Below are 57,094 nucleotides of genomic sequence, written 5' to 3' on the forward strand. Positions count from 1 at the left end.
CCGGGACGCCCCGGTGGCAACTGGCGCTGGCGGCTGCTCCCCGACGCGCTGACGCAAGGTCATTTGGACGGATTGGCGGAATTGGCGACACTCTACGGACGTGCGCCCGCGTAAGCCTGCGTACAGATGAACACGAGGGCACGGTGCACGCCGTGCCCTTTTTGAATGGGGAGAGGGTGAAACAAGATGAAACGCTTCTCGCGTTTTGCCGCACTCAACTATCGTGATTTTCGCCTGCTCTGGTTCGGGCAGTTGGTTTCCACGCTTGGCTCACAAATGCAACAAGCCGCCGTGAGTTGGCACATTTTCACGTTGCTTCAGGGGCAACGCCACACCCTGCACGTGTTGGGGCGCACCTTTGACATTGGAGTAGATGCGCTCGGTTTGGGCGCGTTGGGGTTGGTGCGTGTGGTCCCGATTGTGGTGTTTGCCCTGTTGGGGGGCATGCTTGCCGATGCGATTGACCGCCGACGGCTGATGATGTGGACGCAATCCACCGCCGCACTGTTGGCGTTCATGCTGGCATTCTTCACGTTTAGCGGGCGCGTGAACGTGCTCACCATCTACCTGCTCACAGCGGCGCTCGCCGCCACCAGCGCCTTTGACAATCCCGCGCGGCAATCGCTCGTCCCCAACCTTGTCCCGCGTGAACACCTCGCCAACGCCATCAGCCTCAACACGCTCTTGTGGCAAATCGGCACCATCCTTGGGCCGGCGCTGGCGGGCGTCCTGATTGCCCGCTCGAACATTGGTTGGGTGTACGCGGTCAACGCGCTTTCATTCGGGGCTGTGCTCATAGCGCTCTGGCGGATGCACTACCGGGGGCGCGCCGCAGTGGATTTGAGCGGGCTCACACTGGACGCCTTCTTGGAAGGCGTGCGCTTCACATATCGCACCCGTCTCATTTGGAGCACCATGCTGCTGGACTTCTTCGCTACCTTCTTCTCATCAGCACGCACCATGTTGCCCCTGGTCGCTAGCGAGATTTTGCACGTTGGCCCGACGGGCTACGGCATTCTGGCGACCGCGCAAGCCGTGGGCGCACTGATTGCGGGGTTGGTGCTTTCACTCCGCCGCCAGATTCGGCACCAAGGGTTGGTCTTGCTGTCGAGCGTGGCGGTGTACGGCGCGGCGACCGCCTTCTTCGGGCTTTCGACCGTCTTCTGGCTTTCGTATCTCTTCTTTGCGCTCACCGGCGCCGCCGACACGGTTTCAACCGTTATTCGGGGCACGCTCCGCCAGGTGCTCACGCCCGACCACCTGCGCGGGCGCATGACCTCGGTGAACATGGTCTTTTTCATGGGCGGGCCACAACTGGGCGAACTGGAAGCCGGATTGGTGGCGTCGTGGTTGGGTGTATCGTTCGCCATTGTCTCCGGCGGGCTGGCAACGGTGCTTTTGACGTTGTGGGTGGCGTGGAAATACCCGGCACTCCGACGATATGACGGGTAGGGGCTTGTATCCTTCCCGGCTCTCTCCTATAATCCGCCACCACCGCAAACATGGGAGCGAGAAGCGTGCCGAACCGATTGGATACGAATGCTGCCCTTTTGTTCGCCAGTCTCACACTGGTGATTTTGTTAGGGGTCGCTACACTGGGGTATGGCTTGCTGGTGGCGGCTTCATTGGGTGAAGTCGCGTATGTGGCCGCGCCCACCGCCACCCCTTCCCCCCCCGCCTTGCCCACCCGCCCGAACGGGTTTTTCTTGCCGAACCGCGAAACGCCGCCCACGCCATCGCTCACAGCGGAAGCCGACGCCACGCCAACGACAACACCGGCGGCAACACCGCCCCCCACACGTCCAACCAGCACGGTCGCGCCCACGTCGCCAACGCCCTCAACCGCGCCCATCAACACCGCCACCGCCACAGCGCAACCAACGGCAACCACGGCGTCAGGGGGAACGCGCGCTTCCCCCACAGCGTCGCCGACGCAGACGCCGATACCCACCGCCACACCCGACGCCTACCCGGCGCCGCAAACCACGCCATTCCCCACCGCCACGCTCGACCCGAACGGCGCCTATCCGCCGCCGGGGACACCCTTCCCAACGTCAACGCCCGTCGCCTATCCGGCGCCATAGTCAGGGAGCAGAGGAAGCCATGCTGGTTGATGCCGCCGCCGCCAAAATCGGAAAATATGCGTCGCGGGAAAGCGGCGATACGCTGGAAATGATTGAACGCCCCCACGGCGGGCTGTCGTTCGTGCTCGTGGACGGGCAACGCTCGGGGCGCTCCGCCAAAGCCATCTCGAACCTGGTGGCGCGCAAAGTTGTGGCGTTGCTGGCAGAAGGCGCCCGCGACGGCGTCGCCGCCCGCGCCGCGCATGATTACCTCTACACCTCGCGCAAAGGCAAAGTGCGCGCCGATTTGCAAATCATTAGCATTGATTTTGAAAGCGATACGCTGGTGCTGACACGCAACACGGAAACGCCGGCGCTCCTTGTGCAAGAAGAGACCTTTACCTGGCTCGACGAAGCGAGCACGCCCATCGGGCTCTACCGCAAGACACGCCCCAGCATTACGGAACTGCCGCTCCGCCCCAATCTGGCGGTCATCTGCTTCACCGACGGCGTGCTGGAAGCCGGCGGCAAGCAATTCTCCACCGATGCGATTGCAAACGAACTGCGCGGCTTGTTCACCGCCCACAACGGCTGGCCCGGTGCGGAACGCGTCGCCAACCATCTGCTCGACCGGGCGCTGGCGCTGGACGGTGGTTTTCCAAAAGATGATTTGAGTGTGATGACCATGGCGCTCTTGCCACGCAACGGCGCGCCCGACATTCGGCGGCTCAAAGTGCAATTCCCAGTTCCGCCGCCGGGAGCGCGAAAATGACCACCAGACGCCCGCGCATTGCCGTCGTGGGACCATGCGCCAGCGGCAAAAGCACGCTGGTACGCCGATTGCGTGCCGAAGGATGGGACGCACGGATGCCGGCGCAAGAACATTCCTACGTTCCCGATATGTGGCAACGCCTCAGCAAACCCGACGTGCTCATCTATCTCGACGCGGACAACGAAACCCTGCGCCGCCGTCGTCCGGGCCACACGCTGAACGATACGTATCTGGCGCAGGAGCGTGAGCGCCTGCAACACGCCTACGCCCACGCCGACTTGATTCTCGACACAACCCACCTTACACCGGAAGAAGTGTATCAACGTGTGATGGACTTCATCCGGGAAAACACGCTTTCAGGAGCATAGCCATGCCGATTCGTGCTGTGATTTTTGACGTTGGCGGGACGCTGATTTACCCCGTTGTTGACCCCTTGCGCATTCTGAACGATGCCGGTTTTGCCATCGAGCCGCACGTATTCAGCGCGGCGTTGCGGCGCACCTTCAACGAACATTTTTGGCCTCGCACCGGGCGCGACCTTGACATGTGGGGCGACGACGACCTTATCCGCACGTACTGGCGCGGGTTCTACGCCCACTTGTTCAGCCTGCTGGGGCTGCCCGAAGAGGCGTGGACGGCTCTCGCCGACCGCATTCAAGACCATTACTGGCAACCCGATGGGTGGACGCCTTTTCCCGAAACGCACACCGTGCTGGAACAATTGAAAGCCGCAGGGTTTATCCTGGGGGCGTTGAGTGATTGGAACAGCCAACTGCCGCGCATTCTCGACCACCTAGACTTGCATGCGTACTTTGATTTTGTTGTGGTGAGTGCGCTGCACGGTGTGGGGAAACCGTCGCCGCTGCTCTTCGACATTGCCTTGCGACGCAGTGGCGTGCGGGCGGAAGAAGCCATCTATGTGGGCGACACCTACATGACCGACATCATGGGCGCACGGGCGTCGGGGCTGCATCCGGTGCTCATTGATCGTTCACAACGTCCCGCCCCGGCGGATTGCGATGTGATTCGCTCGCTGGATGAACTGTTGCCGCTTCTGCGCCGCCTGAATGGTCGCGAGGCGAAGGCTGCCAAATCGGAAGATACACAATGAAACGGCTTCCCTTGCCTTCTTCGCTTTCGACATCTACGTAGCCGCCGTGCGCCTCAGCAATCCACTGCACAATCGCCAACCCTAACCCCGTGCCGCCCAGTTCACGCGAGCGGGCGCGGTCCACCCGATAGAACCGCCGAAAGAGGTGCGGCTGCGCCTCTTTGGGTATGCCAATACCCGTATCTTCCACTTCGAGCCGCACCCAACCATCCTCGCGGTAGAGCGAAAGCGTGATACGACCTTCGGGTGTGTACTTGATGGCGTTGTCCACCAGGTTCAAAATCAACTGGCGCAGGCGGTCGCGGTCGCCCCGCACAATCGCCTGGTCTTCATGCCCCAGCCGCACTTCCAAAGGCTTGCCGCTCGCTCGCGCCAGCACCTTCGCCTGCCGATAGACATCCAGCAACAGCATATCGAGTTCCACAGGTTCGTATTGCAGAGTCTCGCCGGCATCGGCGCGCACCAACAGCATCAGGTCGTCCACCAGGCGCTTGAGCCGCGCCACCTCGCTGGCAATCATCGTCAGGGCTTCGGCTTGCTGCTCAGGCGTTTCAAACGCCCCACGTCGCAGCAAATCCACCGTGCTTTGCAACGTGGTCAACGGCGTGCGCAATTCGTGGCTCACATCAGCCACAAAGCGTTGTTGATCGCGGAACACTTCTTCCAGCCGCGCCAGCATTTCATTGAACGCTTCCACCAGGTGGCGAATTTCATCATCCGCCGCCGGCTTGGGAATACGGCGCGTCAGGTCTTCGGCGCGGGTGATTTGCAAGGCCGTCTGGGTCACCCGTTCGACGGGACGAAGCGCCCGCCGCGCCAAAAAACTCCCCCCAATCAGCGCCACCAGACAGACCGCGACGACTGTACCGAAAATAGCCACTGCGAGTTGGCGGAGCATGCGCTCGGTTTCAGCCAGCGGGTAGGCAACCTGAATGTAGCCAATCAAGGTGTTGCCAACATACACCGGATAGGTGTACAGGTTGACGTAGCGCAGATAACTGCCGCCCGCACTCTCATCCAGCAACAAGGTGCGTACAACCATCTCGCGCATCGCCGCCGCCCGTTCCAGGTCTTCCCGGTAGCGCGGCAAAACAGAATCGCCCAGCAGGCTATTGCGCATCCGCACCACTCCATCCGGCGACAACACCTGCACGAACATGGGCGTACTCGCCGGCAAAAATGTATCCAGCGCAGGCATGGAAATGGAAGCGGGGGGATGGCGCTGGCGCACTTCGTATTCTTCAATCAGGGCGCTTTCAATTTGCAACACCACATCGCGCACGAGCGCATCATCACGCTGGCGCACCTGCTGCGCTAGCAAGACGTAGAGCAGCGCGCCGAAAATCATCAAAATCAGCCCCAGCAAGCCCACATACCAGAGCGTGAGGCGTACACGCAGGGGGATATAATCGAAGCGGCTGGTGCGCAGAAGCGGCGTTTGTTCACTCATACAGCATCCGGTTCACGCAAAATGTACCCCACACCGCGCACAGTGTGAATCAGGCGCGGCTCGCCCTCGGCTTCCAACTTGTTGCGCAGGTAGCGCACATAGACATCCAGCAAATTGCTTTCACCGCTGAAATCGTACCCCCAGACACGTTCGTAAATCAAATCTCGCGGGAGCACCTGGCGCGGGTTGCGCATGAAAAATTCCAGCAACTCGTATTCGGTCGGCGTCAACTCAATCACGCGGTCGCCCCGCTTGGCAATGCGCATGTTGGTGTCCAGGGTCAAATCGGCAAAGCGCAGAACGCCCTGGTCGCTCGTCGGCTGGCGGCGGCGCAACAAGGCGTGAATGCGTGCCAGCAACTCTTCAAATGCAAAGGGTTTCACCAGATAATCATCCGCCCCGCTCTCCAAGCCCAGCACACGGTCGGCGACGCTATCTTTGGCCGTCAACATGAGCACGGGCACATCCGGCAACGCCGCGCGAATCCGTTTCAGCACTTCCAACCCATCCATGCCGGGCAACATCCAGTCCAGGATAATGAGGTCGGGCGTAAATTGGCGCAGTTTTTCCAGCGCGGTTGGCCCATCCGGCGCGGTTTCGACGCGATACCCTTCAAACAACAGCCCGCGCCGCAACATCTCGCTAATTTTGGCGTCGTCTTCGATGATGAGAATCGAGGCTGCCATATGCTTCCCTCGTGCGCTTCCCTTTCGGTTTCCACCAGCGTGCCGGTGTAGTATCATGAAGGCGCTGCATTTCTCAAAATTGAGCAGAGACGTCGGGAGACGCAGACCATCAAAAACAAAAAGGAAGCCCTATGACCATGTTCGACCTTTCTCACCCCATCGAAGACGCCATGCCCGTCTATCCCGGCACGCCCCCCGTCCATGTCGCCCAGCGCGCCACTATCGAACAGGACGGGTTCGCCGAAAAAAGCCTGTCGTTTACATCGCACACCGGCACACACATGGACGCGCCCGCCCACATGGTTCTCAACGGGCAAACGCTCGACCAACTGCCGCTGGAAACCTTCGTGGGGCGCGCTTGTGTGGTGGACGTGGCGGAAGACGGCGCGTTGATTCAGCAAAGCACCCTGCAATCCGCCGCCGACCTCATCGCCCGCGCCGATTTTGTGCTCCTTGACAGCGGTTGGTGGCGGCGCTGGAAGCAACCCGACTACTACCAGGCGTATCCCACGCTCTCGCCCGAAGCCGCCGAATGGCTGGCAACCTTCAAATTGAAAGGTGTCGGCGTGGATGTGGCCTCAGTAGACCCAATCAACGCCGACACCTTTCGCATTCACGGTATTCTGTTCGCGGCGAACTTCGTCATCATCGAAAATTTGACGAACCTCGACCGCTTGCCGCGAGGACGGCTCTTTGGATTTGCCGCCCTGCCCCTGCCCATCCGCGACGCCGATGGGGCGCCGGTGCGAGCACTGGCATGGCTGGACGCGCCGACTATGCCCCTGTCATGAGCAACAGGAAGGCGCTCTCTTCCAACGCGTAGAGCCCATGCGGCGCTTGCGGCGGAATGATAAGACACGAACCCGCGGCGCACTCGAAGGTTTCCGCGCCAACGGTTACCCGCAAGCGCCCACGCCCAACAATGAGCGTCGCGCGGTAGGGCGATGTGTGTTCGGTCAATTCCTGGCCGGCGCCAAAACCAAACAACACAACGCGCACATTGGCGGCTTTGTACACTGTGCGGCTGAGAATACCATCAGCGGGAATTTCACCAACCGCCGAAGCAATATCTTCAACAAAAAACGGTGTTTCAGATGGCATACGTACCTCCATGCGTGTTTGTCCAAGAACCGTCGGGGTACAGTATGCCCACGCCATGCCGTATGTCGTTGTCCTAGCGCAACCTGTGGAGTCAATCACCCATGAACCTGAGCACCGCTCTGCGCATCAAACCCAAAAGCGTCGTCAGCATTGTGGGCGGGGGTGGGAAAACGAGCACCATGTATCGCCTGGCGAATGAACTCGCCGCCCGCGGCTGGCGCGTTGTGAGCACCACCACCACCCGCCTGTTTGAAGCCCAGGCGCAAGAAGCGCCCGCCATCGTGCCCCTGCCCGAACTGGAAACGCTCTCCGCAGCATTGGACCGCTACGGGCACGTGCTGGTTGCCGCGCCGCGCGAAGGCGATACCAAGCGCCCCGGTATTCCCCCGGAAGCGGTTGATACGCTCATCGCGCGCCCCGACGTGGACGCCGTCATCGTCGAAGCGGACGGGAGCCGTCGCCATCCGCTCAAAGCGCCCGCCGAGCATGAGCCGGTTGTGCCCGCTTCAACCACGCATCTTGTGGCTATCGCCGGCATCGAATGTGTGGGCGCACCGCTCACTCCCGACATCGTACACCGCCCGGAACGTGTAGCGGCATTGACGGGGCGCGCGTTCGGCGAGGTGCTGACGCCGTCGGATGTAGCCCACGTGCTCACGCATCCCCAGGGCGGCGCCAAAGCCTTGCCCGCAGGGGCGGCGTTCTACGTCCTGCTGAACAAGGTGGAAGATGAACAGACCCTGCACACCGCGCGCGAGGTAGCCGCCCACGCCTTGCACGCCGAGCATCTGCATGGCGTCCTTTTGGCGGCGGTGCGGCGCACGCCCCCCGTGCGTGAACGGCACACACGTGTCGCCGGGGTGGTGCTTGCCGCCGGGCAAGCCAGCCGCTTCGGGCGCACCAAGCAACTGCTCGACTGGCGGGGGACGCCCATGGTCGCGCATGTGGTGCGCGTGGCGCAGCAAGCGGGGCTTGCCCCCATCATCGTGGTCGTGGGGCACGAGGCGGAACGTGTGGCGGCGGCGGTCGAGCCTTTGGGCGTGCAGGTAGTTTTCAATGCAGCCTATGCCGAAGGGCAAGCCACATCTGTCGCGGCGGGCGTCCGGGCGCTTCCGCCCACCGTGGGCGCGGCGTGCTTCCTGCTCGCCGACCAGCCGCTCATCACCCCCGCAACCATTCGCGCCCTGGTGGAAGCCCACCGCCAACACGCCGCCGCGCTCATCGCCCCTGAGTATGCCGGGCAGCGGGGCAACCCCGTGCTGTTCGACCAGGAATACTTTGCCGACCTGGCACGCCTGCAAGGCGATACGGGGGGACGGGCATTGTTCAAGCGGCTTGCCGGGCAGACACACCTTGTGCCGGTGGACGACCCCGGCGTGCTGATTGACCTGGATACCCCCGACGCCTACGCAGAGTATTGCGGCGAGAGTGATTGACGCCGCGCCCGTCCACCGTATAATCGCGAGCGAGCGTGAACCAACGAACAAAAGGAGCACGGCATGCCCATTCAAGCAGGCTACTTCGAGGAATTTGAAGAAGGCATGGTCTTTGAAACCGGCGGTCGCACCGTCACCGAAGCCGACATCGTCAACTTCGCCGGGCTTTCAGGCGACTTCAACCCCATTCACACCAACGAAGTCCACGCTTCGCAAACGATGTTTGGGCGGCGCATTGCGCACGGCTTGCTGGGGCTTTCGATTGCGTCCGGTCTTTGCACACATTTGGGCTTTCTGGGCGACACCGTGCAAGCCTTTCTGGGGCTCGAATGGAAATTCAAAGCCCCCATTTTCATTGGCGACACCATCAAAGTGCGCGTGACGGTAAGCAACTTGCGCCCCATGCGCCGCCTGGGGGGCGGTGTAGTGACATTCAATGTGGATGTCATCAAGCAAGACGATACGGTCGTCCAAACGGGTGCGTGGCAAATTCTGTTCAAGAGCCGCCCGGCTGAGGACGCCTAGACGGATTGACCAAACGACACGAAAAGGCGACCAGCGCGTCGCCTTTCGTCATCTTGATGAGGTGCCGACGTGCAAAATGGTGGGCGTGGAACAGCAATCGCCTTTCTGGTTGTGATGCTGATAATTTGTGCCGGCGTCTATTGGGTGGCGCAATCTGTGCGCACAGCCGGCGTGTGGGGCATCGGCAGCGCCGAGGTGATTACGCCAACGCCTCATATCGCGCCGCCAACGTTCACCCCCTTTTCGGTTCGTCCGACGCCATCGCCGACGCCATCGCCGACGCTGGAAAGCGCCTTGCTGACGCCTACGGCGCAGCCGCCGATTGTCGCGGCGATTCCAACATTTGCGCCGACTGCGCTACCGCCTACCCCATTGCCGCCATTGGTGCCGGTTTTCTTCAACACGCCCACACCGCGCCCCACCGCACCGCCACCGCCGACGGCGACGCCCACGTTTCCGTTCCAGGTGGCGTTGCAAACACCGGATTTTGAGCGTGGATGTGCGGGCTACTACATTTATGGGTATGTGTACGATCGAAACGGCAACCCATTGCCAGGGGTGCGTGTTCACGTGTTCGATATTTACGGCAACGACATTCCGCCCGTCGTCACCAAAACCGAGCCGCCGGGGTGGTACGATGTCGTCATCAGCAATCAACGCGATACGTGGATTGTAGAAGTGGTGGACGAAGCGGGGCGGCAACTCAGCCCGCGCGTGCAAATCTTGAACACGGGCAATTTTGTGGAAGGGCAAGAAGCCTGCTGGCACCGTGTTGATTTCCGACAAAGCCGATGAAAAAAGCCCCGTGTAGGGGCTCAGGTGCTTTTGACGAACTGGCTTACCTTGGCGCCGCATACGGCGCATGTGCCTCGCAAGCGCCGTCGCCCTTTGGGTGTTGTTTCGTACACGGGGTTGTTCACGGGCTGTTTCTTGCGGCACCGCACGCAATAGGCAAGCGGCGCTTCTTCTGGGAGCGTTTGTGGTGATGGAGCAGGTTCAGGCGCAGGTGATGTCTGCTCCGCAGGTGTAGATGTCGGCGGCGCGGGCGACGTTGTGCTGGTCTCCAAGGGTTCAATGCGCTCGGGTTCAACTGTTGGCATGGGCGCTGAGACAATCTGTTGCGGTTGCCACGATTCCCACAACCACTTGAAGAGAAACCAACCGCCAACAAGACCGAACAAAAAGGCGAACCATTTAAAAACGCGACGCATAGACGACTCCTCTACTTTCTAAAAGTGTTTCGACATGCTCTTATTCGATTGTATCATGAGAACAGATGAGCCAAAAACGGAGTTTCAGGGAAGGGCGTGAACCATGCATCTTTCGTCGTCGTTATTGAGTGCTCTGGAACAAAGCCCCCCGGCGCGTGTTGTGGTGGTGATTTCCGGGTATCGGCAAGGAAGCGCCATTCGGGCGCGCGCGCAAAGCATAGCGCCCGCACTGCGTGCGTTTGAGGAGAGTGCGTTATTGCTGGTGGATTCCTCGGCGTGGGGGCAATCTGGTGCAGGTCCAATTGTAGAACGCGAACAGTTTGACGTGCGCACGATTTTCGTGCGCCCCGGCGGTTTGACGGGGCGTGGTGAATTGTTTGCCGCCGCCCTGGAAGCCGCACTCGCATTACAGGCTGAAACCATCGTGTGGCTCGACCCCAACATGCTCAACATTGCCCCCGACTGGGTTGAACAATTGGCGCAACCGGTTGTCAACAAAACACTGGATTATGCTATCGCGCACTATACGACTATCTCGCCACCCTTTTTTATTCAAGATAGCCTGATGACCCCACTTGCCGAAGCCTTGTTCGGCATTCCACTCCGCCATCCGCTCGCCACCGAACGCGCAATGTCGGCAGGCATTGCCCGGTACATTGTTGAAGCCGACGTCTGGGAGACTGACGTAGCACGCTATGGCATTGATGCGTGGTTGACGATGGAAGTGCTGCTCAACGGGGCGCGTGTCGGAGCGATTCCAGCACCAGCCCCGATGCGCCGAGCCAAAAACACGCGCGACCGTACGCGGCGCTTGCGGTTCTTACAACAAGTGGGCACGTTCTTCCGCTTCGTTTACTTTTACCGCACCTATTGGCATGGGCTAGAAAATGCAGAAGCCCTCGTCCAAACGCCCGCCCCACAATGGCGCGACCTTCCCCAAACAGAGGAAGCCCGCCAATGGTTGATGCGCGCCAAAGAGGCCTGGACGCCCGCACTCCGCGACGACTGGAAAGAAGCCTTCTCCACGCCGGAGATGCTGGATATGGCTGAAGCCGTCATGCATGGTGCGCTGTGGCCATGCCCACATGATTTTTGGGCGCGGTGTGTGTACGATTTGCTGGTGCTCTACCATCAGGGGGATGGCGACCCTGACCGTGTGATTTACGCGCTTTTTCCGCTCTATCTGGCACGCGCCGCCGCCCTTGACGCCACATGGACAACGGCGCCGGAGCAATACGAGCGTGTGATTGCGCACCAGATACATGCGTTCTGGCAACTACGGGCGCACTTCATAGAACGCTGGAATGTGTATCTTCCGCCGGAACAACGCCGCCTGTTGAAGCGGTTAGGGTTGCTCTAAACAAAAAACCGGCGCTTGCTCAGCGCCGGCATATTTTCATTACCCTCTGTTTTATTCGCTACTGGTACTGCTCGATTCACTTTTCCCATTGCCGCCGTTGTTGCTCTTGCGGCTATCCGTAATGTACCACCCCGAACCCTTGAAAATGATGCCCGCCGGCACAAAAACGCGGCGCGTTTCTTCATGTCCATTTGGGCATGTGGCGACAGCCGGTTCATTGAAACTCTGCACTTTCTCAAATTCCGTGCCGCACACCTTGCATCGGTACACATAGGTTGGCATGGGTTTCCTCCTCGTCTGCTCCCACTCTTGCATCTTCATGGTGGTATCTGATAACGCCGCGCATTATACACGGTTGGGGTATACGTGTCAATTCCCTGTTAGCACTCAACGCATGAGACTGCTAAACATGTTCTTCGGAAAGCGGTGTTTCCTCGGCTCGCTCGCCTGAGGAGATTTCACGCACGCCCTTCGGCACATCGGGAATATAGCGTGCGCGGCCATGCGTCACCATGAGGTCAGCCAGCAAGCCCAGCATGCCAATGAGCACCGCCACCACCAGAATGAGCACATCGCTCTCCTTGAAATCGCTAAACTGCACAAGGTCGCGAATCACTTTGAGGATGCCCAAGATGAACATCAAAATGCTCACGGGCAAGAACACTTTCAACGGATTGAAGTACGTAATCGTGCGCAACACCAATGAAAGGTAATTGTAGGTATCGCGCAACGGATGGAACGATGAATGCCCCACACGCGGGTAGTAGTCAATGGGAATGTAATCCACGCGATACCCATTTGAGAGCAACGCCAGCGTAATCGTACTGACCCAGGAATGCGTCGTGGGCAAGATATGTAAGAAACGGAGCGCCACATCGCGCCGCACCCCGCGAAACCCGCTATTCAAATCCGGGATATGCGTGCCGGTCATGTAAGAAGCCAACCGCCGGATGAACTCTTTGGCGGGCACGCGTAGCCAGCGCAACGTTCCCATTTCCACCCGGCGCGCACCAACCACCATATCCGCTCCATCTAAAAGCCGCTCGACCAGGCGGGGCAAATCCTGGTTCGGGTAGGTTCCATCCGCGTCGCTCATCAGCACAAACGTGCCACGCGCCGCCAAAAGCCCGGTCGTGCGCGCCGCACCCGTTCCACGATTGCGTGCATGTTGTAAAACACGCACGCCGGGAAAACTGGCGGCAATTTCAGCGGTACGGTCGGTGCTCCCGTCATCAACAACCAGTATTTCGTACGAATAGCCACTGGCGTCCATCGTCTCGATGATGCGCTGCAAATCAGCGCCAATTGCCAATTCCTCGTTATAAGCCGGCAAGAGCACAGTCACCAGCGGCTTTTCTTCCGCGCCTGTCGCCATAGGTCAAACCTCTTCGCCAAAGCGTCCGCTATACCGCCGGAACACCATCCACCCGAACCAGAGCACCAACAACGCTGTCACGCCTGTGCGAAGCATAAAATCAAGCGCAGGTGGTGCGGGATGCGGGGCTTGTGTTGTCCCGTACAAGACAATGCGGTACGAATCAATGATGCTGGCCATCGGATTGAGCCAGCGCACCAAACGGTGCACCGGCAACACCATGCCCCACACTTCTTTTGTGGCGGGGATCGTTTCCAGCGGGTAGAAGATGGGGGTCAGGAAAAAGCCTGCTAGCATGAGCACATCGAGCACCATGATGGTATCTCGGTAAAAAACCTGCATCGTGCTAAAAATAAAGACGAGCCCTAGCATGAAACAAATTTGAATGAGCAAAATCACCGGTATCCAGAGCGCGTGAATGGTGATAGGAAGGCCCTGCAACAACAACACAGGAAAAAGCACCAGAAGCGCCAGTAAAAAGTTGACCGTGTTACTCAACACAACCGCAATCGGCAAAATTTCACGTGGAAAATAAACCTTCGTAATTAGCGGTGCGTTCATCACAATACTATTCGTACCGGACATAATCGAAGCGACAAACAAATTCCATGACAAAATGCCAATTAAGACGAAGGCGGGAAAATGCGGAATTGGGTTGTGGCGAAAGACGGTGAACACAATGGTAAACACCATCATCATGAGCAAAGGGTTGAGTAAAGACCACAGCACACCTAGAACGCTATTCTTGTAACGCACCTTCAAATCGCGCAACACCAGGTTTTGCAACAACCCGCGATAACGCCAAATTTCCCGTAATGCTTCACGCATTGGACGCGGACGGTTGGCATAAACGCGATATGTAAACGGTGATTCCTGTGCCGTCATTCGTCTTCACCCCACTCAGTACCGACCAACATGCGAACCGCCGCGAGCCTTGCGCCGCGGCGGTTGCCAAATTCGATACGGTGAATATAGACAAATCGAGCACATTGGCAAAATGTTCGTCAAAAGCCAGAGAGTATGTTATAGTCTGCGCCCAACCAACCAGCATAACCGGTTCATCATGAAGCGATTTGGATTGCTCTGCCTCCTTGTCATTGGCGTACTTGGTATTGTTACGCCTACTGCAGCTGAAGAACCGCTTTCACCACGCCCATCTTTGCGGTTGCCATTTCTTCCTGGTGAAACGTATGTGGTCACCTGTGGCTATGGGTGCTACCAACATCAGGGAAGTATGTTCTACGCCGTTGATTTTGCTACACCTGAAGGTACGCCCATTGTCGCCGCGGCTGATGGTGTCGTGGCGGCTATTACCTGGGAAGTAGGCTTGCCATTGTCAAAAAATCTTGGCGATGCCTTGATTCTCTACATTGATCATGGCGGAGGATGGTTTACGCGCTATGTTCACCTCAACGGCGTAACGGTGGCTGTTGGTGATGCTGTCCGACAAGGCGATATCGTGGGGTATGCCGGGCATACAGGGGCTGAAGGGGCGCATCTCCACTTTGAGTTGAAATATGGCGCGCATTTGCACGCCCCCTCACAACCCATTGACGATCTGTTCGGGGGGGAACCTCCGCACATTGGGCAAGCGTACCTAGCCGAAGCAATCACGTTTGCTCCCACAGATTTCCCCACACCCACGCCATCTTCCCCAACGTCATTACATTCATCCGAGCCACCAGACGGATTGAGTACCCCACTTATCATCCCGGTTTCACCCACAATCAGCCCGTCAACCATTGCTGCAGGGGAGACCTTCACGCTTACGCTCACGCTCGCCAACACCAGCACGAAGCCATTGCAGCTTCCAATTGTGGGCATTGCCCCACGCCAAAATGATGTACTGATCCCCAATCATCTTACCTTCATGCGTGATATCAATCTAGCGCCTCACGAAACGCGTACCATATCCTTCTCGCTGACACTCCCGGCAGGGACGTATCTTCTCAGCCCATTCGCGTTTTCAAAGGCCTATACGCTCTTGCCTTTGGGCGTCGCGAACAATACTGCACCCGCCATCCACCTTACAGTTGCCGGTCAAAACATCTTCTTACCACTCGTTGGACGGTAAAGAAAGCACGAACATCAGGAGGACGTTACAGAAGAAACCAGCCTGGTGTAAACTTGAATGATTTCCTCGGCATGTTCATCAATCGTTTTTAACGATGGAATACCTTCTCGCAAACGCACGAGGAGTGTAGGATCATCTACAACACGTTGCATGGCTTCCCGCCAGGCTTCTATATTACCTGGTTCAACCAGCAAGCCATTCACTTCATGGTCCACACGTTCAGCCAGCACTCCAAGATTAGAGGCAATCACCGGTCGCCCGGCGGCAAATGCCTCGTGAGCCACAAAACAGTATGTTTCATACCACAATGAGGGTACGAGCACCACATCAACTTCACTCAGTGTTTGCCAAACATGCTCACGATTGAGCGTCCCCAAAAAACGCACACGTGGCGTAGCCAGTGCACGTAATGTTTCCTCATAAGCCTGGTCATGAGCAGAATGTCCGGCAACCCAAAGTTCCGCATCCCCCTCCAAACGGCGAAAGGCCTCTAATACAACATGCACGCCCTTTTGCGGCGCTAATGCGCCTAGATACAAAAATCGCACCACAGAGCGCTTGTTTGTGGAGGTCTTAAGAAACTCACGTGGCGGCTCGACACCAGGCACCAATATTTGAATCTTTTCAGCCGGTATGCCACGTGTCTCATACCATTGCTTCACGAACGTTGTTGGCGCCAGTAAGAGCTCCGCCCCCAACAACACGTTCCGCAACAAGTGATTTCGTGCCGCTGCGGTCAACGCAAATGCGGGAATAGCAACCTGTGCCAAAGAGGACCCTAAACGCGCCGCTACGCAGCGCCCACAATTGAGGTAGGCTCGGGGGCCATCACAAATCGTATGGTCGTAGTTCGTCAACAATTGCGCATTAGCGCATACCCACCAGTAATCGTGTAGGGTGATGACGTAAGGAATACCGCGAGCACGCAAAGAGTCAAAAATAGAAACTGGCATTCCCATAAGATGTTGCACATGAACAATAGTGGGCTGTATCTCGTCCAATACCCGCTCAAAGGCAGTATGCAAACCCGGTGAAGAAAAAGTTGCTACAAATCGGCGTGATGTCGAGGGCGCTTTACCATTTACATAGCCAAAATAAAGAGTTGGGGGCTGTTCAAACGCTGGATACGTATGTGCTGTATGAAAAGGAACAAAAATGGACGTCTCCCACCCGCGCATCCGAAGCGCCTGTGTCAACCACCAAGTGTACAATTCGACGCCACCCAATTGCTCGGGCAGATATTGATGCACAAGATGCAATATACGCATATACACCTCAAAACGGCCTATAATACGGGCTCACGCGGGCATACACGTGTGCCCATAAATGTTTCGCTTCAACTTTTTCTCGCCCACGCTTGCCCAATACCGCAGCCACTTCGGGATGATCAAGTATATACTTGATGGCGCGGGCAAGGGCTTTAGGATTGCCAAATGGGATCAATATCCCATCCCGATTATGCTCAATGACTGACCGTACTCCCCACGCATTGGCACCAATCACAGGCGTGCCATACAGCCATGCTTCAAGAAAAACAATGCCGAAAGAATCACTCCGTGAAGGCAATACCAACACATCAAGTGCTGCCAGCATATGGCGTTTCAAGGCATTGTCAATTGCCCCTAACACCAAAATATTCGATCTCCAGCGAGGCGGTACCTGCTCCAGACGTTTTGCAAAATCAGGAGGTATAAAACCAGCCAGAGCTAGCACAAAATTATCCCCAGATGTCCACAAATGCAAGGCAGCATCCAGCAGGGTATGCGCCCCTTTCTCGCGCGATAGCGTCCCAATCATCCCCACGAGGGGTCTATCCCTCACACCAAAGTGCTCACGAAAATATGCTCCATTTCCTCCCAACACCTCTTCGGGGTTGACGCCTACACCAGCAATCACGAGCCGATGACGAGGCACACCATGCGTGACATAAAAATCGACTTCATCAGTGGTTTGAGCAAAGACCACATCGGCGTGCCGCACCAGCGCTATCTGGTGACGCATGGTATAAAACGATGCTACATCATCTGTACCAGGTGTATGACCAGCTCCAAGGTGGGTCAGAGGATACAGCAAAAAAGGAATGCCTCGTCGCTGCGCATATTGCCAGGCTTCATAGACAAGTGGTTCAAACACAATCGCCATTGCTGCGACCACGTCGAACGACTCTTGCGTTTCACGCAACCAATGGAAAAGGCCCGGGATTCGAGGCGTCAAGTGCGAGAGGGCATACGCAGGGGCCAATGGACAGGGCGTTTTGGAATAGAGCCACAACAACCGCCGAACCGCCGCATACGTCAATGCACCACCAGGGGCATGGCGCAGAGGAAATCGGCGTATTTCGACACCATCAATACGCTCATGAAGCTTCTCAAATCGTGCCCCTTTTGGATCCCAAAGAGCAATAACATCGCGAGCATCAGATGTCACTGTCACAACCTCGTGCCCATCACGCACAAGCCGCCGCCCAATTTCATGCAAATGCTGTTCCGCTCCACCATGGGCGGGAACATAACGGGGAATCACATGCAAAATCCGCATACCAAACACCTTCGTTATCAAAATTTCGCGTGATTGTAAAGACAACCACCATTTTGAAAAAAGAAAAGCCACGCGATTTGCGTGGCCTTTCTTCAAAGTACTGAGGTAGGACTCAACGAGAAACAACAGAAACAAAACTTTTGTAGACTTTTCCAATATAGGTTGAAAGAGGAAGCGCGACTTGCCGCGCCGTCGAAGCATACGAGGCCGAAAAGAGTATTTCACCCAAAGTATAGGTCCCAGGCGCATACCCACTCACATCAACCGTAAGTGAGAGAACTTGTTGCCCATGAGGGGGCAATGTGCCACTAGACAGCGAGACACTTACATTAGTGGGCTTGGATGCAATGGCCCAATCAAGCGGATAATCACCACTATTGCGCAGATAAAAACTTATTTCGGCGCGTGTCTGCCCTTCCTCAATCATCAAGAAGAGACTATCCGTCGGCAACACCAATTCCGCAGGACGTCCTAACGAGCCAATATGCGCCGCATCACGATGAAACATTGGCCAGGGCATTGCGCCTACACCACTCACATTCGATTCAAAGCGCCATAAATACCCCTGAGATTGGTCATAGTAATATCCACCGCCAATCCATACTTCGACAAATCCATCTTTGTCGGTATCCGCAACAGCAGGTGCCCCCTCCACGGTATACAAGGTGTAAAACGAATTTTCGAGCTGACCATTGGGACTATACGCCTGCACCTCCCACAAGAAGGCAAAAAGCACCTCTAATTGCCCGTCATTATCTATATCGGCCACCGTTGGCGACGAGCGAATCGCCGCATCCTGATTTCCACTTTCATCATTACTAATGGGGTAAATCGGCCAACCATTCACTAATTCCCCTGTATGGTGCCAGGCATAGACAGCCCCTTTACCAGGCACACCGTCACTTCCACTTACAAATGGATCACCAGAGCCAATGATAATTTCCAAATCACCATCTCCATCCAAGTCCGCAATGGCAGGGGAGCTCATACCCGGGTAGGCGGTTGGTTGCGGCCATCCAGGCGCGTAAGGCAATTTCGCAGGATCGCTATAATGCAAACTGGAATTGAACAAGTTATCCGAGCGGAACACGTAGACGTAACGTGTTTCCGTGCGCCCATGTACATTCCACCAATACCACCCAGTTCCAATCACAATTTCCAGCTTGCCATCATTGTCCAAATCAGCAATAGCGGGGGAAGAGTAAATCGCTTCCGGCATATCACGCCGCGCAAGTACGTTCCCAAAGCGGTCGAACACATACACAAACCCACCCTGAAAACCTGGGGTTCCATCCGGCATAATGCCACCATCACTGATATCCGCCCCAATGACAATCTCCTGTTCACCATCACCATTGAAATCCGCACAGGCCGGTGAGGACCAGACGGTATCGGCATTGATATATCCTCGCCCAGAATCCGCCCAATCCCAATGCAAATCATTCCAAAGTGATTGCCCTCGGTGATCGAGGAGATAAATACGTTGGTCCCATGCCCCGAACGCAATTTCCAAATCACCATCATTGTCTACATCGCACAACGCAGGCGTTGAAAAGACGCCATCCGTTTGAGGATGAGGATCATAATGATCATAAGTGTAAAACGTCCAGAGAACATTGCCATTGTGATCAAAGGCGCGCACACCGCCATTCCCCTGTGGATCCAACGCCTCGCCCCCAAAGCTCACCACAATTTCCACATCACCGTCGCCGTCAATATCACCCACCGAAGGCGCCGAATTGATGGAGGATTCGAGGAGACGCGACCACTTGATCGTGCCATTCGAATTGAGGACAACCAGTTTCGGCTGTTGCGAAAACGTGCAATTCGAACCATTATTATCACACCGCTTACGCGTTGTACCAATCAAAACCTCATCTTTGCCATCGCCATCAATATCTGCGATCGTGGGGGAAGAAAACATGACATGCCCTCCCCCTAATGCAAAGTTCTGAGGTGACCAGGTTGGAGTCGTTGTATCAGCAAACCCCTGCGATACACCCCAAAAGGCGATAACTCCCAAACAAACAACTATCCACATGGATCGGATATATTTCATCTCTCCCTCCCTTGCCAAACTGCAATGTCGGCTTTTACGCTTATCACCACGAGTCTACAAGGTGGAGAGAAAGAAGTGTATAGCCATTTGGTCTCGTTTATGGGGGCATCGGTCCCATGAACAGCGTTCGGTAGGCAAAAACTCTCTGATTGGCTCAATCATCCCCAATGCAAAAATCAAACCGTCCGCAAAATTTGATAACAAACTCGTTTTACTAGGTAACAAAACCTGTTTTACACAAGAGTATGCATCAAACTTGAAAAAACAGGTTTTTGCATTTCAGATATTGCCAATTGTCGCACCTTCCAAGTACACTACCAACACCCCTTCGGCTCTCAAAAGTGTAAACAGGTGGAGGACCGCATGCCCACAATCATCATCATTTTGCTACTCCTCGTCTTTCTCGCTATGCTGTTGACGCCCACGAAAATCAACGACGAAACGTTGCGTCAACCGAAAAAAAAGAAACCCAACGTAAAATTCACGGCGTCTATTGACAATGAGGACAAAGAAATCGAAATCTATTTCTGATGAGAGCGTGCGCGGTAGGGGAAGCGCGCCCGGAAAAATCATTCTGTTGGGCGAGCATGCGGTTGTGTATGGGCGACCGGCTATCGCCGTCCCCATAAGTGATGTGCGCGCCTCCGCTATCGTGCAGCCAGGGCGCCGCGGGGCCGGCATCGTGATTCACGCGCTGGACATTGGGCGGCATTATTTGCTCGATGCCGCCCCTCCTACTGACCCTATTGCGTGCGTCATCCGCGAAGTCCTTACACGGTGCGAGATTGCGCCTTCCCTCGATCTTGATATCACCATCAGCAGCGAGATTCCTATTGCCAGCGGTATGGGCAGTGGCGCTGCTGTAGCGACAGCCGTGGTACGCGCCTTGTTCGCTGCATTTGGTTGCCCCGTCGACAACGCGACCATTTCTGAGATTGTCTATCAAAGCGAGACCTTGCTCCACGGTACCCCCAGTGGTATTGACAACACAGTGGTAGCGTATGAGCGACCAATCTGGTTTGTGCGTGGTACCCCCCCGACACCATTCCACGTTGGCGGGCGCTTCCACTTGCTCATTGCCGATACGGGCGTTCCCAGTCCGACGCGTCTCACAGTGGGGGATGTACGCGCAGCATGGGAGAGAGACCGCGAACGCTACGAAGCCCTCTTCGACGAAATCGGCGCGTTGGTAGCATCGGCGCGCGAGGCACTACAACGTGGCGATACAGTCCAGCTTGGCATGCTTATGCAGCGCAATCACACGCTCTTGCGCCAAATTGGTGTCTCGGCGGATGTGAACGACCGTCTTGTGGAGGCGGCTCTCGACGCCGGCGCATACGGTGCGAAACTGAGCGGCGGCGGGCGCGGCGGCAATGTGATTGCCCTTGTAGATGAAGCACAACGTGAGGTTGTGGCTCAGGCACTGCAATCCGCTGGTGCTGTCCGCCTTTTGTCAACAACCCTCATACCAGAAGAACCCCAGCCATGAAACGCCCACTGATTCTCGCTCACCGCGGGGCGCAACGTGTTGCCCCTGAGAACACGCTTCCTGCGTTCCTAGCGGCCATCGCGCAGGGCGCCGACGGGATTGAACTCGACGTTCAACGCACTGCTGATGGCGTGTTGGTCGTCGCACACGATGAAAACTTGGGGCGCACCATCAGCGGCACGCCATCCGAACGCGTGGCGCGTTTGACGTGGGCGGAACTCCAACAACGCGACGCAGGGGGCTGGTTTGGAGAAACATGGCGTGGGACGCCACCGCCATCATTGGATGACGTATTCGACGCGCTTCCCGATACGGTGTTTGTCAATATCGAACTCAAACGCACAACCTGGGCGAGCGATGGGCTTGAAAAAACGGCGTTGCACTTCCTGCAACGCCGCAATCTTTGGCACCGTGTGATCGTCAGCAGCTTCAACCCCACCGTGCTGGCACGCTTGCGCCTGGCGGCACCCCACCTCAAAGTAGGATTGCTCTATGCGCCCGACCTGCCGCTCCCATTGCGGCGTGCTTGGGCACGCCACCTCTTGCAGCCAGCGGCGTTGCACCCGCATCTCTCACAAGTGACCCCTGAGATGGTAGCGAGAGCACACCGTCGCGGGCAACAGGTCAATGTCTGGACGGTGAACGACCCGGGGGAAATACGCCGCATGGCAATGCTTGGAGTGGACGCCATTATCACCGACGTCCCCGATGTTGCGAAAGCCGTCCTCGAAGAGGCTCACACTTCATAAGTCACGCCACGCTCTGAGATGACGGCTTCACGCCCCAATTGCGTTTGCAATGTCGCTTGCAACGCTTCCGGCGCGGGTGATTCACCATGCACGAGGAAGATTTTGCCATCACCCGTTGGGCGAACCCATTTCACCAGTTGCGGCTCATCGGCATGCGCACTCAACCCCTCGATATTGGCGATACGCGCCCGCACAGCCACTCGCTCGCCGAAAATTTCCAACTCTTTCGCACCATCCAGCAATAAGCGTCCATTCGTTCCTTCCGCCTGAAAGCCCACAAACAACACCCCGCACTCAGGACGCCACAGGTTGTTGTAGAGATGGCGCAAAATGCGCCCTCCGGTTGCCATGCCGCTCCCCGCCATGATGACCGCACCCGACTCGATCGCATCAATGCGATACGATTCGCGCTGTGTGCGGGTCAACGTCAACCCAGGCCATGAGAAGGGGTCTTCACCACGCATGATGACGCGCTTCACAGCCTCGCCCAATTGCTCGGGATAACGACGGTGCAGTTTCGTAAAATTGATGGCCAGCGGGCTATCCAAAAAGGCGCGCACTTTGGGGATGCGGCGTTGCAAACTGAGTTCGCGTAAAATGAAAATGACATCTTGGGCACGTTCAAGCGCAAATGTCGGAATCAGGACATTTCCCCCCTGGGTGATAATTTCAGTGATGAATGTGGCAATTTTTTCGATGGCTTGATCAAGCGGCTCATGCACCACCCCGCCATAGGTACTTTCCAGCAAGACCGCGTCGGCCTTGGTAGGGAGGTCGGGGTCGGGGACGACATGCTGCTCCCACGTTCCCACGTCGCCGCTGGCAATCAGTTTCTGATGGCGACCTTCGATTTCCACAAATGCAGACCCCAAAATATGCCCTGCATTGCGCAAGGTGATGGTGAGATGTTTGCCCAAACGAATAGGTTCGTCATAGCGCACACGCACAAACAGGTCGAGCGTATCGAACACATCCTGCTCTGTGTAAAGCGGAGGGGGCACTTCGACGCCGGAGCGGCGTAAATGCTTTTCAGCGTTCAGGTAGTCTTCATGCTGAATACGCGCTGAATCCAGCAGGATGAAACGCGCCACATCGTAGGTGGGGCGTGTGGCGTAGATTGGCCCATCATACCCTTCGATGACAAGCATCGGAAGACGCCCGCAATGGTCCAGGTGTCCATGTGTCAGCACAACCGCGTCCAACGTGGTCGGGTCAAAGCCGAGCGGTTCGTAGTTCATGGTGACGATGGGCGGCAACCCCTGAAACATCCCGCAGTCAATCAGAATGCGCTTGCCGTCAATCTCGACAAGGTGGCACGACCCCGTTACCGTCCCCGCCGCACCGTAGGATGTGATTTTCATGGTCAATCCTCACTTTCTGCTGTCAGTTGTGCCGCACGCAAGGTAGCGATGATTTTGGCGTCGGTCGAAGGCCAGGCGAACGCATCCAACTCATCTGGAAAGACCCACCGCCAATCGGCAACCCCTAACGCTTGCGGTTCGCCCCCCACATAGCGGCAATGAAACGCGTGCAAGGTAATTGAAAAGTGCGTGTAGGCGTGTTCTACCGTTGTCAGATGTTCGCCCACCTCAATTTCAATGCCCAATTCTTCGCGAATCTCCCGCCGCAGGCAGGCGTCTAGCGTTTCGCCTGCCTCACATTTGCCGCCGGGGAACTCCCACAAGCCCCCTAGCATCTTGTCATGAGGGCGCTGCGCAATCAGAAGTTGGCCGGCTTCGTTCCAGATGAGCGCCGCCGTCACAAGGTAATGTGGGCGCTTGCCGCGTGCCCGACGGCGTGGCAGGTCGTGTTGGCGTTGGTGCGCCGCCGCCGCACAATGCGTCTGCACAGGACAGAGCAAACAACGGGGCGAGCGCGGTGTACAAATTTCTGCGCCCACATCCATCAGCGCCTGATTCCAATCGCCGGCACGCTGGGACGGCACCAGCGCTTGGGCGATGTCATGAAGGAGGCGCGTCCCCTCAGGCGTGTTGATGGGTGTTTCCACAAGGCAGACGCGCGCCAACACACGCTTGAGATTGCCATCGAGTGCCGCTACCGGCTCGCCGAACGCAATGCTGGCTATCGCTGCGGCTGTGTACGGTCCGACACCGGGCAATTTTTGCCATTCAGCAGCGGTACGCGGAAACCGCCCCTGCCGTTCTTCCACAATCACCTTGGCCGCCTTATGGAGATTGCGCGCGCGGCTGTAATAGCCTAATCCTTCCCACAGTTTGAGCACATCATCCAACGAGGCTTCGGCCAGCGCCTGCACAGTGGGAAAACGCGCCATCCAGCGCGCAAAGTACTCAGCCACACGCGCCACCTGGGTTTGTTGGAGCATGATTTCGCTGACCCAGATGGCGTAGGGGTCGCGCGTGCCTCGCCACGGCAAATCACGGCGGTGCGTGTCGTACCATTCCAGCAAAGCGCGGGCGAAACGCTCGGCGTTCGGCAGATGTTCCGCCCGCGCCATGTGGTCTTTCGCCGTCAAGATGTCACCGCCAGCGTGTCGGTCAATGGTGTGGTCAACCGGGCGAGGCGGGTTGTCCACTCGGCATCGCCCAGCGGGTCGTAACCAGGGACGAGGAAACGCTTGATGAACAAGCCGGCAACATCAGGCATATCTGTAGGCGCCCCCTGCTGAATATCCCATTGCGCACGGCGCAAAAGCAACGTCGCTTGTACCACGCGCATCAGGCGCTCCGTCAGGCGGCGGGCGTGGGCTTGCATCTGGTCGGTCGCTGTCAGCGCTACGCCCAGCGGCGGCAACACGGCTTCCAAAGCGGCTTCGGTGGAGCGCTTTTCGGCTGCCAGTGCGGGGGCATTGACTTCAGCCAACCAGGCGCGCAACGTCGCGACTACCGGTTCAACCAGATTGAGCCGCGCCAGGTCGCGCATGACTTGCAGCGCCAACACGTTCGGCGTGCCTTCCCAGTTTTCAAGCACCACCTGGTCGCGGTAGAGGCGCGGCAAGATCGAGAAGTCTTCAATCGCGCCGTTGCCGCCCAGCACATCAATCGCGCGGTGGACGGCTTCACTGGCGTCAACGGCGGTGATGTACTTGTTGGCATTCACCAAAAAGCGGAACACGGCTTTATCGGCAGGCGTGGCTAAACCATCGTCCAGGCGGTTGAAGATGGCCGTCAACGCCAGGGTAGACGCTAACGCCGCTTCGGTCAGGACGCGGATAAAAGCGAGGTTTTCCTGCACCATGGGGTAGCGGCGGATAGGCGCACCAAAGGCTTCGCGGTACGTCGCAAAGGTATCGGCTTCGATGAAGGCGCGCCGCATGATTCCCGCACATGCGAGCGCGTTCATCCAGCGCGAGGTGTTGAGCACCAGCCCCACGGCAATTTTGAAGCCCTGCGACAACTCACCAATAGGCCACGCCAGCGCGCCGTCGAAGTCGGTTTCGGCGCTGGCCATGAGCCGCGTACCAAGTTTGTCTTTCAGACGACGCACAAAGAAGCGGTTGAGCGAGCCATCGGGCAAACGGCGCGGCACGAGGAAACAGCCCAGCCCCTTTGTGCCGGCCGGCGCTCCCACTGGACGCGCGGTCATCAAAAACTGGTCAGCGTCAATCACGCTGCAGAACCATTTTTCGCCGGTAATACGCCACGCGCCGGGGTACTCGACAGCCGGCTCGGCGCGCACGATGTTCGCCCCTACATCGGAGCCCCCCTGAATTTCGGTGAGGAACTGCGCGCCACGGTGTGCGCGGTCGTAATCACGTTCGAGCAAGGGGGGCAAGTAGCGCGCTTTGAGGTCGTCGCTCCCGTGCTGTTGCAAAGCGCGGATAAGCCCCGCTGTGCAGGCAATGGGGCAGGCATGCCCACCTTCGCCTTCGTGGGTGAGCAGGTAGAACAACGCCGCCTGCTCAAAAAGCCGACCGGGGTCGCGCTGGACGGCAAGGATACCACTGCGCCAGATGTGACGGCCGGCTTCGTGGTAGTTGGGGTGGAACTGCACCGCTTCACACCGTTCACCAATGTGGGTGTAGCGTTCCAGGCGGGGCAAGTTCTCGCGCTGTTCGTTGACTTTCAGCAAAGGCCCAATCACCGTGGCCACGGTTTCGCCAAACGCACTGAACGCCTCTTCGTGGGCGTCAAGCGTTTCGCCCAAATAAAGGCGCAGCCAACGCTGAAAACTCGTGTCGCTGGTGTAGTAGTTGCGTGGTTTGGCGGCTTCCCACTGCTGCAACGCCTGGCGTCCCGGGTGTTGGGTTGGCTCGTACAGGGACATGGCTCATCCTCCTCGGCTCTGGCTCGTCTGTGTTCGTATGGTACGCCGAAGCAGGATTTTTTCAAAGCAAAGTAAACAACATCACAGCCTTTCAGGGTTGCGAAGAGGCACTGCGTTGCCGCAGGTAGGTGAACCGCTCCAAAAATTCCATGAAACGCTGCCGCACAGCCGGTTCCAACATCCGCTGAACGCGCCGCCGTCCATTCTGAATCAGGCGTTCGCGCAAAGCCGTGTCATGCACCACAACGTCAATGAGTTCCGCCACGGCTTCAAAGTCCTTGCGGGTGAAGAGAATGCCCGCATCGCCGACAGTGTCAGGCACGGCGGCGGCGGCATACGCCACGATGGGCAATCCGCAATACATGCTTTCGATGAAGGGCTTGCCAAAGCCTTCGTGCTCGCTCATCGACACATAGACATCGGCGCTGCGGTAGAAGGTAACCAAATCCCGCTCGGGCACATGTTCAGTGAACCAGACCGAATCCCCCAAGCCAACGTCGAACGCCAGCCCACGCAACCATTGGCTGTAGGTGGGCAACCAGGATGAACCAACGAGGATAAGCCGCGCCTGGGGGCGAATGCGCTTGTAGAACCAGAGTAGTTTGATGAGGTCATCCTGGCGCTTGTTGGGCACCAGCCGCCCCACAAAGAGAAGATTGGGACCACGCTCACGCAGGCCGCGAGCAAGGTCGGGGTTGATTGGCTGGTCGTAGGGTTCAGCATGCAACACGATGGGCAAAACGTCGGTCTGTTCATACCCGGCCTCGCGCAGTTCGCGCTCGTTGTAGGCGGAGTCGGCGACGGCGAGAACGGTGTGAGCGCGCAACGTGTGCAATTGCGCACGCCCTTGCTCCAGTTGCGCTGCCAGGCGGGGGTCGAATGTGCGTACAAACGCGGGTGGTGTGATGTTGTGATAAACCATGAAAAGGGGCACGTTCCACGCGCATAAGGTCTCTGCAATTTCTGTGCCGATGCCATGGTGGTACATAATGCCTTCCTGCGCTTCCTCACGCCGCAGTTGTACCACAGAACGCACCTGGTTTTCGAGCAGCGGATGCACACTCTCGGCGAAAATATCCGAGTGAATACCGGCCTGGCGCAGCCAGCGCTGGATGAGAAACGCCTGGTCGGTAATCGCATCCCCCGGAGCCGCCCCCGCCAGACATTGATGCAAAACGCGCACACTCATTGCAGCTGCTCCCCAGAAGAAGATTGTTGCTTCCAGGCACGCAGAATACGCTCAAAACGCTCCACCACAACATCCCAGGTATAGTTACGTTGCACATACTCGCGCCCATTGCGTCCCATGCGGGCGGCTTCTTCGGGATGCGCGCGGAGCCATTCGATCGCCCCCACAAACTCGTCGTAGGTGCGGAACCACAGCCCCCCTTGTGCGCGGCGCACATGCCCCACCGTGACGGCACAATCGCCATGTACTAACACCGGGCGTCCCGCAAGCCATGATTCCATGATGGTGAGGGAAAAACTTTCATTCAAAGAAGGCTGGCACAAAGCAAGCGCGCCTGCATACGCGGCGGCTTTTTCCTCTTCAGAGACAAAACCGCGCACCACAAAAGCCGGGTGTTGAGGGGGCGTATAGGGACCTTTGCCGACAAGATGCAGGCGCAAATCCCCGCCTTGTTCGACATAGCGGCGAACATAGAGATAAAGCAGGGGCAAGTTTTTCCCTTCCTCGAACCTGCCAACATAGAGTAGGTCATGATAGGTGTTGTCATCAGCCCGAGAAGGTGATGGCAAGACAACCCCTTCCCCCAATACAGCCATCCGTTGAGGCGTATAGCGCAAAAGCGTTGTCAGCAAATCCGCCTCTTCCGGAGAATTCAACATGACCCCATAAACATTCTCCAACAGCAAACGGGTGGGAAGCATATACGCATACGGTTCGTTATGTAAACATGGCCAGACGATAACTTTGTGTGGAGCCGACCATGCCGCAAAATGAGTCAACGCCATGGCATATGGCAACGCAACAAGCGCATCGAAATGATCTGCATGCTGCATGATGTGTGCATACAGCGGCGCACTATGCGCCCCAGCGTCGAGCCAATCCCACGCTATATGCTCAGGGACACGCCCCCATGTGGCCATGCGCACATCGGCATGCGCCCGCTTTTCGGGGGCCCAATGCGTGATGGGAAAGCGGTGCACGATGACGTCATTTTCGACCGTGCGTCCAGCAGGCAGGCTGTTTTCCCATGTGTAGTGGTCTTCTGCACACGTCGTCCAAACTTCGATGTGCCAACCACGCCGCGCACACGCTTCAGCAAAACCGCGCGCTTGTGATTCAGCACCACCCACAATGTGCGCGCCATAGCGCGGCACAATAACAGCCACACGCAGGTCTGTTCTCATGTCCATCTGCTCATGCTTCACCAGACGCCTCTCCTTGCGCCTCGAGCGCCTCCAAACGCGCTTCCATCTCCTGCACCTGCCGCCGCAAGGCCACGTTTTCCGCTACCAGACGATTGAGCACCCCCACAATATGACGATTGATTTGAATTTGGTGTCCTATGACACGGCCCACGTAGAACAATACCAAATTGTGCGCTTCACGCCGCAGACGCGCCCACAATGGGCCTAAAAGAGGAATGCGCGTTGATGGGGAAGAAGCCAGCACAGGATCCAATGGAAACTCAAAATAGAGTGCATTCAGCAAACGCAAATGGTGGTAGAGATTGGCATCATGTGGAATATCGTCAGGCTCTTCGGGCATGCCCATGTCATCAAACGTGGGAAACTGCTGTTGCGGTTCGCCCAGCGCCGCTCGTCGCTCCGCGATACGCTGGCGAATCGTTTGCATGATTGCATCCACGTCTATCTCGGGATCTTGCACCACAAAAAGCGGCTCTTGTTCACTCATGAGATTCCTCCTCACCCTGTGCAGAATAGGCGATATCGTGAGCTAACCAGGAGAGTGCCTGCCGCACGCTCGCTAACTCAACCTGCATCCACTTAACGGCTTGTTGCAACTCAGCATTGATGGCGTTTTGCTGCGAAATCAGCTGCTCATGTTCATACCGCCACAAGTGCGTATAAATCCACCAACGCAAGCGTTGCCGTAGGCGTTTCCAACGAGACGGCGACCACTCAGGGCGCGGCAAAGCCAATCTCGGCGGCTCTTGCGGCAGCATGAAGCGAAACGATTGCTCCGCCTGCCACGCCTGATTGGCAAGGAGCTGTAAAGCCCGCACCACATCAAAAACGGTCTGCTCGTCGGCTTGCCACTGCCGCCGCAAGAGGGTAGCCGCCTGCACCATAGCGGCCAGCCATGCTTGTTGCAGAGCATAGGGCGTATGCTGGTTCTGCCACAATTGTGCATCCGCCATTTCCGCTGGCATGGTCTCGGCCAACAAGCGTGCCGGCGGCATATGTTTCAACAAAAATCGCCAACGCCCCCGGTGATACGCAATCTCGCGGTGAGAAGCGCGACGCAATGCGCTCCCTTCCTGGTGCGTTCCTACAACATCAGGTGCATACCAAACGCGATACCCAGCGGCGCGAATACGAAAACACCAATCAACATCCTCATAGTAGGCAGGGTAAAAGCCTTCATCCAACCCACCGACACGTTCAAACACATTGCGCCGCACCGCCAACAACGCCCCCGTCAGAAATTCAACCTCACGCGGCGTGTCGTATTGGCCTTCATCAGGTTCGCCCACGCCGTCATGCATACCAAACGCCTGTGGCCAGAGCAGATAACCGCCCGCATGCTGTAAACGTCCGTCGGGGTAGCGCAATTTGCCGCCGACAACACCTCGCTCAGGCACATTCAATGCCGCAACGAGCCGTTCAATCGCATCAGGCGCCAGCAACACATCCTGATTGAGGAGCACCAACACGTCGCCACTTGCCGCCTGCAAGCCGGTGTTGCACGCCGCTGCAAAACCGCCGTTCACCGGTCGCCGAAGAAGCCGCACATGGGGGAACGATGTTTCCACCAACGCCGCGCCCTCATCGGTCGAAGCATCATCCACAACAAGTATTTCAATCTGCTCGGCGATGGTTTGCGCCGCGAGATGCTTCAAGCAGTCGCCAATAAATGCAGCGCCATTCCAAAGCGGAACAATGACAGAGACACGATTTGCGTTCATCGCCATTTCTTCCACCACTGTTTCCACACCGATTTCTGCGCGGCTGGTTTCGCTTCTTCAACCGGCGTCAAACGCCACAAAGGCGGGGGCGCACGGCGCGGCGCACGACAAAACGCAATCAACGGCTGCGCCACACGTGACCACCGCAACGCCTCGCGCGCCTGGGCAAATCCTTCTGCACGGCGGCGGCGCTCCTCTTGAGGATGTTGCAACACACGCAGTAAAGCTTCAGCCAATGCGTTTTCATCCTCCGGTGGAACCACTTCGCCCAGCCCCCATGCCGCAATGTGCTCGGACAAAGCGTCACCGCTGCTGACCACCATGGGCAAGCCAGCCCAAATGTAATCCAGAAGACGGGTGCGGAAGGCAAAATGGGTCTCGATATGAGGACGATGGAGGGAAAGCCCCACATCGGCTTCCAGCAAATAGGCAGCACGCGCGGTATAAGGCACCCATTGTTCGACGAAGAGGACATGCGTATCGAGCAAGCCCAACTCAGCCGCCAACTGTTGCGCTGCTTGCAACGCCCGTGATTCAGGCACGGCCGGATTGGGATGACGCATGCCCGGAAAGACCAACCGCACGTTGGGCAGCTGCTCACGGAGCAACGCCACGGCGCGAATGGCTGTAAAGGGGTCAAGCCATTCCCACACACCGCCACCCCACACAATCACACGCGACCGGGCGTCAACAGCCGGGTGAACACCCCGCAGAAATGGGCGCGATGCGGGCGGGGGCGGTTCATCCGGCAAACCAAAGGGCACAAGCGCAACAAATGTGCGCAATGTGGGGTCATTTTCGTAAAGTGTGGGGGTCAATCGCCCCCAAGCCGCCAACATGCCCAACCAGAAATCGCGCTGGCGCTCGCTCGCGCAGATGATGAAGTCAGCGCGTTGGAAAAGGCGCGCCAACAGTGAGACATCTTCGCGCATACGGCGCTGACGGACATCCAGAGCATGCGTGCGCCACCATTCCAGGTTTTCAAGCAAGAAAGGGTCGTAGGCGTCTGCCACAAGCGCGGTTCGCTCCGGCAAAATGTCGGCTATGCGTTGAAACCCAAACGCATCACAGACGACGACATCAGCGGCGGCAACGAAGGGATGCAAGGCGGTATCATCGCCGAAAGGCACGCTTGCTACGTGCAAAGAAGGTGGTGGTGGTACGGGAGGCTCAGCCAGTGGCGCAAGCAACGTGACCGTTGTATGTGCGGCCAACGTGCGCGCCAATTCCCACGCGCGAATACCAGGCCCCGCCATACGTGGCGCTACAATATCGTTGGCGAGCATCAGGACGTGAGGGGAAGTGTCAGGCATACGATGAATGTTCCTCCGTACTGACCGCGAGCTCTGTGTTGTGTGCCCACGTTCCCCCCAGCGTCACCAGGCCAAACCGTTCGCGATGGTCGCCACGTGCCACCCGAAATGTGTACAAACGATCATGATAATCGAACATTTCGCTATCGTCGCGCGTGTGCGCTGAGACCGAGAGCACATACCCACCTTCAAGCAAGGGCAACGATGGAATGACATACTCCACCGCGCCACGCCCTTCAACGACACCGAGGTCTAATCCACCAAAGAAGGTGTTTGGGCCACAAACATGCGCCCCGTTCTGATGGTGAATTGCCAACCCAAAAACGGGCGACTGAATGGGCTCGTGCGCCACGTACACAAGCCGAATCGTCATCGGTTCGCCGGTGAAAAACACATGACGCGCCTGCCCCGAACCATCCAGCAACTCAACCGCCTCAATGGTGATGCGGCCAGTCCCCCAGCGCTGCCCATCCGAGGCACCCGAAGGGGTTTGTACGCTGCGCAACGTCTCATCCCTGGCGGCAACAGCCGCGAGATAGTCACGCACCACTTGATGCGCGGCACCATCCGCCACAACCTGCCCCTTTTCAAACCAAATGACCCGATCACACATCGTTTCCACAGCATTCAAATCATGCGTGACCAACACAATGGTAGTTCCCTTACGACGCAAGCGGGCAATATGGTCGAGGCATTTGTGTTGAAACGCTGCATCGCCTACCGCCAGCACTTCATCCACCACCAAAATCTCGGGGTCGAGGAAGACCGCCACGGCAAACGCCAACCGTACAAACATCCCACTGGAATAATGCTTAACGGGCATATCAATGAATTGTTCCAATTCAGCAAAAGCAACAATATCATCAAGACGCTTGCGCATTTCATCTCGAGAAAACCCAAACAAAGCGCCATTCAAAAAGACATTTTCGCGCCCCGTCATTTCAGGGTGAAACCCCGTCCCCAGTTCGAGCAACGCCGCTATACGGCCATTGACTTCCACTACACCGTGCGTCGGTTCCAAAATCCCCGTCATGAGTTTGAGCGTGGTGCTTTTGCCACTGCCATTTGGTCCAATCAAGCCCACCATCGAACCTTGCTCAATGGCAAACGACACATCGCGCAACGCCCAAAATTGCTCGCGTGGCTGGCGATGTCGCCGCACCAACGCAATAAACCGTTCCTGCCAGGTACGCCCGGCAGAACGATCAAGCCAAAAACGTTTGGAAACATTGCGAAATACCACAACAGCGGACATGGAGCACCTTTCTTCTGCACCCTGTTTGGTGAGATTTGATTATACCGACACCCGACGACATCGAAAGTCTTTGCCGCAAGCGAGCCCAATCAACCATGCGCCATCTCTTTGCCAGCGCCATCAATAAACGCTATTTGTCAAAATATATTTTTAGTTTAGAATGATTATTGATAACTAAGGAGGGAAATTGATGACACCAACAGCCGAGGACCAAGAACTCATCCAGCGCCTACAAGCCGCCAACATGCGCGTTACCCCCCAGCGCCTGCTGGTATGGCGCACGGTGCGCGCCATGCGGGGACACCCAACAGCGCAAGACGTCTATGCTCGCATTCATGCTGAACACCCCACCCTGGGGTTGGCGACCGTCTACAACACGCTCGACCTCTTCACGCAGTTGGGATTGTTGCGCGCCTTCGACACTGGCGGCGTGGTGCGCTACGACACACACACCGACGCCCACATCAACCTGATTTGCGACGTCTGTGGGCGTATCGAGGACATCCACATCCCTGAAAGCGCCACATGGCGGCGCATGATTGAAGAACAATCCGGGTACGAAGTGCATGGGCACATTTTCGACGTGCATGGACGTTGCCCAACCTGCCAAGCAGCCAATCAGGAGGCAGACAATGACCACAAAGATGCTTGAACACGAACGCCGGGACGAAGAACAAAGCCCCACCCCCTCTACCCCGGAACCTGAACCGTCGGAAGAAGCCGATGCGCCAGAGGGCGTCAATCCGCTGGAGGTGGCGTTGACCGCCATCTGTACGCTCTCTTTGGCGGTGGCGTGGGGCGGCGGGCAAATAGGGCTGTTGAGCGGCACACCGCAATTGGTGCTTTACATCATCGCGTACATCAGCGGCGGTTTCTTCGGCACTATCGAAGGGCTGAAAGCCCTGCGCCGCCTGGAACTGAATGTTGATTTTCTGATGGTCTTAGCCGCCCTCGGCGCGGCGTCAATTGGTGAATGGGCGGAGGGCGCCACACTCTTGTTCCTCTTTTCGCTCAGCAACACGCTGCAAAGTTACGCGCTCGACCGCAGCCGCAAAGCCATTCGGGCGCTCATGGACCTGCGCCCCGCCGAGGCGTTGGTACGCCGCCCCGATGGGCGCGAAGAACTGGTCCCCATCGAGCACTTGCGTATTGACGATATCGTCATTGTCAAGCCGGGCGAGCGTATCCCCATTGACGGTACGGTCATCGAAGGGACGTCGGTCGTTGACCAATCGCCCATCACCGGCGAAAGCATTCCCGTGACCAAAGAAATCGGCGATGAAGTCTTTGCGGGAACGCTCAACGGCCAAGGCGTGCTTGAAATTCGCGTGACACGACGCGCCGAAGACACGACATTGGCCAAAATCATCCAGATGGTCGAACAGGCGCAAACCCGCAAAGCCCCCACGCAACGCTTTCTGGAAGAATTTGAGCCACGCTACGCCACAGGTGTGGTGCTCATCACACTGGCGCTCATTGCCGTCCCCACCCTCATTCTGGGGCGACCATTCGATACAACGTTCTACCGCGCGATGACCTTCCTCGTGGTCGCCTCGCCGTGCGCTCTTGTGATTAGCACACCCGCGTCTATCCTTTCAGCCATCGCCAACGCCGCCCGCAACGGCATTCTCTTCAAAGGCGGCGCATACCTGGAACAAGCCGCTACGCTCGACGCCGTTGCCTTCGACAAAACGGGCACACTCACTTATGGCCGCCCCCGTGTCACCAGCGTTGTGCCGGCGGCGGACGTGCTGGGCGACGCCTGGTTTGATGAAACATTGCTCGCCCAGTTGCAGCCCAAAGGCGTGGATGCACCGCTGGCACTGCCCCGCGAAGAGATTTTGCGCCTGGCGGCGAGTGCCGAACGCTACTCGGAGCACCCCTTGGGCGAAGCCATTGTGGAAGCGGCGCACGCCGAAGGGCTGCCGCTTGCCGACCCCGAAGAGACGCAAGCCGTCGTGGGCAAAGGCGTAGTGGCGGAAGTCGAAGGGCGCCAAATTCGCATTGGCAACCGCAAAATGGCGGACGAATTCGGCGAACTCTGGCCCATGCCGCTGCAACTGGAAGCCCGCCGACTGGAACAAGCAGGCAACACCGTGGTCTATGTGAGCGTGGATGGGCACCCCGTGGGGTTGATTGCGCTCGCGGACACCATTCGTGAAGACGCCCGCACTACCATTGAGACACTCCGCGCGATGGGCGTCAAACGCATTGTGATGCTCACGGGCGATTCGCGGCGCGTTGCCCAAGCCGTCGCCCGCGAGTTAGGCATTGTCGAAGTGTACGCCGAACTGTTGCCGCAAGACAAGGTGGCATTGGTGGAACGCCTGGCGCAGGAAAGCCACGTTGCCATGGTTGGCGACGGCGTCAACGACGCGCCCGCCATGGCTGTCAGCCACCTGGGGATTGCCATGGGCGCCGCCGGTACAGACGTCGCGCTGGAAACCGCCGACGTGGTACTCATGAGCGACGACCTGACCAAACTGCCCTATCTCATCGGGCTGGCGCGGCGCGCACGGCGAATTGTGTGGCAAAACATTGCATTCAGCCTGGCGGTCATCCTCGTGCTCATCGCGTCCGTCTTTCTGGTGAACCTGCCCTTGCCGCTGGGTGTCGTCGGTCATGAAGGCAGTACACTCATCGTGGTTGCCAATGGGTTGCGCCTGCTCCGCACACCGCGCGAAAAAATTCTCGAAAGCGCCATGCGCTCGTAAGAACGGGGCGGCGCATTGCCGCCCCGTTTGCATATGACGCCAACGGCTTGTCTGCCATTGCAGGCTGGTTATAGTATCGCCCGCATACTCAAACCTGACCCCAAAGAGGAACAACATCTATGGCACTCCGTCGCATTTTGCTTGGGCTGATTGGATTGTTTCTGCTTTCAACCGGCGCGGTCGCGGCGGATGAAAGAGCGCCCACACCCGCGCGCACAATTGAAATTCGCCTGTATGACGCTGAAACCGGCGCACCGCTTCACGCCGCCGCGGTATGGAGCGGCCCGCACGTTGCTCTGAGCAACGCGGGGGGTGTGCGCTTGCCCTTGCCCCTTGCAAGTCGGCGCATTTTGGCGCTGGCGCCCGGTTATACGCCACGCGTCCTCTCCACGGCCGACATCATCACATCGAACGAAGTGCGTTTGCACCCCACTACGCGCCACATGCAAATTGTTGACCGCAACTCAGGGCAGCCGCTTTCACGGGCGGTGGTGACGGACGGGCGTTTCGTGGCCTATAGCGACCTGAATGGGAATGTGTATCTGCCCGAAGGCGCACGCCCGCCCTTCATCGTGAAGCATGGGGGGCACCAACGAGTGGTACTCGACGAATGGCCGAGCGGCGCGGTGGCGCTGGAACCGTTTTTCGCCCGCGGGATTTACGTCTCATACAATTTCCTCGGCGGTCCGCGCGAGCGGCTGATTGACCTGCTCGACCGCGCCCAAGCGCTTGGCATCAACACCATCGTCCTGGACGCCAAAGGCGACCGCGCATGGCTCGCCTGGCAAAGCCAACACCCCGACGCGGCGGCTTCCATGGTCGAAGGATACCCCACTGTGCCGTTGGAAGAAGCCTTGCAGTTGATGAAAGAACGCGGCTTCTACACTGTCGCGCGGGTTGTGGTCTTCAAGGATGATTTGCGCGCCCACGCCTTCCCCGACCTGGCGGTGCGCCGTGTCGATGGGAGTGTCTGGATTGACCGTGAGGGGTTGGGGTGGGTTGACCCCGCCCGCCCCGAAAACTGGACCTACACCACCACGCTGGCGCGCGAACTGGCCGAAATGGGCTTCGACGAAATCAACCTCGACTACATTCGCTTCCCGACCGACGGCAATCTGGGTGAAATCGCATGGGGGCGCGAGATTGACCAACAGCATCGCGTGAACGCCATTCGCTCGTTTTTGGCGGTCGTCAAGCATGCTGTTGACCCCACGCCGGCGCTACTGAGTGGCGATGTGTTTGGGCTGGTGCCTGCTGTACCACCCACCCACGATATGAACATTGGGCAAATTGTGGAAGAAATGACGCGCTGGCTGGATATTTTCTGCCCGATGACCTACCCATCAACCTATGCGCCCGGCAACATGGGGGTGGAAAACCCCACCGGCCAGCCCTACGACGTGCTCTACCGCGCGACAAGCCAGGCGGTGGCGCGCAGTTTCGTCCCTGTGCGCCCCTGGTTGCAAGCGTACCCCTGGGGGCAATACTCGTATGAAGGGCCAATGTTGCAAGCCCAGGTAGACGGCGCAATTGATGGGGGGGCGATTGGCTGGGTCTTCTGGCGAGCATCCGGGCAATACGACAACGTGTTTGCCTGGTTGGCGCAACAACAGCAATAGCAGGCGGTTTTGGCAATCAAGCGGCGCATGGGCTTATGCGCCGCTTTTTCTATGCCGCCTCAGCCGTGGTCTCGATGTCGCGCTGCAAAATCAGCACGCTCCCCAAAATACACACCCCGCCCAGAATCTGAAGCGCATCAATGCGCTGCCCCAACCAAAGCCACGCCAGCACCGTCCCAACCACAGGCTCAATGGTCGCCAGAATGCTGGCTTGCCCAGGCAAGAGCCATTTGAGCCCCAGCGTGTAGAGTACATAACTGGCGGCGGTCGGTATCAGCCCCATGATGAGAATCAACACGCCATGTGTGCGAAAGGCCGCAAGAATCGCCGGCGCATCACGCGCGACAATCGGCGTCAGAAAGAGCGCGCCAAACAGAAAGGCGAACATCATCGCCGTGGTGGCTTCGTAACGGCGCAACGCCACCCGCCCAAACAGCCCCAACGTCGCATACGTCGCCGCGCTTCCCACCCCGACCAGCAAGCCCAAGAGTGTCACATGGCGCGCCGTCGCCGACCAGAGCCCCGCCACCAACGTGGAGCCAAGCAACACGAATACCAACGCTGCCACCTTCGCGCGGCTCATCGGTTCCCCGAACAAACGCCACGACGCCACCGCCACGAATGCCGGCGCTGTGTACAACAACACCACCGCCACAGGCACAGGGTTGATGTGCACCGACGTCGCATAGAGCACGAAAAACGCCGCCACGCTGAGAAACCCGTATGCTGCAAAAAAGGGAAGGTCGCGCCGGGCGACATGGAGCCAGGACGGCCGCCACACACGGGCAACAACCAGGAGCGTCAGCCCGCCCATGAGCGCCCGCAGAAAACTGATGTCAATGGCGGTGAGCGCCGTATCACGCTGCAAAATGTGCATGATGGGCCCCAACGTGCCCCAAAAAAGCGCCGCGCTGATGACACACAATGCACCAAGCCAGGTTCGCTGGGGAGTCTGTTGCATGGCGGTGTCCTTGATTGGTTGGGTTGATGTGCCAGTGTGGGAATAGTACGAAGAGGATACTGCAAGGCAAACATGCCAGCGCAGAGCGCAGAAAGCCCCACGTGTTGCCGCGCTCTCGCCTCTCTTCTTTGTCCCTTTTCAAGAGCGGGGTATCTTTTCACCTGGAAACACATAGAACGAAACGGAGCCGAGAGACAAATGCGTCTAGACAAACTCAACAAGACACGTTTCATCCTGCTCGCCGTGCTGTTGGCGCTGGTCGTTCCACTGGCTGCGTCTGCTCAAGAAGGTGATGGAGTGATTGAGGTCAACGTACTGATGGGCACCGCTGATGTTGCGCTGCCCGAAAATCTTGAAGCGGAACTCCTGTTCCTGCCAAACGGGCAAGGGCCGCCCGTCATCACCTCCGCGCCACTCAACGCCGATGGGAGCGTCCGTTTTGAGGGGCTTGACACCGCCCCCCAACATGTCTATCTGGTGCGCGTCACCTACGAAGGACAACCCTATTTCAGCGAGTTGCTGCAATTCGCCGAAGGCGAAACCGCGCTGACAACCCACATCACGATTTACGCCCCCTCACGCGATTGGTCGGTCGTTGACGTCCAGCGCGTCAATATGATTCTCGATGTGAGCGACGGTCATTGGATTGTGGGGGCGCTCTACGCGTTGAACAACCCCACCGACCGCCTGCTGGTCGCTGACCAAAGCGAAGGCGGGTTCTTTATTCCACTTCCGAGCAACGCCCAAGGGCTCACGTTCCAAGAACAAACGCTGCAAGAAGCCGCCGAGGTCACCCCCGACGGCGTGCGCGTGCGGATGACCCTGCCGCCGGGTGAAACGCCGCTCGTGCTTTCCTACGTCCTGCCCTACGCCGCCCCCGAACAGCGCCTGACCATCCCACTGCCGGGCAACGTGCCCAACATGCGCGTCTTGGTGGTGGATTTGGGGCAAACCACAACAATCGAAGGCTTCTCACCAGAAGACCCCTTGCAAACGTCAGACGGTACCACGTACCAAAACTTTGTCGCCGACGACGCGCTTGCCACGTCGGGCGTGCAACTCGTTCTGCAAGGCTTGCCCGACCCATCCACACTGCCCCAAAGCCCCACACTCGAACCCATTGCTGCACCAGAAGAGACGCGCCCGCTCAGTGAGCGCCTGCCCGCCTGGACAGGACTGGTTGTGCTGGCGTTGGCACTGCTCGGCGTCGGGGTGTACGCCTGGCGAACGCCCGCCACTGCCACAGAAGAGACCTATCCGGCGCTCATTGCACGCCGCGATACGCTGGTGCAACAACTCGCCGACCTGGAAGACCGCTACGAAGCCCGCGAGATTGGTGAACAGGCATTCCGGCAGCAGTCCGCCACATTGCGCGAAGAATTGAAGCAAATCCTTCGCCGACTCCAACACCTCTCGCCACAAAACAGACAGCCATAGCCCCGCGCAATGCCACCGCAACCAGGGCTCTCACGTGCGGCGCACCTGACAAGTGCGCCGCACACCATTTCTCGCCAACCCAATTTGAACCAAACCCATCTCTCCCCTATAATCGCCAACGCTTTCAAGCCTGTCGAACATGCATAAGGACGTGTACACATGGCTTCCAGGATACGCCCGACGTCCGAAGCCCTTTCCAAAACCGAGTCTGAACCATCACACGCAACGTCGCTCCAACCGCATAAAACGCCTACCACTACCCATCAAATTCTCATGCTGGCGCCCACCATGTTCTTCGCCGATTATGGGTGCCATGTGCGCATCTACGAAGAAGCCATCGCCTTGCGCGCCCTGGGGCACACCATTCGCATCCTCGCCTACCCCAACGGGCGCGACATCGGCGGCTTGACTGTGCGGCGCTCGCCCGGTGTTCCCTTCAACTACCGCGTAGTGGTAGGCTCATCCAAACACAAAATCTACCTCGACGCCCTGCTCGGGCTCACATCATTGCATGAAGTTTTTGCCAACACCCCCACGCTCATTCACGCCCATCTGCACGAAGGGGCGCTCATCGGCTCCGTCCTGGCGCGCGTGCGCCGTTTGCCGCTCATCTTCGACTTTCAGGGCAGTATGACGGCCGAAATGATTGACCACGGCTTCCTGAAACGCAACAGCCCGTTCTACCGCCTGCTCTGGCAACTCGAAAAGTGGATTGACCATCAACCTGACGCCATTCTCACCAGCTCACACAATGCCGCCGACCTGCTCATTCACACCTTTGGCGTTCCCGCCAACCGCATCTACCCCGTACCCGATTGCGTCAACACCGACATCTTCCGCCCACGCACCAAAGAAGACGCTGACGAGATAAAAACGCTCAAACAGCGCCTGGGCATTCCCGCCGACCGCATTGTCATCACCTATCTTGGGCTGCTGGCGGAATACCAGGGTACCGGCCTGCTTCTGGAAGCGGCTCAACGCATCCTGCACGAACGGCGCGACGTCCATTTCCTGATTATGGGCTACCCCAACGAACCGCTTTATCGCCAGCGCGCCCATGCGTTGGGTATCCAGGAGCATGTGACCTTCACAGGGCGTATGCCCTACGAAGACGCACCGCGCTATTTGCGCATTGGCGACATTGCTGTTGCGCCAAAGATGAGCGCCACCGAAGGCAGCGGCAAATTGCTCAACTACATGGCAACAGCTCTGCCAACCGTCGCTTTTGATACGCCCGTTAGCCGCGAATATTTGGGCGAGTGGGGCGTCTATGCCGAACCATTCTCGGCGGAATCGTTTGCGCGCGCGCTGCTCGACCTCTTGGAGACACCCCATGAATGGCCTATCCTGGGCAATGCGCTCCGGCGGCGCGTGCAAGAACGCTTCTCCTGGGACCAAGCCGCCCGCTTCATCACATCGGTCTATGAGCGGGTTTTGCGCTGAACAAGAGAAGCATTTGGCGTTGCCTTTCATCTGCATATAATCCAGCCCAACCCTGAGGGTATGGTTGAAGGAGGAAGGTTCCGTGCTGACGGCAATTTACATCGCATTATTACTCGTTTCCATTGGGTTGATCGTCGTTGTGTTGATGCAAGCCAAGGGCTCCGGACTTGGCGGCATTTTTGGCAGCGACCCCGGTGTCTACAAAACGCGCCGTGGTGTTGAAAAGACCATTTTCAACCTGACGATTGTGCTGGCTGTTCTCTTCCTGGCGCTCGACATGCTGGCTGTGTTGCTGTCCAGTTAAATGCGGCAGAAGTGATTGCCCGGCGCGCGCCTTCGGGCGCGTGCTTTTTATGTCAAAAAGGGGTGTGCCAACCCAATGATTCAACATTTGCGCTGGCAAATTCTCATTGCGGTCCTTGGTGTCGCGGCGCTCTTCATCACGCTCCTGGCGGCGGCTGACCGCGTACAAATCACATTTGTGCCGCAACCAGGCGGCGCCTACACCGAAGGCGTCGTCGGCGCGCCCGGCAACCTCAACCCGCTCTTCTTCCAAACACAAACCGACCGCGACATCGGCGCGCTTGTGTTCCGCGGGCTCACGCAGGTTGCCGAAAACGGGCAAATCTTGCCCGATATGGCACGCTCCTGGGAGATCAGCGAAGACGGCCTCACCTACACCTTCTCCCTGCGCGACGACATCTTCTGGCACGACGGCGCGCCCTTCACCGCTGACGACGTCGCCTTCACCATTACCACCATCCAGCATCCCGATTTTGCCGCCGCCGGTGGGCGCATGGATTTGGTTGAGCAGTGGCGCGATATTCAAGTCGAAGTGGTTGATCCGCTCACCGTGCGCTTTACCCTTCCCGCACCGTTTGCGCCCTTCCTCTCCTTCACCACCACGCCCATTGTGCCCCGCCACCTGCTTGAAAACGTCAACATCTTCGCCATGCCGCAAACATCGCTCAGCCGCGCCCCCGTCGGCACAGGCCCCTGGAAAGTGGCCGACGTGCAAGCCGACCGCATTGTGCTCACGCCGCACACCGATTTTTACGGCTACTTCGACAGTGGGCGCTTGCCCTATCTCGAATCGGTCATTTTGCGCTTCTACCCCGCCGCCGAAGCCCTTTTGCCCGCGTATGAAGCGGAGGAAGTGCTCGGCGTTGCCGAGGTGCCCCTCAGCGACCTGGACAAGGCGCTGGCGGATGAAACGCTCAACCTGTACAGCACGCTCCTGGCGGAATACACTATGGTCGTCTTCAACCTGGACCGCCCCTACTTTGCCGACACACGTGTCCGCCAGGCGCTCCTCTACGGGCTCGACCGCCAGGCGCTCATTGACGAGGTGTTGCAAGGGCAAGGGATTGTTGCACACAGCCCCTACATGCCCACCCACTGGGCATACGACCCCACCATCCCGCCGTATGAATACAATCCCACCAAAGCCCGCGAACTGCTCAACCAGGCCGGCTGGCGCGACACAGACCGCGATGGCGTGCGCGACAAGGATGGCGTTGCCCTGCAATTTGGATTGCTGACCAACCAGGAAAACCCACTCCAAATTGCGCTTGTGGAAGCCATGAGCCGCCAATGGGAAGAGATTGGGGTACGCGCTGTGCCGATGAAAGTCGGGTTTTCGGGGTTGGCGGAAGATTTTCTGCGCCCGCGCTCGTTCGACGCCGTGCTGTTGCGCTTCACCAACGTGCCCCCCGACCCCGACCTGTACTCGCTCTGGCATTCCAGCCAAATGTCGGAGAATGGGCAAAACTGGGCGGGCTGGAACAACCCGCGCGCCGACGAATTGCTTGAAGAAGGGCGGCGCACGCTCGACCAAAATGCGCGGCGCGCCATTTACAGCGAGTTTCAGCAAGTCTTTGCCGCCGAGGTGCCTTCCATCTTGCTTTACATCCCTGTCTACACCTACGGCGTTGACCAGCGCCTGCGCGACGTGCAAATCGCCCCACTGTGGCAAACCGGCGACCGTTTCAAAACGCTGGACCGCTGGTACATGTACGTCCAACGCCAACTCGTCACGCCCACACCAAACAACGCCACCAACCAGTCTGAACCATGACGCACCGACGAGAACGCCGACGCGGCGCGCCACCTTTGCACCAGCGCCCCATGCTGGCGCTGACAACTATGGCGCTGGCGGGGCTTGCTTCCGGGCTCCTGCTCATCACCCTCGTGCGGAGCCGCCCCCCCACAACCTTCAACATCATTCTGATGATGGGGCTGCTCCTCATCAACGGGACATCCGTCGGCGCGCTCATCAGTTGGGCGCTGCACCGCCGCCTTCACCGCTCTTTGCAAACCTTGCGCCTCATGCGACAGGGGCTTTGGGTCGGCATTCTGCTGGTCTGCTACGCGCTCCTGCAACTGCTGCGCAACCTGAACGGTGTTGTGGCGCTTGCGCTCTTCCTGGTCTTCGCCGCCGCAGAAGCCTTCTTCCTGCTTCGTGAACGAGACACCAGACGGTAAATCGCGCTATGGCGCCCATGCTCTGGCCTGAACCGCTGCTCTGGCGTATCGCCTTGGGGGCAGGGTGTGCCGCGCTCATTGCGCTGGCGGCTTTGCGGCAAGGTGCACTCACACGCGACGGCGCTCTTGCCGCGACGCTGCTCGGCGCGGTCGTTTTCGCCTTTGGCGGCTGGGCGTGGGCGGTGCTCGTCGTGGTCTTCTTTGTCAGCAGTTCTGCGCTCTCCTTCCTGCGGCAGCGGTTGCGCCCGGACATTGCCCCCAATGCCGCGAAAGGCGCACGCCGCGACGCCGCGCAAGTCCTGGCAAATGGGGGCTGGCTGCTCCTGTGGGCGCTCGCCAACGCACGCTGGCCACACCCTGCATGGAGCATGGCGGCGCTGGGCACGCTGGCAACCGCCGCCGCCGACACCTGGGCAACCGAGATTGGCTTGCTCAGCCCGCTCCCCCCGCGCTTCATCCTCGATGGGCGTGAAGTGCCCCCCGGCACGAATGGCGGTATCACGCCGTTAGGGTTGTTGGCGTCGGCAACCGCGGGGCTTTTGCTGGGGTTTGCGGCGGCGCTGCTGGCACTGCTGGGCGGTGTGCGTGTGCCCTTCGCGCCAGGGTGGTTGACGCTTCTGGGGGGCGTTGTGGGGGCATGCGGCGCGCTGGTTGATAGCCTGCTCGGCGCAACGCTGCAAGGCGTGTTCTTCTGTCCGCACTGTGGCGAAGAGACCGAGCACCGTCTTCATCACTGCGGAACCCCCACCCGACACCTACGCGGGTGGGCGTGGTGCAATAACGACGCCGTCAACGCGCTCGCTTCACTCGCCGGCAGTCTGCTCGCCCTGCTCATGGTGCGCCCCTTCCTCTGAAACGTGGGGCGCGATATTGAACATCTCCCGCGTGAATGTGTGGCGCGCCAATTCCTGCGCCAATTGACGCCGCCGCGTTGCCAACGCCGCTTGCACTTCGGGGCTGTTCGCGTGAAACAAAGTCATCAGCAAGGCGTCCGTTCCATCGCGGTAGTAGCGCTTGCGCCGCCCCACCACCTCAAAGCCATACTTGCGATAGAGCGCCTGCGCCGGCGCATTGTCCACGCGCACTTCCAGCGTGACCAGCGTTGCGCCGCGGGCGGTGCCGTCGTCAATCGCATGCAACAACAACCACTCTCCCAAATGCCGCCGTCGCCATTGGGGATGCACGGCGATGGTTGAAATGTGCTGTTCGTCGGCAATCAGCCAATACCCCACATAGCCAATCACCGGCGGCGGCCGACGCAACACCCCGCCCCACGCACGGGGCGGCACGGGGCGCAACACCCAATAGGTGGCGAGCGAGTTGCGCAATTCTTGCTCGTAGCCCTGCGCCGACCAGGGCGTGGGAAACGAAAGGTGCTCTATCGCCAGCACAGAGGCGATGTCCTCCGCACGGAGCGGTGCAATGGTGTAGGGGACGGCGTCGCTCATTAGGAAGCCCCTTCGGGTATGTGCAGGTAGAACGGCGCGAGCGTATCCACATCGTCATGCTCGCCCCGCTGGAAACGTTCCAGCGCCATGAACGCCAGCACACTGGGACGCCGCACGTTGAACGGTGGCGGCACAAACCGCACCCAACGCCCGCCCCGTTCTTTCAGCACGGCTTGCTCCTGCGCCCCCAATTCGCCCACAAAGCGCATGGGCTGTTGCACATCCTCCACCAGTTGCGGCAAGCGCGCCAATTGCGGCTCACCCACCGGTCGCCAGCGGTCGGGCGCTTCGCGGCGATACGTGGCAAAGGCATAACGCCCACGCCCCGCCCGCAAGACAGCCCGCACCGGCGTTTCACCGTAAAAATGCGGAAACGCGCACACATCCAGCGTGGGAATGGCCACAACAGGAATGCCCAATGCGGCGGCAAACCCCTTCGCCAAACTCAACCCAATGCGCAAACCGGTAAACGAGCCTGGTCCCCGCGTGACAGCCACGCCCTCCAAATCGTCGGGCGCAACCCCCGCCTGGCGCAACGCCTGATCAATCATCGGCGCGGTATGCTGGGTGTGGCGCAACCCCGCCGACCACGTGTATTCCACCAGCACCTCGTCTTCACGCACCAGCGCCACCCCCGCCTGGCGCGTGGCTGTGTCAATTGCCAGAATCAGCATGGTTTCCCCCTTCAGCGTCCAAATGCGGCTTGTCGAAAAGCATGCAGTAAGCGCAGCGCGCGTTCTCCCACCGGTTTCATAATCACGCGCCGCTTGGCGTCGTCGGCGTGCTCAAAACGAATCCACATCCCCTCTGGGAACCAATCGGCGGCTTTTTCAGCCCATTCCACCGCCACCACGCCGTCGCCCCGTTCCATGTACTCTTCCAAGCCCACGGTTTCCAATTCCGCCTCGCTGTTCAAGCGGTACAGGTCGGCATGGTAGAGCGGGATACGTCCCTCGGGATACTCGCTCACCAGCGTAAACGTCGGGCTTCGCACCGGGCGTTGTACCCCCAAGCCGCGCGCCAGCCCCTGCACAAAATGCGTTTTTCCTGCGCCAAGTGTTCCCGTCAGCAGGATAATGTCGCCTGGTTCCAACAACTGCGCCAGACGCGCCCCCAAACGGCGCGTCTGTTCGGGGCTATGGCTGAAAAAATCAAGCGTGTTGGGTTCAATGACGGGCATGGCTTACTCCTGCTGGTTCATCTGCTTTCACACATCGCAAACTGCGCACATTATACCCGTTTTGAGGGGAGAGGGTACTTGTTTGTTGCCGCCGAATGGCCGTTGCATATCATACTCGCGATTGTGTGTGAGAAGGAGTGAGACATGGACCATTTATGGACACCCTGGCGTATGGCGTACATTCTCTCAAAGAAAGAGCCTGGTTGCCCGTTTTGTGCGGCGCTCGCCGAAAACCGCGACGCCGAGACGTTTGTCCTCTGGCGAGGGGCGCATTGCTTTCTCATTCTCAACCGCTACCCCTACAACAACGGGCACATCATGCTGTTGCCCAACCGCCACATTGCCGACATTACCGAATTGAATGACGACGAACGCCGCGAGTGGATGCTTCTCCTCGATGCGGCGGTACGCGCTCTGCGTGAAGCGTTCAACCCCCACGGCTTCAACATCGGCATCAATCTGGGGGAAGCCGCCGGTGCAGGCATTGCCGCGCATCTGCATTTGCACATTGTGCCCCGCTGGGAAGGCGACACCAACTACATGACCGTCACCGCCAACACGCGCACCATTCCCGAACTGCTGCATGACACATGGGCGCGCCTGCGTCCCATTCTCGAACGTCTGCTGACACCTTCAACTAACTAACCGGCACGGAGTGATTCATGCACTTGCTCTCTTTCCCCACCGCCACGCTCGCCGTTCACGGCGGCGAACCGCACGCCCTGGCGGAACACGCCGCCCGCTTGCACGGGCGCACGCTCACACTCGTTCACCCCTTCGGCGACGCGCCCTTCTATCGGCACGGGTGGCACTCCTGGAGCGTGGCATCCTGGTTCGCGCCGGACGCCCCCCCGCTGACGCCGCGCCCCCGTGTGCGCTGGCCCATGCTCGACGACCCCGCACTGCTCGCCCAGGGCGGGCACATCAGTTGCGACGTGGCGCTGGCAAGCGCCGGCGAGGGGCGCGTTCTGCTGGTGGGGGCGTGTACGCCCGGCGGCCGCATCACGCTGGAGGGCGACGTGTGGCGGCTCGAACACCCCCACGGCGGTCCCTGGCTGGTGCTGGTGGATGAAGAAACGCGCGCCTGGGAAACCTACACCCAACACATCGCCGCGCAGATGGGCGCACGTGGGCAGACGCCTGCGCCGCGCGTCTGGTGTTCGTGGTATTCGTTCTACCGCGAGATTGACGCCGACCGCCTGCACGCCGTCATCCATCATTGGCGCGGCTGGCCGTTCGATGTGATCCAGATTGACGACGGCTGGCAACGTGCCATTGGTGATTGGGACGCCAACGAACGCTTCCCCGACGGCATGGCGGCGCTTGCCAAAACCATTCACGCCCACGGCTTCCGCGCGGGGTTGTGGCTGGCGCCCTTCATCGTGCATGAAGCCTCGCACCTGTTCGCCGAGCATCCCGATTGGCTGGTGCATGATGAAGAGGGGCGCCCCGTGGTGGCGGGCAACAACTGGGGCGGGCACTTCTACGCGCTGGACACGACCCACCCCGAAGCGCAAACCTGGCTCCGCGAGACATTCCACCGTGTCGCCGCCTGGGGCTACGACTACCTGAAACTCGATTTCCTCTACGCCGCCGCGCTCCCCGGCAAACGCCACACCCCCATGCCGCGCGAAGACGCCTATCGCCTGGGGGTGCGCCTCATCCGCGAGACGGTGGAAGCCGTGCACGCCGAACGCACCTACATCCTGGCGTGTGGCGCGCCCATTCTGGCGTCCGTGGGGCTGGTGGACGGCATCCGCGTGGGACCCGACGTTGCGCCTTTCTGGCAAAGTGAAGACCGCGCCGTCTGGCTGGGCGATTGGACTGGTCCCGCGACGCAAAACGCCATCGCCACCACGCTCCACCGGCTTTGGCTGCGCCCCTTGTTGCACACCGACCCCGACGTCGCCTATTTCCGCACACGCTACAACCTGCTCTCGCCGACGCAAAAAGAACACCTGCAAGCCCTCGCGCACATCGCCGGGTTTCTCGCCACATCGGACCCCCTTCCCTGGCTGAGCGAAGATGAACAAGCCGCGTTGCGGACGTTTCTCACCACCACACCCCGCATCGAGCAGGTAGGGCGCTACACGTTCCGCCTGGACGGTCGGCTTGTGGATTTCAGCGCCGCCTTGCAGGGCTGGCTGACAACGCCTGAAGGCGTTTCGCGCTTTCCCCTGTGATCCGATTAGGTGCGCGCTAACGTCTTCACTATACTTGATGAGACCCCGCCGCATCTCATGAACAACACGAAGCGTGCCAAGGAGCCGAATATGGAGAGCGTCCAACAACTTGTCGAACGTGTCCGCGCCAACGTGGGGCGTGTCATTCTGGGGAAAGAACCACAACTCGAACTCGCCATCATCGCCCTTTTGTGCGAAGGGCATGTGCTCATCGAAGACGTGCCCGGTGTGGGCAAAACCATGTTGGCAAAGGCGCTTGCCACCAGTATCGGCTGCTCGTTCAAGCGCATTCAATTCACGCCGGATTTGCTCCCCAGCGACGTGACGGGGGTCTCGGTTTTCAACCAAAAAACACAAGAGTTTGAATTTCGCCCCGGTCCCATCATGGCAAACATCGTCTTGACCGACGAAATCAACCGCGCCACGCCCAAAACGCAATCGGCGCTGTTGGAAGCCATGGAAGAACGCCAAGTGACCGTTGACGGGCAAACCTACCACCTGCCGCGCCCGTTCATGGTCCTGGCGACGCAAAACCCCATCGAGTACGAAGGCACTTTCCCCCTTCCCGAAGCCCAACTCGACCGCTTTTTGGTGCGCATTCAACTGGGCTACCCATCCCCCGGTGAAGAAGTCAACATGCTGACATCACAACAACGCGCCCACCCCATCGAATCGCTCCAGGCGGTGGCGTCAACCGAAGACATCATCGCAGCGCAACGCGCCGTGCGAGAGGTGTACGTTGATGAGTTGGTGAAGGAATACATCGTCGCGCTGGTCAACGCCACACGCGAACATGAGGACGTCTATCTGGGCGCAAGCCCGCGCGGCTCGCTGGCGCTCTACCACGCGGCGCAAGCCTTGGCGGCGGCGCGCGGTCGCGATTTCGTCACCCCCGACGACGTGAAGGAACTCGCGCACGCCACGCTGGCGCACCGCATCATCATCACACCGGCGGCGCGCATCAAAGACACGACACCCGCCGACATTGTGGACGCCGTGCTGAAAAAAGTGCCCGTACCAGGCGGCGCGACAACCGCGCGCCTGCGGCGGTAGGAGGCTCACATGCGCCGGAGTCTCGTGCTGGCGTTGCTGGTGGTGGTGTTGGGCGTCGCCGCCGTCCAAACCGGTCGCCGCCTGCTCTTCAACCTCACGTATCTGCTGGGCGCGACGCTTGTGCTTTCGTTCATCTGGGCGTGGAGCAACGCCCACTTTTTTGCCCTGCAACGCATCAGCACATCCACCCGCAGCCAGGTGGGGCGCTTGTTTGAAGAACGGTTCATCGTGCGCAACACCGGCTGGCTCCCCAAACTCTGGCTGGAAGTCCGCGACAACTCCACACTGCCCAACCACCGCGCGGGGCGTGTGGTGCATTCCATCATGCCGCGCCAGGCGCGCGGCTGGTCGGTCAAAACGCTCTGCATCCAACGCGGGCGCTTTCGGCTGGGACCCATGGAAGTCGTCACCAGCGACCCATTCGGCTTCTTCACCTTCACCCGCGCCATCCCGCACACATCAACCCTCATCGTCTATCCCGCCACGTTCGACCTGCCCACGTTTGAACCACCGCGCGGGCATCTCATCGGCGGCGAATCGCTCTATCGGCGCACCCACCACATCACGCCCAACGTCGCCGGCGTGCGCGACTACCAGCCGGGCGATAGTTTCAACCGCATTCACTGGCGCACCACCGCCCGCACCGGGCGGCTCATGGTCAAAGAATTCGAGGAAGACCCCACCGCCGACGTCTGGCTGGTGGTGGATATGGAAGCGAGCACGCGCGCGGTTGCGCAAGAATACGCCGATTTTCTGGCGTTTCACCCCAACGTGTGGCAACCGGCACTGCCCGAACCGATTTTGCCCAGCAGTGAAGAGTACATCATCACCGCGGCGGCTTCGATTGCACGCTACTTCATCAATCAGAAACGCCCCGTTGGGCTGGTCGCCCATGCGCAAGAACGCTTTGTCTTGCAACCCGACCGGGGACCCCGCCAAATGCGCCGCCTGCTGGAACATCTCGCCGTCATCCGCGCCGAAGGACGCACGCCCCTGCACCACACGCTGGCGCTGGAAGATATGTTCTTCACGCGCGGGACAACGCTCATTGTCTGCACCGCCTCGCCTTCCGAGGAATGGGTGCAAGCATTGAGCCTGTTGCGTCGGCGCGGTGTGCGCCCGCTGGCAGTGGTGGTGGACGCGCACTCATTCGACCCAAGCCGCATGCGCCCCGACGCCGTCATCGCCGCGCTGCGCGTCGCCGGCATTCCAGCCTACCACCTTCAGCGGGGCGATGATTTTGCCGCCGCGTTGGGACACCGCGCCGCCGTCACCTAATCCCCAGCAAGGAGAGGCGTCATGGAGACCCTGTTGCCGCTGAGTGAGTATGTGAAACTCTTTGCCGGTTTGATGGCTGTTGTGAGTATTCCGGGCAATCTGCCTGTCTTTCTCGCCTTCACCCGCGATTTGTCGCCCGCCGAGCGCGACCAGGTCGCGCTTTTGACCGCGCTGACCGTCGCCATTGCCATGCTTGCCTTCAACTTCTTCGGCACGCTGATTCTGGACGTGTTTGGCATCTCCATTGATTCCTTCCGCATTGCCGGCGGGATTTTGTTGCTGATGACGGGGCTGGCGATGATGAACGCCGGCGGCGAACCGGTTGAGCCGACCACCAACGCCGCCGACCGTGTTTCGGTGGGGATTGTGCCGCTGGGTATTCCGCTGCTCTCCGGTCCCGGTGCCATGAGCACCGTCATTGTCTATGCGAACAGCCTCAACACGCCAGCGCACCGCCTGGCGGTGGCGCTGGTCATCATCGTGCTGGCGAGCCTCATTTTCATCACGTTTCGGCTGGCGCACCGCGCCGGCATGGTGTTGGGACCCACCAGCATGCAGGTGTTCAACCGCGTCATGGGGCTGATTTTGGCGGCAATTGCGGTTGAATTCATGATGAGCGGAATTGGGGCGTACTTTCCCGGCTTGCGCGGGTGAAACAACCAGGGGCGACGCTGCCCACATCCGCGTCGCCCCCGCCCATCAACGCTCTTCCGCGGCGTCCGCCTGCCGCACGCGCAAGGTGCGCAGGCGATTGAGCGCCGCCGCAAATTCATGTGGGCGAAACGCCGCAAACCACCCCACCCGTCGGCGGTCGAGCAGGTCCAGCCCTTCGCGTTCGATATCCGCAAAAAGCGCCTCGATGATTTCGCGCAGGGTGCGCGTGCCGTCCATGTAGTGCTCACGGGCATAGAGCAGCGCCGCGGCAATCGCCTCGGTTTGCGAGGTATCCACCACCTGCTCAACAGCGCTCAGGTCAATGTCATGCCGCCCAAACTGAATGTGGTGCATGCCGCGCACTTTCACTTTGGCGTCGGCGCGCCCTTTCGAGGGGTCTATGCTCTTGGGCAACGGAATGCGCGGGATGACATCGCCAAAATGCTCGCCCCCCTCAGCCACACGCCCGGTGGGAAAGCGCCGCACAATCTCGCGGGCGGCTTCGGTGGCGTCCCACGGCGTATAGGCGTGCATGGCAATCACGCAATCGGCAACGTCGAAATAATCCCCGCTTCCGCCCACCACAATGACCGTGCTCACCCCGCGCTCCTCGTAGAGTTGGCGCACCTTGTCAATGAAGGGCGTAATCGGTTCGGCGTCTTTGGCGATGAGCGCTTGCATGCGGTGGTCGCGAATCATGAAGTTGGTCGCCGAGGTATCCTCGTCAATCAGCAGAAGCGACGTGCCCACTTCCAACGCTTCCATGATATTCGCCGCCTGGCTGGTGGAGCCGCTGGCGTTGTCGGTTTCAAAATTGGCGGTGGATTGCCCAAAGGGCAAGTTGTCAATGAAGGGGCGAATGTTCACACCCGTGATACGGCGGCCATCTTCGGCGCGAATTTTCACCGCATCGCCCACCGTGATGACAAATTCGCGCCCATCGCCGGGAATGTGGTTGTACACCCCCCGCTCCAACGCCCGCAAGAGCGTGCTTTTGCCGTGGTAGCCGCCCCCCACAATCAGCGTGACGCCGCGGCGAATGCCCATGCCCGTCAGCGGTCCGTGGTTGGGAAGATTGACCTGCACGCGCAAACTGTCGGGCGATTGAAAGGGCACCACACGCTTGCCCGTCAGCGGGCGTTCATCTACCCCCGAACGGCGCGGCAAAATCGCCCCATCGGCCACGAACGCCACCAAGCCCATCTCCGGCAAGTGGGCGCGCAGCCAATCGGCGTCTTCGTTCACGTCGGCGTAGCGTTTGACTTCGGCGGGGTCGTAGGCAGCGAAGAAGAGCGCCCCGCGCACAACCGCCGGCACATCGTGCAACAAGAGGGCAATGGCTTCGCGCCCCAAAATGGTGCGCCCACGCGCCGGCAAGCCCACCGCAAAACGGCATTCCACGCCCTCAGTCGTCACCTTGACGGCGGTGATGGGGAGCATTTCTTGCCCCGGCGCATCAATCGAAATCAAGCCGCTTTTGCCGCTTCCGCGCCGACGGTCTTGTTCGCGCGCCAGTTCGCCAAAGCGACGCGCCAGCAGGTTCGCCACACCCACCGCGCGGCTGGGCGTGGCGTAGGCGTGGGCGGGGAAGTGCGCCACCGCTTGCGGCACCACAACCCGCAAGCGGCTGGGCGCGGCAAAGGGGTCGCCCTGCACGTGGTCAATGAAGAGTGTGAAGGTGTCAAACTGGTACGCGCCGGCGATGTCCTTGTAGGCTTTGTAGCCTCGCCCATCGAGACGGCGCAAAAGACGTTCCAACTCGTTCGCCTGCTGCATCGCTTGTTCCTCCTGCGGCTCTGGTTCATGGTCGGGGCTACCATATAAAAAAGCCGCCGATACGCAATTCGGCGGCTCTACCAGCAACAACCAAACCCCTACACGATGAGAATGCGCACATCCAGCGGGGGAACGGGGATGTCGCCGCCCACAGGTGCGCCGCTCAATGCATCTTTGCCTTTGACAGGCAAGAACACGCGCGCGACTTGTTCCGTCCAGTTGCAGATGAAGAGGTAGCGCCCTTCTTCACCCTGCCGCGAGGCAACCGTGACCCCGTCGGGAATCGTCAACAAGCGCGCAACATGCGCCCGGTCGAGCCAATGGGGCACAAACGTATCCAACAGGGCGCGCGACGGCCACACACCCACGTATGTCACCAGCCCTTTCCCGACAACGTGCTCGGTCATGGCAGCGTGGGGCGCCAATGGGCTGGTGGTGTAGAAGCCCACCGGCGCGGCTGTTTCCGGTGTCAGGGCTTCCGCCCACAGGTGGATGGGGGTTTCGTGCAAATGGTCGAAACGGGCGCGGTAGGTTGTTGTCGGCGGCAGGCTGTGCCAGGCTTCTACCCGCGCCCCCACCAATGCCCGCAACGCGCCCGGCAAAGGCGCTTCCGTCACCAAATTGGTGGGGGTCTTGAAGCCCGAACGCACCCCCAACACCAGGTGCCCGCCCTGGGCAACATAGGCGTGCAAATGGGCGGCGAGCGCGTCATCTACCAGGTAGAGCGTCGGCGCAATCACCAACTTGTAGCGTGAGAGGTCGGCGCGCGGTGCGACGATATCCACGTCCACGCCGGCGCGGCGCAAAGCGCGGTAATACGCGCCAAAATGGCGCCAGTAGCGAAACTCGCGATGGTGCGGTTGCAGATCCAGCGCCCACAAGTCATCATACGCCAGAAGCATGGCAACCTCGGCGGGCGTTTGGGTGGCTTGCAGGCGTTCCAGCAAGGCGCGTTCGGCTTGCAAACGGCGCACTACATGCCAGCCGTCGGCGGGTTCGCCGTCGTGGCGCAGCAAGCCGCTGTGGAACTGTTCCTGCGCATAACGCACGGCACGCCAGCGAAAATAGACAAGGGCGTCCGCACCATGCGCCACCGCCTGCCACGACCAAAGCCGAATGACGGCGGGACGCGGTGCCTGGTTGTAGAAGCCCCAATTGATGAAACCGCACTGCTGCTCCATCACCCAGAAGGGTTTGTTCTGCAATCCGCGCATCACATCGTGCGCCATTTCGGTGATGAAGGGGTCGCCTGTGTCGTAGGCGTGGGGCGGCGGGGTTTCATCAGGGGTGTAGACTTTTTCCGACCAGCGGTCTTCATGCCCGGTCGGATAACTGTCCCACGTGATGAAGTCAAGCGGTTGGGCGAGCGCGTGGTAGTCAATTTCATCAAACAAGCCCATGAAGTTATGCGTGATGAAGCGCCCTTCGGGGAGAAGGGGGCGCAAAACGTCAATCTGGCGCTGTTGGTACGCCACCCACGCATCGGACATGAAGCGGTAGTAATCGAGTACGTGGCTGGGGTTTGGCGTGGAGACGGTGAGAATGGGCGCGCCAATCTGCTCCCACGCCGTGTAGCGCTGAGACCAGAAGTCTGCGCCCCAGGCGTCATTGAGAGCATCCAGCGAGCCGTAGCGCGCCTGCAACCAGCGCCGAAAGGCGGCGACGCAATTGGGGCAATAACAGCGGGTGCTGCGTCCGCCGCCCCATTCGTTGTCCAACTGCCAGCCGATGACGGCGGGGTGTGCGCCGTAGCGTTCGCCAAGCACGCGCACAATGCGTTCGGTTTCAGCGTGAAAGCCGGCATGGTTGGGGCACACATGCCGCCGCGAGCCAAAAGCGCGCCGCCGCCCCTGGTCGTCCACGGGAAGCATGTCGGGGTAGCGTTGCACAAGCCACGCCGGCGGTGCGGCGGTGGGGGTGCACATGATGATGCGAAAGCCTTCCTGGGCGAACAACTCAACGGCGCGGTCGAGCCAGTCAAACGTGTAGTCGCCGGGAGCAGGTTCCATCTGCGCCCAGGCAAATTCCGCAAGGCGCACCGTGTCAATGCCCGCCTCGCGCATGAGGCGGGCATCGGTCGCCCAGCGTGTTTCAGGCCAATGTTCGGGATAATACGCGACGCCAAACGTGGTGCTCATTGTTCCACTCCTGTGTGGGCTGTGTGCGAGCGAAAACAGGCCACGGCTTCAATGGCGGATTGCCAGCGGGCATAGGCGGCATCACGCTGATGGTCGTTCCATTCGGGTAGAAAAACGGTTTCGCCTTCAGGGAGCGGCGGGAGCGTCTCCATACGCCACCAGCCCGCCCCCATACCGGCGAGCAACGCCGCGCCGCGCGCTGCCATTTCGGTGAAGGCGGGACGCACAACGGGCAAGCCGGTCGTATCCGCAAGAATCTGGCAGGCGATATCACTGCGCGCAATTCCCCCATCTACCGAAAGCCGTTCGATAGCGAGGTCTGTTTCGCGCTGCATCGTTTCGAGAATGGCGCGCACTTGAAAGCCGATGGCTTCGAGGAAAGCGCGGGCGATATGCGCGCGCGTCGTCCCCAGTGTGAGCCCCAAAATCGTGCCGCGGGCTTCTCGGTCGTGGTAGGGCACGTTCAAACCGGTGAAGGCGGGCACAAAAACAACGCCGCCGCTGTCGGCGACCTGGGCGGCAAAGCGGCTGACGTCGGCGTCTTCGTCAAACATGCGGGCATTGGTGCGAAGCCAGCGAATGCCTGCGCCGGTGACGGTGGTATCGGCTTCAAGGCAGTAGGTGGGCGTTTCAGCCAGACGCCAGGCAAAGTAGGTGTTGACACCGCGCACGTAGGGGGCTTGCTGACCGGTGAAGACATTGACGAACGTGGCTGTGCCATGCGTGCATTTGGCTTGCCCTGGGGCGTGGGCGCCATGCCCAAACAGGGCGGCTTGTTGGTCGCCCAGCATTGCCAGCACAGGCACCGCCGCCTCACCAATCTGCAAAGCACCGAATTCGTGCACGGTGGGGCGTGGCGTCGGCAACGCTGTGTGCGGTACGCCCACCCAGTCGAGCAGGGCGTCCCAATACGTGTTGTGTCGGAAATCGTACACCCCCAGCGCCTGCACCAGCGAGACATCCATAGCGTGCTCGGCGGGTGTTCCAAGGGCGTGGACGAGATACGCCGCCGAAAGCCCCACCCGCAAACGCCCATCGAGCGCGGCACGGCGCACGTCGGGTTGGTGGCGCATACGCCACGCCAGGTGCAAGGCGGCGCTGTAGGGTCCGGGGGGATACCCCAGGCGATAATCGGCTTCGCTCAGGAAAGGCGTTCGCGCCAGTTCGTCCAACAGGGGGATTGTGCGTAAATCCTGCCAGGAGATGGCGTTTGCCAGCGGTTCGCCGCTCTGGGCGTCCCACACAAAATCGGTGTTGCGCTGGCAGGCAATGCCGCACGCCACAATTTGCCGGGGGGTTGCGCCCGCCTGTTCCAGGGCGATGGCAATCGCACGGCGCACGCCTTCGGCGACCTCGTGCGGACGTTGTTCCACGTGGTTGGGATGGGGTGTTTGCCCGTAGAGGGGCTGGTAGCCATAGCCGCGCGGTTGCCCGTCGGTGTCAAGCAAGAGCGCACGGCTTCCGCTTGTTCCCTGGTCAATTCCGAGGATGTAGGTCTCCATAGCGCGTTGTCAGTATCCTTGATGCAAGATGATCAATCGGCGATGGTATCCGCTAAAGGCGTTTCGCGCAACAAGTCGGCGAGTTCGGTAATCACATAGGTTGGTTGCACAGGCGAGTGCGCCACTGTTTCGGCGTCGGTTGCGCCGGTGAGCGTCAACGCCGAGGGCATACCGGCGTCCAGCCCCATACGCACGTCCGTTTCCAGGCGGTCGCCGACCATCAGGCAGGCGTCCGGTGGGCGTTGGACAAGGCGCAAGATGGTTTCAATCATGTAGCGCGATGGTTTGCCCACGACC

Annotated in this window: 55 protein-coding genes and 1 pseudogene (2 of these 56 only partly in view); 29 read left to right on the top strand and 27 right to left on the bottom strand. The window is 59.3% G+C overall.

The window, feature by feature from the left end; genetic code table 11:
• The 6 genes from malQ to SE16_RS16515 form a co-directional block, all read left to right on the top strand.
• Positions 1-114: the 3' portion of a 4-alpha-glucanotransferase gene (malQ, locus tag SE16_RS12080; protein WP_054492497.1), read on the top strand. 1,386 nt of this gene lie to the left of the window's left edge; the window shows 114 of its 1,500 coding nt (coding positions 1,387-1,500); the start codon falls outside the window, past its left edge; the stop codon is at positions 112-114.
• A gap of 72 nt (positions 115-186) precedes the next feature.
• A complete protein-coding gene (locus tag SE16_RS12085; RefSeq protein WP_054492498.1) occupies positions 187-1,452 on the top strand; it encodes an MFS transporter in 1,266 nt (421 codons plus the stop codon).
• A gap of 65 nt (positions 1,453-1,517) precedes the next feature.
• Positions 1,518-2,084 (top strand): hypothetical protein, encoded by a 567-nt coding sequence (locus tag SE16_RS12090; protein ID WP_152968832.1) that lies wholly within the window; start codon positions 1,518-1,520, stop codon positions 2,082-2,084.
• 19 nt (positions 2,085-2,103) lie between these two features.
• The gene (locus SE16_RS12095) at positions 2,104-2,835 is read left to right on the top strand and encodes a SpoIIE family protein phosphatase (RefSeq protein ID WP_054494063.1); all 732 of its coding nucleotides are present in this window, start codon (positions 2,104-2,106) and stop codon (positions 2,833-2,835) included.
• Complete coding sequence (locus SE16_RS12100) at positions 2,832-3,203, top strand: RNase adapter RapZ (RefSeq protein ID WP_054494062.1); 372 nt, start codon at positions 2,832-2,834, stop codon at positions 3,201-3,203. The genes SE16_RS12095 and SE16_RS12100 overlap by 4 nt, the downstream gene beginning before the upstream one ends.
• 2 nt (positions 3,204-3,205) lie before the next feature.
• Positions 3,206-3,946, top strand: coding sequence for an HAD family hydrolase (locus SE16_RS16515; protein ID WP_082374444.1), 741 nt, complete (start codon positions 3,206-3,208; stop codon positions 3,944-3,946).
• A 40-nt stretch (positions 3,947-3,986) separates the two neighbouring features.
• Here the strand turns inward: SE16_RS16515 and SE16_RS16625 are convergent.
• Together SE16_RS16625 and SE16_RS12110 are read right to left on the bottom strand one after the other, a co-directional pair.
• Positions 3,987-5,396 (bottom strand): annotated as a pseudogene (locus SE16_RS16625) (sensor histidine kinase); the annotation flags it as partial.
• Positions 5,393-6,082, bottom strand: coding sequence for a response regulator transcription factor (locus tag SE16_RS12110; protein ID WP_054494060.1), 690 nt, complete (start codon positions 6,080-6,082; stop codon positions 5,393-5,395). The pseudogene SE16_RS16625 and the gene SE16_RS12110, both read right to left, overlap by 4 nt.
• A 137-nt stretch (positions 6,083-6,219) precedes the next feature.
• Here SE16_RS12110 and SE16_RS12115 point away from each other — a divergent pair, with 137 nt between their 5' ends.
• Complete coding sequence (locus SE16_RS12115; protein ID WP_200907459.1) at positions 6,220-6,873, top strand: cyclase family protein; 654 nt, start codon at positions 6,220-6,222, stop codon at positions 6,871-6,873.
• On the opposite strand, the gene SE16_RS12120 is transcribed toward SE16_RS12115, so the two are convergent.
• Complete coding sequence (locus SE16_RS12120; protein WP_054494058.1) at positions 6,857-7,183, bottom strand: cupin domain-containing protein; 327 nt, start codon at positions 7,181-7,183, stop codon at positions 6,857-6,859. The two genes, SE16_RS12115 and SE16_RS12120, sit on opposite strands and share 17 nt — an antisense overlap.
• A gap of 101 nt (positions 7,184-7,284) precedes the next feature.
• Between SE16_RS12120 and yqeC the strand changes: the two genes are divergently transcribed.
• The 3 genes from yqeC (at position 7,285) to SE16_RS15845 (ending at position 9,939) form a co-directional block, all read left to right on the top strand.
• Complete coding sequence (gene yqeC, locus SE16_RS12125) at positions 7,285-8,619, top strand: selenium cofactor biosynthesis protein YqeC (RefSeq protein ID WP_054494057.1); 1,335 nt, start codon at positions 7,285-7,287, stop codon at positions 8,617-8,619.
• 63 nt (positions 8,620-8,682) lie between these two features.
• Positions 8,683-9,144, top strand: a complete 462-nt coding sequence (locus SE16_RS12130) for a MaoC/PaaZ C-terminal domain-containing protein (RefSeq protein ID WP_054494056.1) — start codon at positions 8,683-8,685, stop codon at positions 9,142-9,144.
• A gap of 114 nt (positions 9,145-9,258) precedes the next feature.
• Positions 9,259-9,939 (top strand): carboxypeptidase-like regulatory domain-containing protein, encoded by a 681-nt coding sequence (locus tag SE16_RS15845; protein ID WP_161804541.1) that lies wholly within the window; start codon positions 9,259-9,261, stop codon positions 9,937-9,939.
• Between the two features lie 20 nt (positions 9,940-9,959).
• Here the strand turns inward: SE16_RS15845 and SE16_RS16230 are convergent, their stop codons facing one another.
• The gene (locus tag SE16_RS16230) at positions 9,960-10,355 is read right to left on the bottom strand and encodes a DUF5679 domain-containing protein (protein ID WP_054494054.1); all 396 of its coding nucleotides are present in this window, start codon (positions 10,353-10,355) and stop codon (positions 9,960-9,962) included.
• A gap of 103 nt (positions 10,356-10,458) precedes the next feature.
• Between SE16_RS16230 and SE16_RS12145 the strand changes: the two genes are divergently transcribed.
• Entirely contained in the window at positions 10,459-11,715 is a 1,257-nt protein-coding gene (locus tag SE16_RS12145; RefSeq protein WP_054494053.1) for a hypothetical protein, read from the top strand.
• Positions 11,716-11,766: 51 nt separating this feature from the next.
• Here the strand turns inward: SE16_RS12145 and SE16_RS12150 are convergent, their stop codons facing one another.
• The 3 genes from SE16_RS12150 to SE16_RS12160 all read right to left on the bottom strand — a co-directional run bounded on the left by SE16_RS12150 (position 11,767) and on the right by SE16_RS12160 (position 13,918).
• Positions 11,767-11,997: an FmdB family zinc ribbon protein gene (locus SE16_RS12150; protein ID WP_054494052.1), complete on the bottom strand. Its 231-nt coding sequence runs from the start codon at positions 11,995-11,997 to the stop codon at positions 11,767-11,769.
• A gap of 121 nt (positions 11,998-12,118) precedes the next feature.
• Positions 12,119-13,090, bottom strand: a complete 972-nt coding sequence (locus tag SE16_RS12155; protein ID WP_054494051.1) for a glycosyltransferase family 2 protein — start codon at positions 13,088-13,090, stop codon at positions 12,119-12,121.
• A 3-nt stretch (positions 13,091-13,093) separates the two neighbouring features.
• A complete protein-coding gene (locus tag SE16_RS12160; RefSeq protein ID WP_082374446.1) occupies positions 13,094-13,918 on the bottom strand; it encodes an ABC transporter permease in 825 nt (274 codons plus the stop codon).
• A 235-nt stretch (positions 13,919-14,153) separates the two neighbouring features.
• Between SE16_RS12160 and SE16_RS12165 the strand changes: the two genes are divergently transcribed.
• Positions 14,154-15,164 (top strand): peptidoglycan DD-metalloendopeptidase family protein, encoded by a 1,011-nt coding sequence (locus tag SE16_RS12165; protein WP_160317046.1) that lies wholly within the window; start codon positions 14,154-14,156, stop codon positions 15,162-15,164.
• 14 nt (positions 15,165-15,178) lie between these two features.
• Here the strand turns inward: SE16_RS12165 and SE16_RS15495 are convergent, their stop codons facing one another.
• The 3 genes from SE16_RS15495 to SE16_RS12180 are packed head-to-tail and all read right to left on the bottom strand — an operon-like array spanning position 15,179 to position 19,761.
• Entirely contained in the window at positions 15,179-16,432 is a 1,254-nt protein-coding gene (locus SE16_RS15495) for a glycosyltransferase family 4 protein (protein WP_082374439.1), read from the bottom strand.
• Positions 16,433-16,439: 7 nt separating this feature from the next.
• Positions 16,440-17,903 (bottom strand): glycosyltransferase family 4 protein, encoded by a 1,464-nt coding sequence (locus SE16_RS15500; RefSeq protein ID WP_236693748.1) that lies wholly within the window; start codon positions 17,901-17,903, stop codon positions 16,440-16,442.
• Positions 17,815-19,761: an FG-GAP repeat domain-containing protein gene (locus tag SE16_RS12180; protein ID WP_082382007.1), complete on the bottom strand. Its 1,947-nt coding sequence runs from the start codon at positions 19,759-19,761 to the stop codon at positions 17,815-17,817. The genes SE16_RS15500 and SE16_RS12180 overlap by 89 nt, the downstream gene beginning before the upstream one ends.
• A gap of 363 nt (positions 19,762-20,124) precedes the next feature.
• Between SE16_RS12180 and SE16_RS16045 the strand changes: the two genes are divergently transcribed.
• Genes SE16_RS16045 through SE16_RS12190 form a run of 3 tightly spaced genes read left to right on the top strand, consistent with a single transcriptional unit; the run spans position 20,125 to position 21,999 of the window.
• Entirely contained in the window at positions 20,125-20,292 is a 168-nt protein-coding gene (locus SE16_RS16045) for a hypothetical protein (protein WP_160317044.1), read from the top strand.
• A 7-nt stretch (positions 20,293-20,299) separates the two neighbouring features.
• On the top strand, positions 20,300-21,250 hold the full coding sequence (gene mvk, locus SE16_RS12185) for a mevalonate kinase (RefSeq protein ID WP_200907456.1): 951 nt from the start codon (positions 20,300-20,302) through the stop codon (positions 21,248-21,250).
• On the top strand, positions 21,247-21,999 hold the full coding sequence (locus tag SE16_RS12190) for a glycerophosphodiester phosphodiesterase (RefSeq protein WP_054494045.1): 753 nt from the start codon (positions 21,247-21,249) through the stop codon (positions 21,997-21,999). Before mvk ends, SE16_RS12190 begins: the two co-directional genes overlap by 4 nt.
• On the opposite strand, the gene SE16_RS12195 is transcribed toward SE16_RS12190, so the two are convergent.
• From SE16_RS12195 to SE16_RS12235, 9 genes are all read right to left on the bottom strand, one after another.
• Positions 21,987-23,360 (bottom strand): MBL fold metallo-hydrolase RNA specificity domain-containing protein, encoded by a 1,374-nt coding sequence (locus SE16_RS12195; RefSeq protein ID WP_054494044.1) that lies wholly within the window; start codon positions 23,358-23,360, stop codon positions 21,987-21,989. The genes SE16_RS12190 and SE16_RS12195 overlap by 13 nt on opposite strands.
• Before the next feature lie 2 nt (positions 23,361-23,362).
• Positions 23,363-24,493: an A/G-specific adenine glycosylase gene (gene mutY / locus SE16_RS12200; protein ID WP_200907455.1), complete on the bottom strand. Its 1,131-nt coding sequence runs from the start codon at positions 24,491-24,493 to the stop codon at positions 23,363-23,365.
• Positions 24,490-26,244 carry an acyl-CoA dehydrogenase family protein gene (locus SE16_RS12205; protein ID WP_054494042.1) on the bottom strand — a complete coding sequence of 585 codons (1,755 nt, stop codon included), beginning with the start codon at positions 26,242-26,244 and terminating at the stop codon, positions 24,490-24,492. The genes mutY and SE16_RS12205 overlap by 4 nt, the downstream gene beginning before the upstream one ends.
• A 91-nt stretch (positions 26,245-26,335) precedes the next feature.
• Positions 26,336-27,433, bottom strand: coding sequence for a glycosyltransferase (locus SE16_RS12210; protein ID WP_054494041.1), 1,098 nt, complete (start codon positions 27,431-27,433; stop codon positions 26,336-26,338).
• Positions 27,430-28,617, bottom strand: coding sequence for a glycosyltransferase family 4 protein (locus SE16_RS12215; RefSeq protein WP_160317043.1), 1,188 nt, complete (start codon positions 28,615-28,617; stop codon positions 27,430-27,432). The genes SE16_RS12210 and SE16_RS12215 overlap by 4 nt, the downstream gene beginning before the upstream one ends.
• Positions 28,618-28,627: 10 nt before the next feature.
• Positions 28,628-29,125, bottom strand: coding sequence for a hypothetical protein (locus SE16_RS12220; protein ID WP_054494039.1), 498 nt, complete (start codon positions 29,123-29,125; stop codon positions 28,628-28,630).
• The gene (locus tag SE16_RS12225) at positions 29,118-30,386 is read right to left on the bottom strand and encodes a glycosyltransferase family 2 protein (RefSeq protein WP_082374437.1); all 1,269 of its coding nucleotides are present in this window, start codon (positions 30,384-30,386) and stop codon (positions 29,118-29,120) included. The genes SE16_RS12220 and SE16_RS12225 overlap by 8 nt, the downstream gene beginning before the upstream one ends.
• Positions 30,356-31,672, bottom strand: a complete 1,317-nt coding sequence (locus tag SE16_RS12230) for a glycosyltransferase family 4 protein (RefSeq protein WP_054494037.1) — start codon at positions 31,670-31,672, stop codon at positions 30,356-30,358. Before SE16_RS12230 ends, SE16_RS12225 begins: the two co-directional genes overlap by 31 nt.
• A complete protein-coding gene (locus tag SE16_RS12235; RefSeq protein ID WP_201782273.1) occupies positions 31,665-32,915 on the bottom strand; it encodes an ABC transporter ATP-binding protein in 1,251 nt (416 codons plus the stop codon). The genes SE16_RS12230 and SE16_RS12235 overlap by 8 nt, the downstream gene beginning before the upstream one ends.
• 202 nt (positions 32,916-33,117) lie before the next feature.
• Between SE16_RS12235 and SE16_RS12240 the strand changes: the two genes are divergently transcribed.
• The 3 genes from SE16_RS12240 (at position 33,118) to SE16_RS12250 (ending at position 37,260) form a co-directional block, all read left to right on the top strand.
• On the top strand, positions 33,118-33,579 hold the full coding sequence (locus SE16_RS12240; RefSeq protein WP_054494035.1) for a Fur family transcriptional regulator: 462 nt from the start codon (positions 33,118-33,120) through the stop codon (positions 33,577-33,579).
• Complete coding sequence (locus tag SE16_RS12245) at positions 33,560-35,641, top strand: heavy metal translocating P-type ATPase (protein ID WP_160317042.1); 2,082 nt, start codon at positions 33,560-33,562, stop codon at positions 35,639-35,641. The genes SE16_RS12240 and SE16_RS12245 overlap by 20 nt, the downstream gene beginning before the upstream one ends.
• A gap of 119 nt (positions 35,642-35,760) precedes the next feature.
• Positions 35,761-37,260, top strand: a complete 1,500-nt coding sequence (locus tag SE16_RS12250; RefSeq protein WP_054494034.1) for a putative glycoside hydrolase — start codon at positions 35,761-35,763, stop codon at positions 37,258-37,260.
• A gap of 49 nt (positions 37,261-37,309) precedes the next feature.
• Here SE16_RS12250 and SE16_RS12255 read toward each other — a convergent pair whose 3' ends face one another.
• Positions 37,310-38,221 carry a DMT family transporter gene (locus tag SE16_RS12255; protein WP_060687660.1) on the bottom strand — a complete coding sequence of 304 codons (912 nt, stop codon included), beginning with the start codon at positions 38,219-38,221 and terminating at the stop codon, positions 37,310-37,312.
• Positions 38,222-38,419: 198 nt separating this feature from the next.
• Here SE16_RS12255 and SE16_RS12260 point away from each other — a divergent pair, with 198 nt between their 5' ends.
• The 6 genes from SE16_RS12260 (at position 38,420) to SE16_RS12285 (ending at position 44,439) form a co-directional block, all read left to right on the top strand.
• Positions 38,420-39,658 carry a hypothetical protein gene (locus tag SE16_RS12260; RefSeq protein ID WP_054492626.1) on the top strand — a complete coding sequence of 413 codons (1,239 nt, stop codon included), beginning with the start codon at positions 38,420-38,422 and terminating at the stop codon, positions 39,656-39,658.
• A 159-nt stretch (positions 39,659-39,817) separates the two neighbouring features.
• The gene (locus SE16_RS12265; RefSeq protein ID WP_082374155.1) at positions 39,818-41,101 is read left to right on the top strand and encodes a glycosyltransferase family 4 protein; all 1,284 of its coding nucleotides are present in this window, start codon (positions 39,818-39,820) and stop codon (positions 41,099-41,101) included.
• A gap of 82 nt (positions 41,102-41,183) precedes the next feature.
• Positions 41,184-41,405, top strand: coding sequence for a preprotein translocase subunit SecG (gene secG, locus SE16_RS12270; protein WP_054492624.1), 222 nt, complete (start codon positions 41,184-41,186; stop codon positions 41,403-41,405).
• Positions 41,406-41,480: 75 nt separating this feature from the next.
• Positions 41,481-43,178, top strand: a complete 1,698-nt coding sequence (locus tag SE16_RS12275) for an ABC transporter substrate-binding protein (protein WP_054492623.1) — start codon at positions 41,481-41,483, stop codon at positions 43,176-43,178.
• A complete protein-coding gene (locus SE16_RS12280; RefSeq protein WP_054492622.1) occupies positions 43,175-43,585 on the top strand; it encodes a hypothetical protein in 411 nt (136 codons plus the stop codon). The genes SE16_RS12275 and SE16_RS12280 overlap by 4 nt, the downstream gene beginning before the upstream one ends.
• Before the next feature lie 8 nt (positions 43,586-43,593).
• The gene (locus SE16_RS12285; protein ID WP_054492621.1) at positions 43,594-44,439 is read left to right on the top strand and encodes a DUF92 domain-containing protein; all 846 of its coding nucleotides are present in this window, start codon (positions 43,594-43,596) and stop codon (positions 44,437-44,439) included.
• On the opposite strand, the gene rimI is transcribed toward SE16_RS12285, so the two are convergent.
• Genes rimI through tsaE form a run of 3 tightly spaced genes read right to left on the bottom strand, consistent with a single transcriptional unit; the run spans position 44,389 to position 46,213 of the window.
• A complete protein-coding gene (gene rimI, locus SE16_RS12290; RefSeq protein ID WP_054492620.1) occupies positions 44,389-45,033 on the bottom strand; it encodes a ribosomal protein S18-alanine N-acetyltransferase in 645 nt (214 codons plus the stop codon). The two genes, SE16_RS12285 and rimI, sit on opposite strands and share 51 nt — an antisense overlap.
• Positions 45,033-45,707 (bottom strand): tRNA (adenosine(37)-N6)-threonylcarbamoyltransferase complex dimerization subunit type 1 TsaB, encoded by a 675-nt coding sequence (gene tsaB / locus SE16_RS12295; protein WP_054492619.1) that lies wholly within the window; start codon positions 45,705-45,707, stop codon positions 45,033-45,035. The genes rimI and tsaB overlap by 1 nt, the downstream gene beginning before the upstream one ends.
• 11 nt (positions 45,708-45,718) lie before the next feature.
• Entirely contained in the window at positions 45,719-46,213 is a 495-nt protein-coding gene (gene tsaE, locus SE16_RS12300) for a tRNA (adenosine(37)-N6)-threonylcarbamoyltransferase complex ATPase subunit type 1 TsaE (RefSeq protein ID WP_054492618.1), read from the bottom strand.
• A 144-nt stretch (positions 46,214-46,357) separates the two neighbouring features.
• Here tsaE and SE16_RS12305 point away from each other — a divergent pair, with 144 nt between their 5' ends.
• From SE16_RS12305 to SE16_RS12325, 5 genes are all read left to right on the top strand, one after another.
• Entirely contained in the window at positions 46,358-46,858 is a 501-nt protein-coding gene (locus SE16_RS12305) for an HIT family protein (RefSeq protein ID WP_054492617.1), read from the top strand.
• 17 nt (positions 46,859-46,875) lie between these two features.
• Positions 46,876-48,396: a glycoside hydrolase family 36 protein gene (locus tag SE16_RS12310; RefSeq protein WP_082374154.1), complete on the top strand. Its 1,521-nt coding sequence runs from the start codon at positions 46,876-46,878 to the stop codon at positions 48,394-48,396.
• A gap of 90 nt (positions 48,397-48,486) precedes the next feature.
• Complete coding sequence (locus tag SE16_RS12315) at positions 48,487-49,449, top strand: AAA family ATPase (protein WP_054492616.1); 963 nt, start codon at positions 48,487-48,489, stop codon at positions 49,447-49,449.
• 9 nt (positions 49,450-49,458) lie between these two features.
• Complete coding sequence (locus SE16_RS12320) at positions 49,459-50,727, top strand: DUF58 domain-containing protein (RefSeq protein WP_054492615.1); 1,269 nt, start codon at positions 49,459-49,461, stop codon at positions 50,725-50,727.
• Positions 50,728-50,748: 21 nt separating this feature from the next.
• The gene (locus SE16_RS12325) at positions 50,749-51,381 is read left to right on the top strand and encodes a MarC family protein (protein WP_054492614.1); all 633 of its coding nucleotides are present in this window, start codon (positions 50,749-50,751) and stop codon (positions 51,379-51,381) included.
• 45 nt (positions 51,382-51,426) lie between these two features.
• Here SE16_RS12325 and SE16_RS12330 read toward each other — a convergent pair whose 3' ends face one another.
• The 4 genes from SE16_RS12330 to SE16_RS12345 form a co-directional block, all read right to left on the bottom strand.
• Positions 51,427-53,157: an ABC-ATPase domain-containing protein gene (locus SE16_RS12330; RefSeq protein WP_054492613.1), complete on the bottom strand. Its 1,731-nt coding sequence runs from the start codon at positions 53,155-53,157 to the stop codon at positions 51,427-51,429.
• Positions 53,158-53,255: 98 nt separating this feature from the next.
• A complete protein-coding gene (locus SE16_RS12335; RefSeq protein ID WP_054492612.1) occupies positions 53,256-55,295 on the bottom strand; it encodes a beta-galactosidase in 2,040 nt (679 codons plus the stop codon).
• A complete protein-coding gene (locus SE16_RS12340; protein WP_054492611.1) occupies positions 55,292-56,797 on the bottom strand; it encodes an FGGY family carbohydrate kinase in 1,506 nt (501 codons plus the stop codon). Before SE16_RS12340 ends, SE16_RS12335 begins: the two co-directional genes overlap by 4 nt.
• Before the next feature lie 32 nt (positions 56,798-56,829).
• Positions 56,830-57,094, bottom strand: the 3' end of a protein-coding gene (locus SE16_RS12345; protein WP_054492610.1) for an HAD-IIA family hydrolase. Its footprint extends 557 nt past the window's final position; only the last 265 of its 822 coding nucleotides appear in the window; its start codon lies beyond the right edge, outside the window — the gene reads right to left on this strand; the stop codon is at positions 56,830-56,832.

Source organism: Ardenticatena maritima, assembly GCF_001306175.1.
Classification (GTDB): Bacteria; Chloroflexota; Anaerolineae; order Ardenticatenales; family Ardenticatenaceae; genus Ardenticatena; species Ardenticatena maritima.

Bases quoted from the DNA above. Each gene is read 5' to 3' on its own strand.
- SE16_RS12085 (WP_054492498.1), top strand. From the start codon at position 187: ATGAAACGCTTCTCGCGTTTTGCCGCACTCAACTATCGTGATTTTCGC.
- SE16_RS12095 (WP_054494063.1), top strand. From the start codon at position 2,104: ATGCTGGTTGATGCCGCCGCCGCCAAAATCGGAAAATATGCGTCGCGG.
- SE16_RS12100 (WP_054494062.1), top strand. From the start codon at position 2,832: ATGACCACCAGACGCCCGCGCATTGCCGTCGTGGGACCATGCGCCAGC.
- SE16_RS16515 (WP_082374444.1), top strand. From the start codon at position 3,206: ATGCCGATTCGTGCTGTGATTTTTGACGTTGGCGGGACGCTGATTTAC.
- SE16_RS12110 (WP_054494060.1), bottom strand. From the start codon at position 6,082: ATGGCAGCCTCGATTCTCATCATCGAAGACGACGCCAAAATTAGCGAG.
- SE16_RS12115 (WP_200907459.1), top strand. From the start codon at position 6,220: ATGTTCGACCTTTCTCACCCCATCGAAGACGCCATGCCCGTCTATCCC.
- SE16_RS12120 (WP_054494058.1), bottom strand. From the start codon at position 7,183: ATGCCATCTGAAACACCGTTTTTTGTTGAAGATATTGCTTCGGCGGTT.
- yqeC (WP_054494057.1), top strand. From the start codon at position 7,285: ATGAACCTGAGCACCGCTCTGCGCATCAAACCCAAAAGCGTCGTCAGC.
- SE16_RS12130 (WP_054494056.1), top strand. From the start codon at position 8,683: ATGCCCATTCAAGCAGGCTACTTCGAGGAATTTGAAGAAGGCATGGTC.
- SE16_RS15845 (WP_161804541.1), top strand. From the start codon at position 9,259: ATGCTGATAATTTGTGCCGGCGTCTATTGGGTGGCGCAATCTGTGCGC.
- SE16_RS16230 (WP_054494054.1), bottom strand. From the start codon at position 10,355: ATGCGTCGCGTTTTTAAATGGTTCGCCTTTTTGTTCGGTCTTGTTGGC.
- SE16_RS12145 (WP_054494053.1), top strand. From the start codon at position 10,459: ATGCATCTTTCGTCGTCGTTATTGAGTGCTCTGGAACAAAGCCCCCCG.
- SE16_RS12150 (WP_054494052.1), bottom strand. From the start codon at position 11,997: ATGCCAACCTATGTGTACCGATGCAAGGTGTGCGGCACGGAATTTGAG.
- SE16_RS12155 (WP_054494051.1), bottom strand. From the start codon at position 13,090: ATGGCGACAGGCGCGGAAGAAAAGCCGCTGGTGACTGTGCTCTTGCCG.
- SE16_RS12160 (WP_082374446.1), bottom strand. From the start codon at position 13,918: ATGCGTGAAGCATTACGGGAAATTTGGCGTTATCGCGGGTTGTTGCAA.
- SE16_RS12165 (WP_160317046.1), top strand. From the start codon at position 14,154: ATGAAGCGATTTGGATTGCTCTGCCTCCTTGTCATTGGCGTACTTGGT.
- SE16_RS15495 (WP_082374439.1), bottom strand. From the start codon at position 16,432: ATGCGTATATTGCATCTTGTGCATCAATATCTGCCCGAGCAATTGGGT.
- SE16_RS15500 (WP_236693748.1), bottom strand. From the start codon at position 17,903: ATGCTTCGACGGCGCGGCAAGTCGCGCTTCCTCTTTCAACCTATATTG.
- SE16_RS12180 (WP_082382007.1), bottom strand. From the start codon at position 19,761: ATGAAATATATCCGATCCATGTGGATAGTTGTTTGTTTGGGAGTTATC.
- SE16_RS16045 (WP_160317044.1), top strand. From the start codon at position 20,125: ATGCCCACAATCATCATCATTTTGCTACTCCTCGTCTTTCTCGCTATG.
- SE16_RS12190 (WP_054494045.1), top strand. From the start codon at position 21,247: ATGAAACGCCCACTGATTCTCGCTCACCGCGGGGCGCAACGTGTTGCC.
- SE16_RS12195 (WP_054494044.1), bottom strand. From the start codon at position 23,360: ATGAAAATCACATCCTACGGTGCGGCGGGGACGGTAACGGGGTCGTGC.
- SE16_RS12205 (WP_054494042.1), bottom strand. From the start codon at position 26,244: ATGTCCCTGTACGAGCCAACCCAACACCCGGGACGCCAGGCGTTGCAG.
- SE16_RS12210 (WP_054494041.1), bottom strand. From the start codon at position 27,433: ATGAGTGTGCGCGTTTTGCATCAATGTCTGGCGGGGGCGGCTCCGGGG.
- SE16_RS12215 (WP_160317043.1), bottom strand. From the start codon at position 28,617: ATGAGAACAGACCTGCGTGTGGCTGTTATTGTGCCGCGCTATGGCGCG.
- SE16_RS12220 (WP_054494039.1), bottom strand. From the start codon at position 29,125: ATGAGTGAACAAGAGCCGCTTTTTGTGGTGCAAGATCCCGAGATAGAC.
- SE16_RS12230 (WP_054494037.1), bottom strand. From the start codon at position 31,672: ATGCCTGACACTTCCCCTCACGTCCTGATGCTCGCCAACGATATTGTA.
- SE16_RS12240 (WP_054494035.1), top strand. From the start codon at position 33,118: ATGACACCAACAGCCGAGGACCAAGAACTCATCCAGCGCCTACAAGCC.
- SE16_RS12245 (WP_160317042.1), top strand. From the start codon at position 33,560: ATGACCACAAAGATGCTTGAACACGAACGCCGGGACGAAGAACAAAGC.
- SE16_RS12250 (WP_054494034.1), top strand. From the start codon at position 35,761: ATGGCACTCCGTCGCATTTTGCTTGGGCTGATTGGATTGTTTCTGCTT.
- SE16_RS12255 (WP_060687660.1), bottom strand. From the start codon at position 38,221: ATGCAACAGACTCCCCAGCGAACCTGGCTTGGTGCATTGTGTGTCATC.
- SE16_RS12260 (WP_054492626.1), top strand. From the start codon at position 38,420: ATGCGTCTAGACAAACTCAACAAGACACGTTTCATCCTGCTCGCCGTG.
- SE16_RS12265 (WP_082374155.1), top strand. From the start codon at position 39,818: ATGGCTTCCAGGATACGCCCGACGTCCGAAGCCCTTTCCAAAACCGAG.
- SE16_RS12275 (WP_054492623.1), top strand. From the start codon at position 41,481: ATGATTCAACATTTGCGCTGGCAAATTCTCATTGCGGTCCTTGGTGTC.
- SE16_RS12280 (WP_054492622.1), top strand. From the start codon at position 43,175: ATGACGCACCGACGAGAACGCCGACGCGGCGCGCCACCTTTGCACCAG.
- SE16_RS12285 (WP_054492621.1), top strand. From the start codon at position 43,594: ATGGCGCCCATGCTCTGGCCTGAACCGCTGCTCTGGCGTATCGCCTTG.
- rimI (WP_054492620.1), bottom strand. From the start codon at position 45,033: ATGAGCGACGCCGTCCCCTACACCATTGCACCGCTCCGTGCGGAGGAC.
- tsaB (WP_054492619.1), bottom strand. From the start codon at position 45,707: ATGCTGATTCTGGCAATTGACACAGCCACGCGCCAGGCGGGGGTGGCG.
- tsaE (WP_054492618.1), bottom strand. From the start codon at position 46,213: ATGCCCGTCATTGAACCCAACACGCTTGATTTTTTCAGCCATAGCCCC.
- SE16_RS12305 (WP_054492617.1), top strand. From the start codon at position 46,358: ATGGACCATTTATGGACACCCTGGCGTATGGCGTACATTCTCTCAAAG.
- SE16_RS12310 (WP_082374154.1), top strand. From the start codon at position 46,876: ATGCACTTGCTCTCTTTCCCCACCGCCACGCTCGCCGTTCACGGCGGC.
- SE16_RS12315 (WP_054492616.1), top strand. From the start codon at position 48,487: ATGGAGAGCGTCCAACAACTTGTCGAACGTGTCCGCGCCAACGTGGGG.
- SE16_RS12320 (WP_054492615.1), top strand. From the start codon at position 49,459: ATGCGCCGGAGTCTCGTGCTGGCGTTGCTGGTGGTGGTGTTGGGCGTC.
- SE16_RS12325 (WP_054492614.1), top strand. From the start codon at position 50,749: ATGGAGACCCTGTTGCCGCTGAGTGAGTATGTGAAACTCTTTGCCGGT.
- SE16_RS12330 (WP_054492613.1), bottom strand. From the start codon at position 53,157: ATGCAGCAGGCGAACGAGTTGGAACGTCTTTTGCGCCGTCTCGATGGG.
- SE16_RS12335 (WP_054492612.1), bottom strand. From the start codon at position 55,295: ATGAGCACCACGTTTGGCGTCGCGTATTATCCCGAACATTGGCCTGAA.
- SE16_RS12340 (WP_054492611.1), bottom strand. From the start codon at position 56,797: ATGGAGACCTACATCCTCGGAATTGACCAGGGAACAAGCGGAAGCCGT.